The sequence below is a fragment of the Nocardia sp. NPDC059236 genome, assembly GCF_042754085.1.
Taxonomy (GTDB): Bacteria; Actinomycetota; Actinomycetes; order Mycobacteriales; family Mycobacteriaceae; genus Nocardia.
On the sequence record NZ_JBHZAF010000021.1, the window covers coordinates 1 to 57671 of the forward strand.

The 57671-nt window shown below is 68.2% G+C and carries 50 protein-coding genes and 1 pseudogene; 31 read left to right on the forward strand and 20 right to left on the reverse strand.

Translation table 11 applies throughout. From position 1 onward, the window contains the following. From ACFXIV_RS37895 to ACFXIV_RS37905, 3 genes and pseudogenes are all read left to right on the forward strand, one after another. Positions 1-219: pseudogene (locus tag ACFXIV_RS37895) on the forward strand (long-chain fatty acid--CoA ligase); the annotation flags it as partial. 6 nt (positions 220-225) lie between these two features. Continuing rightward, positions 226-1971: an amidohydrolase family protein gene (locus tag ACFXIV_RS37900; protein WP_379401844.1), complete on the forward strand. Its 1746-nt coding sequence runs from the start codon at positions 226-228 to the stop codon at positions 1969-1971. Beyond that, entirely contained in the window at positions 1968-2747 is a 780-nt protein-coding gene (locus tag ACFXIV_RS37905) for an SDR family NAD(P)-dependent oxidoreductase (protein ID WP_379379477.1), read from the forward strand. The genes ACFXIV_RS37900 and ACFXIV_RS37905 overlap by 4 nt, the downstream gene beginning before the upstream one ends. A gap of 52 nt (positions 2748-2799) precedes the next feature. On the opposite strand, the gene ACFXIV_RS37910 is transcribed toward ACFXIV_RS37905, so the two are convergent. Beyond that, positions 2800-3387: a TetR/AcrR family transcriptional regulator gene (locus ACFXIV_RS37910; RefSeq protein WP_379401843.1), complete on the reverse strand. Its 588-nt coding sequence runs from the start codon at positions 3385-3387 to the stop codon at positions 2800-2802. A gap of 103 nt (positions 3388-3490) precedes the next feature. Here ACFXIV_RS37910 and ACFXIV_RS37915 point away from each other — a divergent pair, with 103 nt between their 5' ends. Beyond that, entirely contained in the window at positions 3491-3901 is a 411-nt protein-coding gene (locus tag ACFXIV_RS37915; protein ID WP_379401842.1) for a DUF4345 domain-containing protein, read from the forward strand. A 467-nt stretch (positions 3902-4368) separates the two neighbouring features. Here ACFXIV_RS37915 and ACFXIV_RS37920 read toward each other — a convergent pair whose 3' ends face one another. From ACFXIV_RS37920 to ACFXIV_RS37940, 5 genes are all read right to left on the reverse strand, one after another. Beyond that, positions 4369-5820, reverse strand: a complete 1452-nt coding sequence (locus tag ACFXIV_RS37920; protein ID WP_379401841.1) for a DUF222 domain-containing protein — start codon at positions 5818-5820, stop codon at positions 4369-4371. Between the two features lie 443 nt (positions 5821-6263). Continuing rightward, complete coding sequence (locus ACFXIV_RS37925) at positions 6264-6683, reverse strand: arsenate reductase ArsC (RefSeq protein ID WP_379401840.1); 420 nt, start codon at positions 6681-6683, stop codon at positions 6264-6266. Positions 6684-6699: 16 nt separating this feature from the next. Continuing rightward, positions 6700-7422 (reverse strand): aquaporin, encoded by a 723-nt coding sequence (locus tag ACFXIV_RS37930; protein ID WP_379401839.1) that lies wholly within the window; start codon positions 7420-7422, stop codon positions 6700-6702. Beyond that, positions 7419-7793, reverse strand: coding sequence for an ArsR/SmtB family transcription factor (locus ACFXIV_RS37935; protein ID WP_379401838.1), 375 nt, complete (start codon positions 7791-7793; stop codon positions 7419-7421). The genes ACFXIV_RS37930 and ACFXIV_RS37935 overlap by 4 nt, the downstream gene beginning before the upstream one ends. A 66-nt stretch (positions 7794-7859) precedes the next feature. Continuing rightward, positions 7860-8390, reverse strand: a complete 531-nt coding sequence (locus ACFXIV_RS37940; protein WP_379401837.1) for an ArsI/CadI family heavy metal resistance metalloenzyme — start codon at positions 8388-8390, stop codon at positions 7860-7862. 102 nt (positions 8391-8492) lie between these two features. Between ACFXIV_RS37940 and ACFXIV_RS37945 the strand changes: the two genes are divergently transcribed. The 8 genes from ACFXIV_RS37945 (at position 8493) to ACFXIV_RS37980 (ending at position 16099) form a co-directional block, all read left to right on the forward strand. Next, the gene (locus ACFXIV_RS37945; protein WP_379401836.1) at positions 8493-8852 is read left to right on the forward strand and encodes an Rv2640c family ArsR-like transcriptional regulator; all 360 of its coding nucleotides are present in this window, start codon (positions 8493-8495) and stop codon (positions 8850-8852) included. Between the two features lie 504 nt (positions 8853-9356). Continuing rightward, positions 9357-9752, forward strand: coding sequence for a hypothetical protein (locus ACFXIV_RS37950; protein WP_379401835.1), 396 nt, complete (start codon positions 9357-9359; stop codon positions 9750-9752). Between the two features lie 17 nt (positions 9753-9769). After that, entirely contained in the window at positions 9770-10696 is a 927-nt protein-coding gene (locus ACFXIV_RS37955) for an SGNH/GDSL hydrolase family protein (RefSeq protein ID WP_379401834.1), read from the forward strand. Positions 10697-10871: 175 nt separating this feature from the next. Beyond that, positions 10872-11252, forward strand: a complete 381-nt coding sequence (locus tag ACFXIV_RS37960; RefSeq protein ID WP_379401833.1) for a hypothetical protein — start codon at positions 10872-10874, stop codon at positions 11250-11252. 18 nt (positions 11253-11270) lie between these two features. Further along, positions 11271-12176, forward strand: coding sequence for an SGNH/GDSL hydrolase family protein (locus ACFXIV_RS37965; RefSeq protein ID WP_379401832.1), 906 nt, complete (start codon positions 11271-11273; stop codon positions 12174-12176). After that, on the forward strand, positions 12173-13537 hold the full coding sequence (locus ACFXIV_RS37970; RefSeq protein ID WP_379401830.1) for an acyltransferase family protein: 1365 nt from the start codon (positions 12173-12175) through the stop codon (positions 13535-13537). Before ACFXIV_RS37965 ends, ACFXIV_RS37970 begins: the two co-directional genes overlap by 4 nt. A gap of 196 nt (positions 13538-13733) precedes the next feature. Further along, positions 13734-15269: an alkaline phosphatase family protein gene (locus ACFXIV_RS37975; protein ID WP_379401829.1), complete on the forward strand. Its 1536-nt coding sequence runs from the start codon at positions 13734-13736 to the stop codon at positions 15267-15269. A gap of 161 nt (positions 15270-15430) precedes the next feature. After that, a complete protein-coding gene (locus ACFXIV_RS37980) occupies positions 15431-16099 on the forward strand; it encodes a hypothetical protein (protein ID WP_379401828.1) in 669 nt (222 codons plus the stop codon). Between the two features lie 76 nt (positions 16100-16175). Here ACFXIV_RS37980 and ACFXIV_RS37985 read toward each other — a convergent pair whose 3' ends face one another. The 6 genes from ACFXIV_RS37985 to ACFXIV_RS38010 all read right to left on the reverse strand — a co-directional run bounded on the left by ACFXIV_RS37985 (position 16176) and on the right by ACFXIV_RS38010 (position 23693). After that, positions 16176-16481: a hypothetical protein gene (locus tag ACFXIV_RS37985; RefSeq protein WP_379401827.1), complete on the reverse strand. Its 306-nt coding sequence runs from the start codon at positions 16479-16481 to the stop codon at positions 16176-16178. A gap of 107 nt (positions 16482-16588) precedes the next feature. After that, complete coding sequence (narI, locus tag ACFXIV_RS37990; RefSeq protein WP_379401826.1) at positions 16589-17323, reverse strand: respiratory nitrate reductase subunit gamma; 735 nt, start codon at positions 17321-17323, stop codon at positions 16589-16591. Continuing rightward, a complete protein-coding gene (gene narJ, locus ACFXIV_RS37995) occupies positions 17320-18000 on the reverse strand; it encodes a nitrate reductase molybdenum cofactor assembly chaperone (RefSeq protein WP_379401825.1) in 681 nt (226 codons plus the stop codon). Before narJ ends, narI begins: the two co-directional genes overlap by 4 nt. Then, entirely contained in the window at positions 17997-18173 is a 177-nt protein-coding gene (locus ACFXIV_RS38000; RefSeq protein ID WP_379379438.1) for a hypothetical protein, read from the reverse strand. Before ACFXIV_RS38000 ends, narJ begins: the two co-directional genes overlap by 4 nt. Further along, a complete protein-coding gene (gene narH, locus ACFXIV_RS38005; RefSeq protein WP_379401855.1) occupies positions 18170-19942 on the reverse strand; it encodes a nitrate reductase subunit beta in 1773 nt (590 codons plus the stop codon). Before narH ends, ACFXIV_RS38000 begins: the two co-directional genes overlap by 4 nt. Before the next feature lie 10 nt (positions 19943-19952). Further along, on the reverse strand, positions 19953-23693 hold the full coding sequence (locus tag ACFXIV_RS38010; protein WP_379401824.1) for a nitrate reductase subunit alpha: 3741 nt from the start codon (positions 23691-23693) through the stop codon (positions 19953-19955). Positions 23694-24016: 323 nt separating this feature from the next. Here ACFXIV_RS38010 and ACFXIV_RS38015 point away from each other — a divergent pair, with 323 nt between their 5' ends. Continuing rightward, positions 24017-24460, forward strand: coding sequence for a YdeI/OmpD-associated family protein (locus ACFXIV_RS38015; RefSeq protein WP_379401823.1), 444 nt, complete (start codon positions 24017-24019; stop codon positions 24458-24460). 126 nt (positions 24461-24586) lie between these two features. Next, entirely contained in the window at positions 24587-26038 is a 1452-nt protein-coding gene (locus ACFXIV_RS38020; RefSeq protein WP_379401822.1) for a DUF222 domain-containing protein, read from the forward strand. 423 nt (positions 26039-26461) lie between these two features. Here the strand turns inward: ACFXIV_RS38020 and ACFXIV_RS38025 are convergent, their stop codons facing one another. After that, the gene (locus ACFXIV_RS38025; RefSeq protein WP_379401821.1) at positions 26462-28774 is read right to left on the reverse strand and encodes an arylsulfatase; all 2313 of its coding nucleotides are present in this window, start codon (positions 28772-28774) and stop codon (positions 26462-26464) included. Between the two features lie 136 nt (positions 28775-28910). On the opposite strand from ACFXIV_RS38025, the gene ACFXIV_RS38030 reads away from it, so the two are divergent. The 5 genes from ACFXIV_RS38030 (at position 28911) to ACFXIV_RS38050 (ending at position 35223) form a co-directional block, all read left to right on the forward strand. Continuing rightward, a complete protein-coding gene (locus ACFXIV_RS38030; RefSeq protein WP_379401820.1) occupies positions 28911-30497 on the forward strand; it encodes an ABC transporter substrate-binding protein in 1587 nt (528 codons plus the stop codon). Further along, positions 30494-31453 carry an ABC transporter permease gene (locus tag ACFXIV_RS38035; protein ID WP_379401819.1) on the forward strand — a complete coding sequence of 320 codons (960 nt, stop codon included), beginning with the start codon at positions 30494-30496 and terminating at the stop codon, positions 31451-31453. The genes ACFXIV_RS38030 and ACFXIV_RS38035 overlap by 4 nt, the downstream gene beginning before the upstream one ends. Beyond that, positions 31450-32340, forward strand: a complete 891-nt coding sequence (locus ACFXIV_RS38040; RefSeq protein WP_379401818.1) for an ABC transporter permease — start codon at positions 31450-31452, stop codon at positions 32338-32340. The genes ACFXIV_RS38035 and ACFXIV_RS38040 overlap by 4 nt, the downstream gene beginning before the upstream one ends. Then, complete coding sequence (locus ACFXIV_RS38045) at positions 32337-34232, forward strand: dipeptide ABC transporter ATP-binding protein (protein WP_379401817.1); 1896 nt, start codon at positions 32337-32339, stop codon at positions 34230-34232. The genes ACFXIV_RS38040 and ACFXIV_RS38045 overlap by 4 nt, the downstream gene beginning before the upstream one ends. A gap of 262 nt (positions 34233-34494) precedes the next feature. Next, complete coding sequence (locus ACFXIV_RS38050; RefSeq protein WP_379401853.1) at positions 34495-35223, forward strand: helix-turn-helix domain-containing protein; 729 nt, start codon at positions 34495-34497, stop codon at positions 35221-35223. Between the two features lie 7 nt (positions 35224-35230). Here ACFXIV_RS38050 and ACFXIV_RS38055 read toward each other — a convergent pair whose 3' ends face one another. Beyond that, positions 35231-36979, reverse strand: a complete 1749-nt coding sequence (locus tag ACFXIV_RS38055) for an NTP transferase domain-containing protein (RefSeq protein WP_379401816.1) — start codon at positions 36977-36979, stop codon at positions 35231-35233. A gap of 355 nt (positions 36980-37334) precedes the next feature. On the opposite strand from ACFXIV_RS38055, the gene ACFXIV_RS38060 reads away from it, so the two are divergent. Continuing rightward, positions 37335-38120 carry a helix-turn-helix domain-containing protein gene (locus ACFXIV_RS38060; RefSeq protein ID WP_379401815.1) on the forward strand — a complete coding sequence of 262 codons (786 nt, stop codon included), beginning with the start codon at positions 37335-37337 and terminating at the stop codon, positions 38118-38120. Positions 38121-38188: 68 nt separating this feature from the next. Here ACFXIV_RS38060 and ACFXIV_RS38065 read toward each other — a convergent pair whose 3' ends face one another. Further along, positions 38189-39070 (reverse strand): alpha/beta fold hydrolase, encoded by an 882-nt coding sequence (locus ACFXIV_RS38065; RefSeq protein WP_379401814.1) that lies wholly within the window; start codon positions 39068-39070, stop codon positions 38189-38191. Between the two features lie 220 nt (positions 39071-39290). On the opposite strand from ACFXIV_RS38065, the gene ACFXIV_RS38070 reads away from it, so the two are divergent. Together ACFXIV_RS38070 and ACFXIV_RS38075 are read left to right on the forward strand one after the other, a co-directional pair. Beyond that, a complete protein-coding gene (locus ACFXIV_RS38070) occupies positions 39291-39731 on the forward strand; it encodes a hypothetical protein (protein ID WP_379401813.1) in 441 nt (146 codons plus the stop codon). A 103-nt stretch (positions 39732-39834) separates the two neighbouring features. Then, positions 39835-40089 (forward strand): WhiB family transcriptional regulator, encoded by a 255-nt coding sequence (locus ACFXIV_RS38075; protein WP_379401852.1) that lies wholly within the window; start codon positions 39835-39837, stop codon positions 40087-40089. A gap of 90 nt (positions 40090-40179) precedes the next feature. Here ACFXIV_RS38075 and ACFXIV_RS38080 read toward each other — a convergent pair whose 3' ends face one another. Genes ACFXIV_RS38080 through ACFXIV_RS38090 form a run of 3 tightly spaced genes read right to left on the reverse strand, consistent with a single transcriptional unit; the run spans position 40180 to position 42078 of the window. Further along, the gene (locus tag ACFXIV_RS38080; protein ID WP_379401812.1) at positions 40180-40938 is read right to left on the reverse strand and encodes a VOC family protein; all 759 of its coding nucleotides are present in this window, start codon (positions 40936-40938) and stop codon (positions 40180-40182) included. A gap of 35 nt (positions 40939-40973) precedes the next feature. Continuing rightward, positions 40974-41276 carry an MGMT family protein gene (locus tag ACFXIV_RS38085; RefSeq protein WP_354840404.1) on the reverse strand — a complete coding sequence of 101 codons (303 nt, stop codon included), beginning with the start codon at positions 41274-41276 and terminating at the stop codon, positions 40974-40976. Positions 41277-41292: 16 nt separating this feature from the next. Then, positions 41293-42078 (reverse strand): alpha/beta fold hydrolase, encoded by a 786-nt coding sequence (locus ACFXIV_RS38090; RefSeq protein ID WP_379401851.1) that lies wholly within the window; start codon positions 42076-42078, stop codon positions 41293-41295. A gap of 107 nt (positions 42079-42185) precedes the next feature. Here ACFXIV_RS38090 and ACFXIV_RS38095 point away from each other — a divergent pair, with 107 nt between their 5' ends. The 4 genes from ACFXIV_RS38095 to nudC all read left to right on the forward strand — a co-directional run bounded on the left by ACFXIV_RS38095 (position 42186) and on the right by nudC (position 51888). Continuing rightward, entirely contained in the window at positions 42186-46010 is a 3825-nt protein-coding gene (locus ACFXIV_RS38095; protein WP_379401850.1) for an ATP-dependent helicase, read from the forward strand. Then, positions 46010-49762 carry an ATP-dependent helicase gene (locus ACFXIV_RS38100; RefSeq protein WP_379401811.1) on the forward strand — a complete coding sequence of 1251 codons (3753 nt, stop codon included), beginning with the start codon at positions 46010-46012 and terminating at the stop codon, positions 49760-49762. Before ACFXIV_RS38095 ends, ACFXIV_RS38100 begins: the two co-directional genes overlap by 1 nt. A 120-nt stretch (positions 49763-49882) precedes the next feature. After that, the gene (locus ACFXIV_RS38105) at positions 49883-50941 is read left to right on the forward strand and encodes a potassium channel family protein (RefSeq protein ID WP_379401810.1); all 1059 of its coding nucleotides are present in this window, start codon (positions 49883-49885) and stop codon (positions 50939-50941) included. Positions 50942-50967: 26 nt separating this feature from the next. Then, on the forward strand, positions 50968-51888 hold the full coding sequence (gene nudC / locus ACFXIV_RS38110) for an NAD(+) diphosphatase (RefSeq protein WP_379401809.1): 921 nt from the start codon (positions 50968-50970) through the stop codon (positions 51886-51888). A gap of 60 nt (positions 51889-51948) precedes the next feature. On the opposite strand, the gene ACFXIV_RS38115 is transcribed toward nudC, so the two are convergent. Then, complete coding sequence (locus tag ACFXIV_RS38115) at positions 51949-52200, reverse strand: mycoredoxin (RefSeq protein ID WP_354840418.1); 252 nt, start codon at positions 52198-52200, stop codon at positions 51949-51951. 129 nt (positions 52201-52329) lie between these two features. Here ACFXIV_RS38115 and ACFXIV_RS38120 point away from each other — a divergent pair, with 129 nt between their 5' ends. The 3 genes from ACFXIV_RS38120 to ACFXIV_RS38130 are packed head-to-tail and all read left to right on the forward strand — an operon-like array spanning position 52330 to position 53635. After that, complete coding sequence (locus ACFXIV_RS38120) at positions 52330-52752, forward strand: SRPBCC family protein (protein WP_379401808.1); 423 nt, start codon at positions 52330-52332, stop codon at positions 52750-52752. Next, positions 52749-53174, forward strand: coding sequence for an EVE domain-containing protein (locus ACFXIV_RS38125; RefSeq protein WP_379401807.1), 426 nt, complete (start codon positions 52749-52751; stop codon positions 53172-53174). Before ACFXIV_RS38120 ends, ACFXIV_RS38125 begins: the two co-directional genes overlap by 4 nt. Next, on the forward strand, positions 53174-53635 hold the full coding sequence (locus ACFXIV_RS38130) for a MarR family winged helix-turn-helix transcriptional regulator (RefSeq protein WP_379401849.1): 462 nt from the start codon (positions 53174-53176) through the stop codon (positions 53633-53635). The genes ACFXIV_RS38125 and ACFXIV_RS38130 overlap by 1 nt, the downstream gene beginning before the upstream one ends. Here the strand turns inward: ACFXIV_RS38130 and ACFXIV_RS38135 are convergent. Then, positions 53598-54815, reverse strand: coding sequence for a low temperature requirement protein A (locus ACFXIV_RS38135; protein WP_379401806.1), 1218 nt, complete (start codon positions 54813-54815; stop codon positions 53598-53600). The two genes, ACFXIV_RS38130 and ACFXIV_RS38135, sit on opposite strands and share 38 nt — an antisense overlap. Before the next feature lie 90 nt (positions 54816-54905). Between ACFXIV_RS38135 and ACFXIV_RS38140 the strand changes: the two genes are divergently transcribed. Together ACFXIV_RS38140 and ACFXIV_RS38145 are read left to right on the forward strand one after the other, a co-directional pair. Further along, positions 54906-57062 (forward strand): ATP-dependent DNA helicase UvrD2, encoded by a 2157-nt coding sequence (locus ACFXIV_RS38140; RefSeq protein ID WP_379401848.1) that lies wholly within the window; start codon positions 54906-54908, stop codon positions 57060-57062. 154 nt (positions 57063-57216) lie between these two features. After that, positions 57217-57579 (forward strand): hypothetical protein, encoded by a 363-nt coding sequence (locus tag ACFXIV_RS38145; protein WP_379401805.1) that lies wholly within the window; start codon positions 57217-57219, stop codon positions 57577-57579. The last annotated feature ends 92 nt before the right edge of the window (positions 57580-57671 follow it).

Here is a 57671-nt window from a genome sequence, read left to right on the forward strand (position 1 = left end):
GCGGTGATCGGTGTGCCGCACGAGGATCTGGGTCAGGAGGTCGCCGCGATCGTGGTGGTCGACGATCCGGAGTCGTTGTCGGAGGACGAGTTGCGCGATCACGTGGCCAAACAGCTGGCCTATTTCAAGGTGCCCGCGCGCTGGCTGGTCACCGCGCAACCCTTGCCGCGCAATGCCACCGGCAAAGTCCTGCGCCGCGACCTAACCCTGGGAAAGTGAATTCCTGTGTACGACACCATCATCAAGAACGGGCGCTGGTTCGACGGCACCGGTGCGCCCTCGGCCATCCGTAATCTCGGGATCCGGGACGGCCGGGTGGCGACCGTGTCGGCCGCGCCGCTGGACGAGACCGGCTGTGCGCGAGTGATCGACGCGACCGGCCGCTGGGTCATGCCGGGCATGATCGACATCCACACCCACTACGACGTGGAGGTGCTGCTGGATCCGACGCTGTCGGAGTCGCTGCGGCACGGCGTCACCACACTGCTGCTCGGGTCGTGCTCGCTGTCCACCGTGCATGTCGGCGGTTCGGACGCGGGCGACCTGTTCGGCCGGGTGGAGGCGATTCCGCGCAAGCACGTGGTCGAGGCGGTGGACGCGCTGAAGACCTGGAACAGCGCGCACGGCTATGTGGCGGCGCTGGAGTCGCTGCCGCTGGGCCCGAATGTCGCTGCCTTCATCGGTCATTCGGATATCCGGGCGTCCCAGCTGGGCTTGCAGCGGGCCACCGATCCGGATGTGCAGCCGACCGAGTCCGAGCTGACCGCCATGGAGCACAAGCTGACCGAGGCGCTGGACGCCGGATTCGTCGGCATGTCCTCACAGCAGCTGCTGTTCGACAAGCTGGACGGCGAGGTGTGCCGGTCGCGGACGCTGCCGTCGACCTATGCCACCGGCAAGGAGCGGCGGCGGCTGAATCGCATTCTGCGCGACCGCAAGCGGGCGTTGCAGGGTGGTCCCGACGTCGCCAAGCCGCAGAGCATGCTCGGCATGGCGGCCAGCAGCCTGGGCTTCTTCCGGCCCAAACTGAAGGTGAGCCTGCTGTCGGCGGCCGACATCAAGGCGATTCCCGGTGTGGTGAAGGTCTTTCCGCTGCTTGGCCGGATCATCAACGGGCTCGGCGGCGACTTCCGCTGGCAACATCTGCCGGTGCCGTTCGAGGTGTACTCCGACGGCATCGATCTGCCGGTATTCGAGGAATTCGGTTCCGGCGCAGCGGCTCTGCACCTGTCCAACCAGCTGGAGGAGCGGCGGGAACTGCTGGCCGACGAGAACTACCGCCGCTGGTTCCGCAAGGACTACGACAAGAAGTGGGGTCCGCGGGTCTGGCATCGGGACTTCTTCGACGCCGAGATCACCGAGTGCCCGGATGCGAGCGTGATCGGCAAGACCTTCGGTCAGGTCGGCGTGGATCGCGGCGGCGTGCACCCGGTGGACGCCTTCCTGGATCTGGTGGTGGAGTACGGGCCCAAGGTGCGCTGGCGCACCACCATCTCCAATCACCGGCCCGAGGTGCTGGATGTGCTGGCCGCGGATCCCAGTGTGCAGCTGGGCTTCTCGGACGCCGGCGCGCATCTGCGGAACATGGCCTTCTACAACTTCGGGCTGCGGCTGCTGAAGCGCGTGCACAAGGCGCAACAGGCGGGGCGGCCGTTCATGACGGTCGAGCACGCCGTGTACCGGGTGTCCGGCGAGCTGGCCGACTGGTACGACCTGGATGCCGGGCACCTGCGCGAGGGCGATCGGGCCGATGTGCTGATCATCGATCCGGCGCGCCTGGACGACAGCCTGGAAGCCTATGCCGAGAATCCGATTCCGGAGTTCGACAACCTCTCCCGCATGGTCAACCGCAATGACGACACCGTCACCGCGGTGCTGGTGAACGGGGAGTTCGTCTTCGGGCTGGGGGAGAAGGCCGACACCCTGGGCAAGGAACGCACCGGCGAATTCCTGCGGGCAGGTGCCCGATGAACGCTCGTCGATTCGACGGCCGCGCCGCGGTCGTCACCGGTGCGGCCTCCGGTATCGGCGCGGCCATCGCCGCCGCGCTGATCGCCGAGGGCGCGAACGTCGTCGGCCTCGACATCGACGAGGCGGGTCTCGGGAAGAAGGCCGCCGAACTCGGCGACGCCTTCGTCCCCGTGGTCACCGACGTCACCGACGAAGCCCAGGTGGAGGCCGGGATCGCCACCGCCGCATCCCGTTTCGGCCGTCTCGACGCGGCCTTCAATGTGGCGGGCGCGTCCCGCATCGGCGCGGTCACCGATCTCACCGAGGCCGACTGGGATTTCACCATCGACCTGATTCAGAAGAGCGTCTTCCTGTGCACCAAACATGAAGCGCGCCTGATGAAGTCGACCGGTGGCGGCGCGATCGTGAACATCTCCTCGCTCGACGCCCGCGTGCCCATGCCCGGTGGCAGCCCCTACTCCACGGGCAAGGCGGGCGTGGTCATGTTCACCAAGAACGCGGCCCTGGAGCTGGCCCAGTTCCGCATCCGGGTGAACGCCATTCTCCCCGGCCTGGTGGACACCCCGCTGGTCGCGGCGGTCATGGGCTACGAGCCCGCCAAACAGATGTTCCTGGACCGCATCCCGATGGGTGCGCCCGCCACCCCGGAACAGATCGCCGCCCCCAGCCTGTTCCTCGCCTCCGACGACGCCTCCTACATCACCGGCATCGACATGGTGGTGGACGGCGGCTGGGAGCTGAGCAACTTCCCGAACTTGGCGAAGCTCGCGGGCTGAGCCGAGAACCCGCCCTGGGCCCCGAAACACGTTCCAGCCCAGGGCGGGTCGGTCAGCGGGGCGAATCCTGTACCGCGGCCAGCGCACCGGTCAGTGCGCCGAGGCAGGCCGCGCGGACCTGCTCGCGGGTGAGGGTCTGGTGTTCCAGCCATTCCAGGCAGAGGGTGTGGACGAACATCAGCCACGAGGTCAGCAGGGCCGACATGACGTCGCGGGCCGGGCCGGTGAGTCCAATGGCGGCGAGCATCTCGTGGTGCATGGCGGTGTGGTCGCCGAACACGATCGCCTGGACGACCGGATCGCCGGAGAGCGCGCGGTTGGCGGCCAGCACCGTATTGCGGTTGGCGGCGAAGTACCCCAGGTGTGCGTCGAGCCCGGCGGCGACCTGGTCGGTCAGCGGGAGGCCGGGGTCGAGGTGTACCGCGGCCTGCAACGTTTCGGCGGCGCGCTGATAGATGGCGGCGAAAAGTGCGCTCTTGCTGGGGAAGTGGCGATACAGCAGGGCTCGCGAGATGCCTGCCCGCTCGGCGATCTGGTCCATCTGTACCTGGTCGTACGGCAGGGCAGCGAACAGCTGCGCACCCACGTCCAGTAATTCGGCGCGGCGCTGTTCGGGGCTGAGGCGACGTCGCGGCGGCATGGCACCACCGTAGTTGACGCGTGTGTACTAGCGGGCTACGCTCCGAATCATCTAGTTGACACGTGTCTACCAAGCTCCGGGTTTCGCCCGGGAAGGGGCGGTCATGCGAGCCGTATTACAGTGGTTCCTAGCCTTTTTCGGTGTCTGCTGCGTCTTGATCGCCTTGGCGCACATCTTCATCGGGCCCAGCACGATCATCGGGGCGAACACGCCCAACGCCACCTTGGACGGCGACATGCGGTTCTCGATGGTGCTCTTCCTCTCCTACGGCGCGGCCTGTGTGTGGGCGGCCCGGGACCTGGACCGCTACGCCGGCCTGATCCACCTGCTCATGGTGCTGTTCTTCGCCGGCGGCGTGGTCCGTCTACTGACCGTCGCCTACGTCGGCTGGCCGCACTGGTTCTACATCGCCATGCTCGTCATCGAATTCGCGATTCCTCTGGTCTATTCGCCGCTGCTTCAACGAGTAACCGGCCGCCCGATTCGCGCCGAGTTGGTCGAGCTGACTCGCTAACCCGGAATCGCTGTGCGCCACAGGGAAGCCAAAGCGCCACAGACGAGGACCCAAGGGGGCAGAAGACGAAAGATGCCTGGAGAAGGGAGGTGGCCGCGCTCACGTCCGCGCCTTCACCTTCCAGCCCCCTCACCTTTGAAGCCGCATGTGGGGTTGCTGCAGGAGGTATTCCATCGGATCCGGGGGTTGGAGTCGCCACGTCATGAACTCCACCGTCGGCCGCAAGTTCCAGTTGGTGGCCCCTGCACCCCTGGCGATGTGGTCGTTGGACCCTGTGGTGATCCCGCTCGGCGGCGGTCGCCTGTGCAGCGGTGGGGGTGTCTCTAGGAGGTGGTGCGTGCAGTCCGTGGGCTGGGATCAGCCAGTGGCCGCTCTCAATCCGGCGTCAGCTCGAGTCCGGCGGATTAGGCGACGTAACCACACTTCCCCGCTCCTGCGCACGCCAGCAGGACACGAGCAGCCGGGAATCATGCAGCCCGTGAACCCCACCTCTGGCAACTGGAATCGATTGCAGTGGCGACCCATTGCCCCACGTGATGTCTGTCGTTTACGCGCGGAGTGCCGGTGGGGTCGAGACGTTTCGGGGCAATCCACCCGATCCGCCCCTGATGAGGGGAATCTTTGCCCATGACAACGGTTTTCCACCCGTCGGCACTGTCATTGACCAGCGCATGGCAGTGATCGCACACCAAGGTCAGGTTGGTCAGATCCGTGGGTCCGCCCTTGGCCCAGTCGGTGATGTGGTGCACCGCGCACATCGACGCGGGCGCATCGCATCCCGGGCGGGTGCAGCCCTTGTCGCGGGCGATCAACGCCAACCGTTGGGCGGGGGTGGCCAGTCGCTCGCACCGGCCCAGGTACAGCGGCAGCCCGTCGGCGTCGAGGACCGCCAGCACCGGGCGGGTGCCCTCGGCCAGCTTCACCGCCTCGTTGATGCTCACGTGGCCGCCGGAAGCAGTGGTCGCGACCCCGGAACCACGCTCGAGATCCGCGACGGACATGGTCAGGATGGCCTGCACCGGCAAACCACGATGCGAACCCAGCTTGGCCGGGTCGACACCTGGCTGCAGCAACGCGAACAACGCGTCATGGGTGCGCTGACCGGCATCGCGACGGTCGCGGCGGGCGGCCGCTTCCAGCACCTTGGAATCGACGACTTTGACCGTGGCGGCGACGCTGTCGGTGTCGTCGATGTTGCACATGCCCGGACGCGCGAGCTTGGCGAAGACGGCATCGAGCAGGGCCCGCAGTTCGGGGGTGATCCAGCCTTCGATCCACGACATGCCGTCCACCCCGGGACGGCCGAGGATGAGGCCGCGGCGGCGACGGCGGTCGGTGTCGGAGACGACCTTGCCGTCGGGGTCGATGAGGGCGAGGATGTCGCGGCCGATCTTGGGCAGGTCATCAGGCCACCCGGTGCGGGAGTGATCGACCAGGATGTCCTCGGCTTCCGCGCGCGTCTCGGCGGGGATGTCGGCGGGCAGGTGGGTCATCACGTCGATGATGTTGCGGACATGATCACGCGAGATGTCGCCTGCCTCATAGGCTTCGGCGGTCTTCTCCAACATCGCGGGGCACGGGTGTCCGGTGGGTTCGAAGAATTCCCCGCACTGGCGGGTGATCTTTACTCGCACCGATGCGTCATACCTCGACAATCCCAGGGTTTGCCGCAGGAACGGCACCACGTCCTTCGCCCCGCTGCCTTCGGGCAGCGAACGGTTGCAAGCTTCGATGATCAGGCGTGAATCCAGCGCCGACAGTTGACGTTTGCAGGTCTCCAGGCGCTGCATCAACTCCACGACATCAGCATCGGAGAACGGGTTCAGGTTTCCGTGCAGGACGGAATTCGACAGGGTTTCGACGGCGGCCGCCAGGTCGGCGATGCCGCACGCGTCGAGTGTTTCCCCTTTCGAATCCATGTGCTAATTCTACCGCTGCGCGATCATTGAGAGAACCCGAATTGTCCTGTACGCCTTCCTCTTTCGCAAATAGTCGATCTCGGAGCGTGGGCGTGGGTGGAGCGCGCCGCAGCCCACACCTGGCTGGCCCGGCTGACACGGAGCGCTTACGCCGGAAGATTCCAAACGGCTCGACCTGTACGGCACCGTCAACATCGTCGCGAGGATTCGTGCCCGCCGCCGAATTCTGGACCGAGCGCCTGACACCCGATCTGGAAGCCAGATCGTGCTCCCGAATCCCACTCGGACGCAATGGAACAAGCGTTGCCATCCCGCTTCTCGCCGCGCCCGAGGCCGGAAGGATCACGGGACAGATCCTGCAGATCAACGGCGGAACCGTCCGCGGCCACGGCCGATCAACACCACTGCTTGGCTCGGCAGATGGCCGACCAGGTTGGCGCGCATCAGACGTGGCTCCGGCCGGTGGGGAGTAGTTCGGCGATGAGTTTCTCTACGCGCGTGCGGATTTCGTCGCGAATGGGACGGACGGCCGCCACGTCTCGGCCGGCGGGGTCGTCGAGCTGCCAGTCGCGGTAGTCGACGCCGGGGAAGTACGGGCAGGTGTCGCCGCAGCCCATGGTGATGACGACGGTGGAGGTCTGCACGGTGTCGGGCGTGAGGATCTTCGGTGTCTGAGCGGTGATGTCGATGCCGAGTTCGGCCATCGCCTCGACGGCGGCGGGGTTGATGGCCTCGGCGGGAGCGGTCCCGGCCGACCGGACCTCGATCGCGTCGCCGGCCAGGTGAGCGAGGAAGCCCTGGGCCATCTGGGAGCGTCCGGCATTGTGGACGCAGACGAACAGCACGCTGGGTGTGGCGGTCATCGGCTGGGCGGGCCTTTCAGGAGGTCTGGATGTTGTGGGGCGTGACGATGTCGTCCGCCGGTACGGGATCGGGGTAGAGCAGCCCGATCAGGACGAAACCGAGTGCGGCGCCGAGAATTTGGGCGGCGATGAACGCGGGCACCGACGCGGGGGCGATTCCGGCGAAGGTGTCGGAGAAGACGCGCCCGACGGTGACGGCCGGGTTGGCGAAGCTGGTGGAGCTGGTGAACCAGTAGGCCGAGCCGATGTAGGCGGCGACGGCTGCGGCCGAGAGTGCCGCGCGGCCGGTGCGGGCGAGCGCGAAGATGACCGCGATCAGTCCGGCCGTGGCGACGACTTCGCCGACCAGATGGCCTGTGGTGACGCGGTGATGGGTGGCAATCTGGACGGCGGGCTGGTCGAACATGATGTTGGCCAGCACCGCCCCCGCGATCCCGCCGAGGATCTGCGCACCGATGTAGGCCACCAGGTCGGTGGCGCTCAGCCCGGTGCCGCGGCGGCGTCCGGCCCACCAATCCGCTGCCGAGACAACGGGATTGAAGTGAGCCCCGGAAACCGGGCCGAGCATCAGGATCAGGATGCCCAGCCCGAACACCGTGGCGGTCGAGTTCTCCAGTAGTTGGAGACCCACATCGTGTGCGGACAGTTGCTGGGCCGCGATCCCGGAACCGACCACCACGCACACCAGCAGACCGGTGCCGACGAACTCGGCCAGCAGCCGTCGTCTCCGCGTGTTCATCGGACCGCCGCCTCGGGGAGCGCGATATCCAGTAGTGCCGAAAGCTGGTGCAGTGCAGCGGGTTCGACCCGGTAGTACACCCACGACCCGCGCCGCTCGCTGGACAGCAGCCCCGCCTCGCGCAATACCCGCAGGTGATGGGAGATGGTCGGCTGGGAGACGTCGAAGCCGTCGGAGATATCGCATACGCAGGCTTCCTGCCCGGTGTGGCTGACGATCACCGACAGCAGCCGCAAGCGCACCGGGTCCGACAACGCCTTGAACACCGCGGCCAGCTCCGTCGCCGCCTGCGCTGTCAACGGTTCGCGGACCAGGGGCGTGACCTCACACGCGGGTGGGGTCACAGCCAGCGGAAGCACTCGATTCGACACCCGTCGATATTGATGGATATCGAATCAGTGGGCAAGCGAACACCTGGTGAACGACTCGGTGCGGGCTCAGCCGCAGCAGGATGCCCCGGAGGCCACGGCATCCGCCTTGGCCGCGCTGCCGCAGCAGGCCCCCTCGGCGGCGGCTTCCTCGGCGGTGCCGCAGCAGACCGCCATGGCCTGCGCGTCGTCCGCGACCGCTCCCGAGGCCAGAACCGGTGCAGTGCCGAAGGTTTCGCTATCGGCCAGCACCGTGTAGACCTCCCAGCGCTCGGTGTCGGGCGCGGTGACCCACACCTTGTCCTGGGTGGCGAAGCAACACGTGGTCGCGATCTGCTCCTCGGTGAACATACCGGCCTCGGAGAGTCGCGCGATCTCGGCGTGCACCTGATCGCTGGACTCGACCTCGACCCCCAGGTGGTTGAGGCTGCCACCGTGCCCCGGGTTCTCGATCAGCACCAGCTTGAGCGGCGGCTCGGCGATGGCGAAATTCGCGTAACCGGGCTTGCGCTTGGCCGGCTCGGCCTGGAACAGGGTCGAATAGAACGCCACCGCCTGGTCGATGTTGTCGACGTTGAGAGCGAGCTGAACACGAGACATGAGACCGTACCTCCACTTGTGAGACATATGTCGAAGAACTGGTGTGACCGAGTCTGCGCCACTATTTCGACATATGTCAAGAAGGTGGGTAATCTGGTTCGCATGCCCAAGGCGCTCCCCGTGATCGACATGTCCGCCCCGGTCTGCTGCGCCCCCGTCGCCGCCGGTCCCGTCAGCGACGCCGCCGCCCTGGAAATCGCCCTGCGCCTCAAGGCTATAGCCGACCCCGCCCGCGTGAAACTCCTGTCCCTCCTCCTCGCCAGCCCCCTCGGCGAGGAGAACACTGGCGACCTGGCCGCAGCCGTCACCCTCGCCGAATCCACCGTCAGCCACCACCTCGGCCAACTGAAGAAGGCCGGCCTGATCGAGTCCGAACGCCGTGGCATGAACACCTACCACCGCGCCCAGCGCGACTCCCTCGCCGCCCTGTGCGTCGTCCTCGACCCGAACTGCTGCCGCTAGCCCCGACTGTCAAGATCCGCGAACAGCCCTGGTGGCGGAAAGTCGTCGCCGGCGAGAATGCATTGGCGCGGCAGGTTTTTCGTGAGTCGGCCGTGCCGATGCAGGCATCATGTTCGTGTCGGTTGTGGACGCCGGAGCCGGTGGCGGCGTTGTTGTAGATCTGCGCCATGGGGTGGGTGGGCTGGGGTTTCCCGTCATTGCTTCAAATCGGGTGGGGTTGCGCGGGTGGGGTCGGGCGCTCGGTGAGGGAAGTCGATAGCGGCCCCTCCGCGCGGAATCTGTGCTTGGATACGCGGACCTGGGCGGCCTGGTGAGGTAGTCCGATGTGACCTTCCGTTGGAACCTGTTCCACTGGACGAGGTGGGTCTGACCAGGGATTATCGGATTCGATGCCCCGGAAGTTGGGGGCAGTTTCCCGAATCGGGGTGGGTGGGGTGAGCGCGTTTTGTACACTCCCCGCTGAAGTGAATAGACGTCACTTCAGATCCTGAATTCGAGGTACCCATGAAGTCTTCAACACCGGTGGGGGTGTTTGCCGTCCGTGTCGCCGCGGCCGTGATCGGCGCGGGGCTGCTGATCGCGGGCGTTGCCGGGTGCGGCAGCGACAAGTCGTCCGACAGTTCGCCGGGCGGTGCCACCAGCACCGCCGCCACATCAGTCAGCTCCACGTCCACCCCCGCGCCGACGACCGTCGCGCCCGCGCCGACGACCGAGGCCCCCGCGCCGCAACCGGCGGCCACGGAACCGGCCGCGCCGCAGCCCGTCGCACCGGAGGTCGTCGCGCCGCAACCGGTCGCGCCGCAGCCGGCCGCACCCAAGCCTGCGCCGCAGACGCAGCAGCAGAAGCCCGCGCCGCCGACCCTGGACGCGCCCGGATTCGAGCCGCGTGCGGGTTACTGAGAAGGCTGGACAGGTTCGTGCTGGGTAATGGCGGGCGGTGGCTGTGTGCCGCCGCGGTAGCGCTCGCGGCCTCGGTATCCACCGTGGCCGCGGCGAACGCGGATCCGGCCTCGCCGGATGCCGCCCCCATGGGCAAAGAGCTGGTGGTGCTGGGTGATTCGTTCTCCGCGAACGCCTGGGACTTCTTCGACGAGGACAACAGCTGCCTGCGCCACGGCCGGACGGCCTGGCCGGTGCAGCTGGGCCGGCTCATGGGCGTGTACGGGACCGACGAGATGGCCGATCCCTCCTGCCCGGGCGCGTCGATCGACAGCGGCCCGGGGTGGAGCCTGGCCCAGGAGGCCCAGAAAGCGGACAAGGCAGGCGCTTTCGGGCCGAATACCAAGGTCGTCACGCTGCAGTTCGGGCTCAACGACAAGTGGGGCAAGAACGACCAGACGCTCTGGAAGTCGTTGCAGGGCTGTGTGTTCAACCTGGTCGACGGCTGCGATCCGGAGTCGATCGACCAGGGCCGGATGCCCGACTACAACGGTGTGTCCGGGGCGTTGATGGCCAAGCGCATGAGCAATGCGGTCACCTACATCAAGTACTACGCACCGAACGCCCGAATCGTGTTCGTCGGCTATCCGGAGTTGTTCACCCCGGGCAGCGGCACGGTCTGTCTCAGCATCGGCGGCATCGCGCCGTTCATCCAGTCGCGCGGTCGCGCGGTGGTGGAGTACTTCGACCGCATCGACCAGGCGCAGCGGGAAGCCGCCCAGCTGCTGGGCATCGAGTTCCTGGATTCCCGCGCGCTCACCACCGGTCATGGGCTCTGCTCGTCGCAGCCCTGGCTGAATGGCGTGTTCGATCCACGGGCCGATCTCGACGGCCTGTTCTTCCATCCGTCGAGCCAGGGTGACGCCGTGGTCGCCAACGCCATCTACGACCGATACGGGCACTGATGCCATCGAGATTCCGTCGATCGGACCGTTGACCATCGATAGCCTCCTCGTCGAGTTTCCCGATTGTCCAGGGGTTTTGCGGTTTGCTGATTCCCGCACCCCGGCCCTCGGGGCCTCTTGTACACTCCGCGCAAAAGTGAAAAGTTCACCATTCAATTTGCGATTCGAGGGTTTCATGAAGTTCGGTATCCCAGGCGCACGCACCGCGGTTGCCGCCATCGGCGGGGTCGTGCTGATCGGCGCGCTGGCCGCGTGCGGAAGCGACAAGGCCGCCGACACGCCCACCACCCCGGCGAGCACCACCGTCGCCGTCGTGAGCAGTTCGGCCGCTCCCGCGAGCAGCGCCGCCCCGGCGCCGAGCGCGGCCCCCGCGCCCGCCGCGGCCCCGGAGGCCGCCACCGAAGCACCCGCCCCGCAGCCGGCGGCCCCCGCAGCGCCCGAAGCGCCTGCGGCACAACCGGTTGCGCCCAAGCCCGCACCGCAGACCCAGCAGGCGCCCAAGCCAGCGCCGCCGACCCTGGATGCCCCCGGGTTCGAGCCCCGCGCAGGCTACTGACGAAACCGGAGTACACACGTGTCGGGAATCAACGGTCGGTGGCTGTGTGCCGCGGTGGTCGCGTTCGCCGCGGCCATGACGGGAACATCGGGGGCGCAAGCGGATTCGGTACCGCAGGGTAAGGAACTCGTCATCCTGGGCGACTCGTTCACGGCCAACGGCTGGAACCCGCTGTCCCAGGAGAAGAAGTGCGACCACGGCGACACCGCGTGGCCGGTGCAGCTGAGCGCACTGATGGGCGTGCAGGGCACCGATCGGATGTGGAACCAGTCGTGTCCGGGCGCGTCGCTCGACACCGGGGACGGGTACACCCTGAAGGTCCAGGCCGGCAACGCCGACAAGGCGGGCTCGTTCGGCCCGAAGACCAAGCTGGTGACGGTGCAGTTCGGCCTCAACGACGTCTGGGGTGGCGCCCCGCAGTCCCCGTGGAGCTCGATCGAGCGCTGCTTCTACGACGTCGTCGGCGGCTGCGGTCCCGACGCGGTGGCCGCCGGCCGAATGACCGATCCGCAGAACGTGACCGGCGCCGAGTACGCCTCCCGCATCAGCAAGGTCATCACCTACATCCGGTACTACGCTCCGAACGCGCACATCGTGATCGTCGGCTACCCGGAGCTGTTCCGGCCCGACCAGGACGCCATCTGCTTCGACATCGCCGGCGCCCCCGTCACCCAGCCGCGCGGCCGCACGGTCGTCGAGTACCTCAATCGCATCGACCAGGCCGAGCGCGAAGCCGCCGCGCGGCTGAACCTGGAATACCTCGACGCCCGCGCGCTCACCGCCGGGCATGGGCTGTGTACGCCGCAGCAGTGGGTCAACGGAGTGTTCGACCCGAAAGTCAATATCGCCGGGCTGCCGTTCCACCCCGCTCCGCAGGGCGACGCCGTGGTAGCAAACGCACTGTACGAGAGGTACGCACGATGACCCGCCCACCCGAAGTCGCCCCGCGCGAGGCCTCCGCCGCGCTCGCGGTGGAGCAGTACACCACCCAGCTCCTCCAGCCCGCCCAGTCCACGCGGGCAGCCGAACCGGTCCGGACGGCCGAGCCGGTCCGGACGAAGGGCCTCGCCGAGTCCGTCGCCGAGCGCGCCCGGCGGGAGCGGCCCGCGCTGCCCTCGCTGACCGGCGCGCGGTGGTGGGCGGCGTTCGCGGTATTCGTCTTGCACGCCTTGGTGTTCCTGCCGGTCTACCCGTTCCAGAAGTCGGCGCTGTTCCGCCACATCCACGAGTGGATCCCGATGCAGCTCGGGGCCGCGGGCGTCACGTTCTTCTTCGTGCTGTCCGGCTTCATCATCTACTGGTCGTTCCGGCCCGGCATGTCGGTGCGCGCCTTCTACCGGCGGCGGGTGCTCAAGATCTATCCGACGCACCTGTTGGCCGCCGCCGCCTTCATCGTGGTGGCGAGCGTGCCCCTGCACCGCGCGGTGGTGTGGGTGCCGAACCTGCTGCTGGTGCACACCTGGGTGCCGAAGTGGACCACGGTCGGCGGGCTGAACGTCCCGTCCTGGTCGCTGGCCGCGGAAGTGCTGTTCTACCTGAGCTTTCCGCTGCTGCTGCCGCTGGTCATGCGGATCCCGACCCGCCGCCTGCTGCTGGCCGCGGGCCTGCTGATGCTGGGCATCGCCCTGCTGCACACCTCGTACTTCCTGTGGGTGGACGGTCCGAAGGGCATCGCGAATGCCTTTGCGCCGCGGCTGGTTCCGGGCAATGCGTCGCCGCACTACGAACTGCACGCCTCCCCGGCCTGGTTCCAGCAGCCCGACATCCCGGTGTCCCCGTCGTACTGGCTCAGCTACACCTTCCCGCTGTCGCGCCTGCCGGAGTTCTTCCTCGGCGTGCTGGCGGCCCGCATGGTGCTCGAAGGTCGTTGGCGCAACACCAATCTCGCCTGGCCGCTGGTCGCGCTGACCGTCGCGTACGCGGCGACCTGGGTGGTGCCGGTGAACTACAAGATGTCGGTGCTGCTGCTGCCCCCGATGACGGCGGTGGTGGCCACCATGGCCGCCCGGGACCTGGCCGGCATCCGCGGCCTCAACTCCCACCCGCGCATGGTGTGGCTCGGCAATGTCTCCTTCGCCTTCTACCTCATCCAGTTCCCGGTCATGGTCCTGGTCACCCGATACCTGATCGGCGGCAGGGAGTTCGGCATCCTCGGCTGGGCCGGCTTCTCCCTGCTGTGCCTGGTCGTGTCCACCGCCCTCGCCGCACTGCTCTACCACTGGGTCGACCTGCCCATCATGCGGAACTTCGCCCGCTCGAAGCGGGTCGCCCGCGCGAAGGTCTAGTCCCGCTCTATCTGTTGCTTGTCGATAGCTGTATTTGCTGACCGACGTTCCTTGCGACGCAACCTTCCTCATTGCTGGTCGTCCGTCCAAAAGCCGGGTGGTGTTCACCACCCGGCCACGGGCAGAGCGGTGATCCGACACCTAGAACCTGTTCTATTCGGGGCGCACTTCGGTAACGACCCGCAAAGGAACATGTATGCGCCACAAAGGCGTTGGAAACGGCCACGGCAAAGTCTTCGCTATCACGGCTGCGGCCGCACTGGCCGTGTTGGGAGGCTCCGCGGTCACGCCGACCGTGGCGCACGCCGCGGTCACCAGCCCGAACCTGATCGTGGATGGCGATGCCGAGGCGGTGGCACAGTGCTCACCGAAGGGGCTGGACGGCATGACGCTGCCGGGCTGGACCATCGGCAAGGGTGAGCCGAATGCGGTGTGCTACGGACAGTCCGGATGGCCGGACGCGTCCTCGCCGGGTCCGTCGAATCGGGGTTCGAAGTTCTTCGCCGGCGGCGGTACCGGTAATGCCGAGATGGATCAGACCATCAGCGTCTCGGCCGCGGGCGCGGCCATCGACCAGGGCGGCGTGAGCTTCGATCTCAATGGCTGGCTGGGCGGATACGGTGCCCAGGACGACCGGGTCAACATGACGGCGACATTCCTCAGCGCATCGGGATCCCAGCTCGGCTCGGCCGAGTGCGACGACGTGAGCAGCATCGATCGCGGCCTGAAAACCGGTCTGCTGCAGCGTGATACGAAGGGCACCCTGCCGAAGGGCACGCGCGCGGTGAAGATCCAGCTGAACTTCAGCTGGACCGACGGCGACACCAACGACGGCTACGCCGACAACCTGTCGTTCACCATCGGCGCCGCACTGCCTGCGCCGAAGCTGACCGCACCCGCCTCGACGGTGCCTGGTTACGACCACGTCTTCGTGGTCTACCTGGAGAACCAGGATTACGACGGCCTCACCGGCATCATCGGTAATCCCCAGGCCCCCTACATCAACGGCCTGCGGCCGCAGGGCGCGACGCTGAGCCAGTCCTACGCCACGACGCATCCGAGCGATCCGAACTATGTCGCGCTGGCGGCGGGCGGACTGTACGGGCTGGTCGACAACAGCGTGGGCACGACGACCCTCGACGCGCGCCACATCGGCAACAGCGTGGACGCCGCGCACAAGATCTGGAAGGGCTACGCCGAGGACGCCAACGGCAATTGCGACCAGTCCTCCCACGGCCAGTACTACCCGGATGACCTGCCGTTCTTGTACTTCCAGAACATGAAGTCCAACCAGTCCTACTGCGCGGCACACCTGCAGCCGCTCACACAGATGACGACCGACCTGCAATCCGCCGCCACCACCCCGGACTTCGTCTGGTTCGCCGCCAACGAATGCCACAACATGGAGGGCTGCGGCGTCGCCTCGGGTGACAGCTGGCTGAGCTCCACCCTGCCTGCGATCCTCAACTCCCCGGCCTGGAAGCAGCAGCGGTCGCTGCTCATCCTGACCTGGGACGAGGGTGCCACCAAGGCGTTCGGCCCGCTGTTCCCGAACCGGGTCCCGACCATCGTGCTGGGCTCGCAGAACACCGTGAAGGCCGGCTTCACCAGCTCCCAGCGCACCGACCAGTACGGCTTGCTCCGCACCATCGACACCGCCCTCGGCCTGCAGCCCCTGACCAACAACGACGGTTACGCGGCCACGGTGAACGACATCTGGTCCGGCCACTGACGGTCCCGTCGCTCGTCCGGATGATCTGACCGCGCAGGCACACCCGGTGTGCCTGCGCGGCGTGGTCGGTGTTGGTGCGTGGCGTGTTCGCGCGACGCGCGGCATCCTGGGCGGATCGCGAGGTGCGGGATCCTGTCGGTTCGCACGGCTAGTCTGCGGGGATGGTCAAACCGGAGTCGGCGCTGCGCCGCTTGATGCGCGATACGGGAAAACTGCTGCAGCCGTATGGGTTTGAGGGGGCCGAGCCGACCTGGGTGCGGGGGATGCCCGGCGGTACGGCCACCGTGGCGCGGACCCGCACATTCCGAACGTTCACCGGTGGACAGCAGATGCTCCGATTCGGGCTGGGCGCCTGGGCAACCCCGACCGCGTGGTGGGAATTCCGCAACTGGCGCAACGAACGCCTGGGCCGTGCACCGCTCGCGATCGAGACCGCGGCGGGGCCCGGCCTGCTCCCGGGCGAGGGTCTACCCGAGGACCCGGACCAGCTGTGGTCGGTGCGCCTCGACCCCGACCAGCCGGGTCACGTCCAGCCCGGCGATATCGACCTCATTCGCGCAGAGCTGCCCCGGCGCGTCCACGCCCACGCCCGCCGCGCGCTGCGCCTGCTCGACCAGGACAACTATCTCGAAGAGCTACTGGCGCAACCGAATCCGACCACCGCCACCTGGGAGGCCATCGCCGTGCTGCTCGCCGAGCAGGGCCCGAGCTCCCGCCTCGACGACGCTCTGGATCGCCTGACGCGCGCAGCGCGGGAGCAGCCCGACTCTCGCACTCAGGACGTCGTCGACTTCATCGCGGCCCGGACTTTGTCGAGCCGCTCGGCGTAGAAGAACGTGGCCGGTGGCGTAACCCGCTCGGGCTCGGTCTTCTTGGAGAACACCGCGCTATTGTCGCCCGGCGGGCCTATTGCTGCCCGGCGGAGCGCTGGTATTCGCGCCAGGCCTTCTGTGTTTCGGTGAGTTTCGGCTTCGGTGTGCGATTGCGGAAGAAATTGACCACCATCACGACCGGCAGAATGAACGCCTGGAAGAAGATGAGGTAGGAGCCGCCGTCGAAAAGGAAGGCGAGATAGAAGGCGTAGCCGAGATATACCGCACCGAAAATGCCGTTGATCGAGCGTGAGGCGCTGCTCTGCCCCTGCCGCACGACCGCCAGCGCCAGCATGATCACGCCACTGAGCGCGAGCAGGCCCACATACCATTTGAACATGGTTTCCCCCGAGAACAATTCGAGCCCAACCGTTCGGCTCGGCCGCGCCGAACCATAACACCGGCCGGGACCGGGCGCCATCGATAAATCGATGCACGCCCGGTGTCTCAGCGACGGGGAATGGCTGGCGTATCCCAGGCGCGGGCGTAGCGGGTCTTGTCCGCGGACTTCGCCGGCTTGGCGCGGTACACCACGTACGGGCGGACCAGGTAGCCGATGGGCGCGGAGAACATGTGGACCAGGCGGGTGTAGGGCCAGAAGGCGATGAGGGACAACACGATCAGGCCGTGCGCCTGGAAGGTCCAGGGGGTGCCGACCATGAGGTCGGGGTGCGGGTGCAGGGTGAACAGGCTGCGGAACCACGGGGAGACGGTCTCGCGGTAGTTGTAGGTGCCCCAGAGCAGGTTGCTGCCGACGGTGTTGAGCAGACCGGTGATCAGGGCGGCGGCCAGCAGGATGTACATCACCTTGTCATTGGTGGTGGTGGCCTGACGGACCGCGGGGACGGTGACGCGGCGGTAGAGCAGGATGCCGATCCCGGCGATGACCGCCACGCCCGCAACGGATCCCGCGGAGACGGCGACCACGTGATAGGTCTCCTCGGAGATGCCGACGGCGTCGGTCCAGGACTGCGGGATGAGCACGCCGAGCACGTGCCCGCCGATCACCCCGAGCATGCCGAAGTGGAACAGCGGGCTGCCCAGGCGCAGCAGCCGCGACTCGTAGACCTGCGAAGACCGTGTGGTCCAGCCGAATTGGTCGGTGCGATAGCGCCACAGGTGCCCGAGCACGAACGACGTGAACGCGATGTAGGGCAGCATCAGCCAGAGCGCGGAGCTCATCGGCGGGCCTCCGATCCGGTGAAGGCGAGCGGGTCCATGGCGAAGGGCTCCAATCCGACTTCTTCCTCGGGCGGGCCCTGGGCGGCGAGTTCGGCGATGCGCCGGCGGTCGGCGGTGGTGACCGGTGGCAGGGTCGCCACCACCGACGCCAGCACCCCGGCGTAAGGAGATCCGCTGTCGGAAAGCGACAACCGCAGCAGTTCCAGCACCGGGACGTGTTCGCCCAGCAGTCGTTCGCCGCCGACGGGATCGACGGTGGCGGCGAATTCGAGCAGCACGGGCAGGTGGTCGGGCAGCTCCTCGTCGCCGAGCTCGACCCCGGCGTGGCGGTAGGCGTGCTTGAAACGCAGCAGCGCCATCCCGCGCTTGCGGGTGTCCCCGTAGGCGTAGAAGGTCAGGTGCAGGCTGGCCCGGCGGCGCATGTCGAAGGTCTCGACATACTCCTGTGCGAGCGCGATCGCATCGCCGGTGCGCAGGTGCGCGAGGAACCCGGCCAGCAGCGGACGGATCGCGTCCGGCAATTCCACTGTGGCGGCGTCGAGTTCGTCGAGCATGGCCAGGGTCTGCGCGCTCGGATAGTCGAGCAGCAGTGCGCCCAGCCGCCATACCAGTCGCCGATCACGTTCGCTCATGGCGACGGCGGGTTCGGGCCGTCGCCGCAGTTTCAGCAGGCTCATCGCGGGGCTCCGGTGGATTCCGTTGCGGCGGTGTCGAGTTCGTCGATCATGGCGCGCGTCCGCGGGTGCGGGTAGTCGAGCGACAGTGCGTTCAGCCGCCAGGCCTGCCGTCGATCCTCTTCGTGCGCGGTGACGGCGGGTTCGGTGCGCCGTCGCGGCTTCAGCAGGCTCATCGTGTGGCTCCGGTGGGTTCCGGCTCGGCGGCGGCAGCGCCGTTGCTGACGCCGTCGACACCGGAACCATGGTGGCCATTGCCGTTTCCGTTGCCGTTTCCGGACGTGGCGGTGGATACGCCGGCGCCGCTGCCGTTCGCTCCGTTTCCGCCGTGGCCATTGGCACCGGAGCCATTGGTGCCGGTTTCGGTGGGCACCAAGCCTTTCGTGCTCTTGCCGTCCCAGTTCAACAGGTTGATGCGGTTGGATTTCTGGTCGGGGGAGGCATCGTTGGTGTCGGTGAGGTGGAATTTGTCGGCCATGTAGTCGAAGGCCGTCATGCCGGGGCCGCCGTCGGTGTCGAGCGAGCATCCCGTGGCGAGGGAATCCAGTTCGTGGGCACGGGAAGTCGCGCCCGACGGGATCACGTAGCGGTGTTCGTATTTGGCGATCGCGAGCAGCCGGTACATGGCTTCGATCTCTTCGGGCTCGAGGCCGACCGCATCCGGGATGGACAGGTCGGGTTCCTGGCCCAGGTTGATCGAGCGCATGAACGACCGCATCCCGGCGAGCCGCTGCAACGAGGCACGGACCGGGCCGATCTCACCGGCGGTGAACAGTTCGGCCAAGTACTCCAACGGAATACGCAGGGCGTCGATGGCGCCGAAGAGGTTGTTGTGGTTCTCCCCGTCGTGCCCGGTCTGGGTCAGGGTGTCCACCACCGGCGACAGCGGCGGCACGTACCAGACCATGGGCATGGTCCGGTATTCCGGATGCAGCGGCAAGGCGATCTGGTAGTCCACGATCAGCTTGTAGACCGGCGAATCCTGGGCGGCCTGAATCCATTCCGGCGAGATCCCGGCCCGCTCGGCCTCGGCGATGACGCGCGGGTCGTGCGGGTTGAGGAACACGCCCAGCTGGGAGGGATAGAGGTCCTGGTCGTTCTCCACCGAGGCGGCCTCGAGGACCTTGTCGGCGTCGTAGAGCATGACCCCGATGTAGCGCAGTCGCCCGACGCAGGTTTCCGAGCAGACGGTGGGGATGCCGACTTCCACCCGCGGGTAGCAGAAGGTGCATTTCTCTGCCTTGCCGGTCTTGTGGTTGAAGTAGATCTTCTTGTACGGGCAGCCGGTGACGCATTGCCGCCAGCCGCGGCACTTGTCCTGGTCGACGAGCACGATGCCGTCCTCGGCGCGCTTGTAGATCGCGCCCGACGGGCACGACGCGGCACACGAGGGGTTGAGGCAGTGCTCGCAGATGCGCGGCAGGTAGAACATGAACGTTTCTTCGAACTCCAGCTTGACCTGCTCGGAGAGCTTGGCCAGCAACGGGTCCTTACCCACCTGCTCCGGACCCGACCCCAGCGAGTCGTCCCAGTTCGCGCCCCAGGTGACGTTGGTGTCCTCACCGGTGATCAGCGACTTGGGCCGCGCCACCGGCGTGGTGTCCATCTGCGGCGCGGACAGCAGATTGTCGTAGTCGTAGCTCCACGGGTCGTAGTAGTCCGACACCGTGGGCAGATCCGGGTTGGCGAAGATATTGAGCAGCCGCTTCATCCGCGACCCGGACTTGAGGGTCAGCCGGCCCTTCCTGTCGAGGGTCCAGCCGCCCTTCCACTTCTCCTGGTCCTCGTAACGACGCGGATAACCCTGTCCCGGACGGGTTTCCACATTGTTGAACCACACGTACTCGGTGCCGGAACGGTTGGTCCAGGCCTGCTTGCAGGTGACGCTGCAGGTGTGGCAGCCGATGCACTTGTCCAGGTTCATGACCATGGCCAGTTGCGCCATCACACGCATATCAGTACTCCACTTCCTGCGAGCGCTTGCGAATCGTGGTGACCTCGTCGCGCTGATTTCCGGTGGGGCCGTGGTAGTTCAGCGCGAACGACTGCTGCGCATAGCCACCGATGAGGTGCGAGGGCTTGATCATGATGCGGGTCAGCGCATTGTGGATACCACCGCGTTTACCCTTGCCCCGCTTGACATCCGCCGTGCCTTCGATGCGCGGCACGTTCACCGCGCGGTCCTGGGCGTGATACATGAACACCGTGCCCTCGGGCATGCGGTGCGACACGATCGCGCGGGCCACCACGATGCCGTTGCGGTTGATGGCCTCGATCCAATCATTGTCGGCGACACCGATTTTCGCGGCGTCCTTGTCCGACATCCAGATCGCCTGACCGCCCCGCGAGAGCGTCAGCATGTGCAGGTTGTCCTGGTAGGCGGAGTGGATCGACCACTTCGAGTGCGGCGTCAGATACCGCACGGTCACACCGTTCTCGCTCACCTTGCCGATGCCCGGCTCGGCGAACAGCGCGGTCATGTCGAGCGGCGGCCGGTAGATCGGCAGTTGCTCGCCCAGCTCCATCATCCAGTCGTGATCGAGATAGAAGTGCTGCCGCCCGGTCAGCGTGTGCCAGGGCTTGGACCGCTCCACATTGATGGTGAACGGCGAATACCGGCGTCCGCCCGTCTCGCTCCCGGACCATTCCGGTGAGGTGATCACCGGAACGGGCCGGGCCTGCGTGTCGGCGAAGGTGATTCGCTTCCCCTCGTGTTCGGCAGCCAGATCGGCCAGCTCGGTTCCGGTGCGCCGTTCCAGCGCATGGAACCCTTCCACCGCGAGCCGGCCGTTGGTGGTGCCGGACAGTGCCAGGATCGCCTCGGCCGCGTGGGTGTCCTTGGCCAGGGACGGACGGCCCTGCGCGACACCGGAAACCACAGTGCCGTTGACGCCGCGCAGGTAATCTACCTCGATATCGGGCAGAGTGGTGACACCCTTGGTAGTGAGTCCCAGCGTTTCGACCAACGGCCCGAGCGCGGCCATCTTGTCCGCGACATTCGGGTAGTCACGTTCGACGACAACGAGTTTCGGCATGGTGACACCCGGAACGGGCTCGCATTCGCCGTGCTTCCAGTCCAGCACCCGCCCGCCGGCCTGCGCCAGCGCGTCGGCGGTGTCGTGCTGCAGCGGCACCGCGACCAGGTCCCGGCGCACGCCCAGGTGCTTCTCCGCCAGCCAGGAGAACCCGCGGGCAATGCGGTGGAAGGCCTCGAAATCGGTCTTGGCCTCCCACGGCGGGGAGATGGCCGGGGAGAAGGCGTGCACGAACGGGTGCATGTCGGTGGAGGACAGGTCGTGCTTCTCGTACCAGGTGGCGGCCGGGAACACGATGTCGGAGAACAGGGTCGTGGACGTCATGCGGAAGTCCATCGACATCAGCAGATCCAGCTTGCCGGTGGCGGCCTCGTCGCGCCATTCCAGCTCCTGCGGGCGCACCCCGGTGGTCTCGGTGGTCTGCAGGTTGGAGTCCGCGCCGAGCAGGTGCTTGTGGAAGTACTCGTTGCCCTTGCCGGAAGAACCCAGCAGGTTGGCGCGCCACACCGTCAGCACGCGCGGGAAGTTCTCGGGCGCGTCGGGATCCTCGCAGGCGAAGCGGAAGTCGCCCGACTTCAGGCCGTCCACCACGTAATCCGCGGGCGTCTTGCCCGCCTGCTCGGCCTCGTCGACGAGATCGAGGGGATTGCGGTTGAGCGTCGGATACGACGGCATCCAGCCCAGACGCGTTGCGAGCGCGATATTGTCGGCCGCCGTGCGCCCGGAGAACGTGCCCTTGCTCAACGGCGAGGCGAACGACTCGGAGGTGAACGGGTCGTAGCGCCACTGGTTGTTGGCCAGGTACCAGAACACGGTGCCCTGCATCTGCCGCGGCGGCCGCTGCCAGTCCGAGCCGAAAGCCAGTGTGGCCCAACCGGTCACCGGCCGGCACTTCTCCTGGCCCACGTAATGCGCCCAGCCGCCGCCGTTCACGCCCTGGCAGCCGGTGAGCAGGGTCAGGGTGAAGAAGGAGCGGTAGATCTGGTCGGAGTGGAACCAGTGGTTGGTGCCCGCGCCCATGAGGATCATGGACCGGCCCTTGGAACGCTCGGCATTGTCGGCGAATTCGCGGCCGAGGCGTTCGGCCTGTTGGGCGGGGACGCCGGTGATCGACTCCTGCCAGGCGGGAGTGTACGGCTGGCTCGCATCGTCATAGCCGGTCGGCCAACTGCCGGGCAGGCCGGACCGGGCTACGCCGTACTGCGCCAGCAGCAGGTCGAACACCGTCGTCACCCGTCGTCCCGCGATGACGGTGGTCGGCACGCCACGGGTGAGGACAGCTGCATCACTGCCCTCGGACCCACCTGGCGGCCCGTCGAAGCGGGGGAACTGCACGGCCGCAACGTCATCGGTGCGCCCGTGCAGGGTCAGCAGGGGATCGGTGTCCCCGAGGTCCAGGTTCCAGCGCCCCTTGCCCGCCTCGTTGAAGCGGTGGCCGAGGGAGCCATTGGGCACCTGCGGACTACCGTCCGCGTCCAGCAGCACCGTCTGATGCTCGACGCCCTCGCCGGTGCGGCCGAGATCGGCGGCGGTGAGGAACTTGCCGGGCGTGAAGGTATGACCGCTGTAGTCGCCTTCGGTGGACCAGCCGCCCTCGTGCTCATCCAGCACCACCAGGTACGGCAGGTCGGTGTAGCGCTTGATGTAGTCGTTGAAGTACGGAGTCTGCTTGTCCACGAAGAACTCTCGCAGCACCACGTGACCCATGGCCATGGCCAGGGCGGCGTCCGTACCAGGGCGTGCGGGCACCCATTCGTCGGCGAACTTGGTGTTGTCGGCGTAGTCCGGGGAGACCACCACGACCTTCTGGCCGCGGTAGCGGGCCTCGGTCATGTAGTGCGCGTCCGGGGTTCGGGTGACCGGGACATTGGAGCCCCACATGATCAGATAGCCGGCGTCGAACCAGTCGGCGGACTCGGGCACGTCGGTCTGGTCGCCGAAGACCTGCGGGGAGGCGACGGGTAGGTCGGCGTACCAGTCGTAGAACGACAGCATCGAGCCGCCGATCAGCGAGATGAACCGGGCGCCGACCGCATGCGAGACCATGGACATGGCCGGGATCGGCGAGAACCCCGCGATGCGGTCGGGGCCGTACTTCTTGATCGTGTAAACGTGCGCGGCGGCGGCGATTTCGGCGGCTTCCCACCATTCGGCGCGCACGAACCCGCCCTTGCCGCGCGCGGACTTGTAGGCCTCGGCCCGGCCCGCGTCCTCGACAATGGACTCCCACGCCAGCACCGGATCCTTGAGCCGCGTCTTGGCGTCGCGGTACAGCTCCAGCAGCGTGCCGCGCACGTACGGGTAGCGGATGCGCGCGGGGGAGTAGGTGTACCAGGAGAACGACGCGCCACGCGGACAGCCGCGGGGCTCGTACTCCGGCTTGTCGGCGCCGACGCTCGGGTAGTCGGTCTGCTGCGACTCCCAGGTGATCACGCCGTCGGAGACGTAGATCTTCCACGAGCACGAACCGGTGCAGTTCACGCCGTGCGTGGACCGCACCACCTTGTCGTGCGACCACCGATCCCGATAGAACTCGTCGGCCTCGCGCCCGCCCACCTTGTGCAGGGTGCGCAGGTCACCGGACACCTCGCCGCGGTTGAAGTACTTCCCCAGTCGAAGCAGCGCATCGGCGGACGAGTGTCCGTTCTGCGTAATAGCCATAACGCCCCCTTCGAGCTGGAAAACCGGGCTGCTGGCTCGACTGTAGGGACGCCGGGGGAGGCATCAAAACGGTTTGCTCACAATGCTCGAAGCGCATTTGTGAGCTGTGAGATCGCCGCAATGTTCCGGTCACTGCGGGGTAGCGGCCGAGGTCACACCTTGCGGTCGCGACCTGGGAAAACCTCTTCGCAGGCAGTGAAACAAGTTCTCGGAAGGGGCTTCCGGGGCAGTGGCGGTGAAGCTTCCGAAACGGTTGGTTCTCGGTTACTTAATATTTGTTAACACACCTTCGGATTGCTGAGTGATCGCTATATCGTGCACCCATGCAACGATTCGACGGCGTCATCGAGACCGCTGCCAACGGTGGTGCATACATTCCTATTCCCCCCGACATCATCACCGCCCTCGGTGGCGGCGGCCGCATCCCAGTCCAGGCCACCTTCGACGGCATCGCGTACCGAGGCTCCATCGCCAACATGGGTGCGGGACCGTGTCTGGGACTGCTGAAGGCGATCCGCGCCGAACTCGGCAAGGGGGCTGGAGACCGGGTCGCCGTGACTGTCGAGCGTGAGACCGTGGAACGCACCATAGCTGTCCCCGACGACCTCGCCGCCGCACTGCGGGAGGCGGGGGTGCAGGACGCCTTCGACAGGCTCTCGTACACCAGCCGCCGTGAGCACGTCACCTCCGTGACCGACGCCAAGAAACCGGAGACTCGCACTCGCCGGATCGGCAAGATCGTCGAGTCCCTCGTCGGCGGTTCTTGAAATGGATCCGATGCGTCATCTAAATTCGTTGGGGGAGTGGTCATTTCAGCTTCAGTGGGTTGAATTATCATGGAATATAGGACATTTCGGGTTCCTCTTGGTTGGTGGCAGCGATAGAATTAGTGCATGAATTCGACGGGGGTGACACTCGACACGTGCGGCATCGCGGAACTGGCGGCCGCCGTCGAAGCCCTGTCGAATTCCGTCCTTCACGGGAACCTCGCTCCGCTCGCTGATGGTGAGGTCGTGGAGTTGATGCAGCGGTTGGAGACCTGCAAGCGCCAACTGTCGGCACTGGATTCACGCCTGATCATCGAAGCCTGCAATCGTTCGCTGCCCGCAACGAGTGGGGCGAAGGATGTGGTGCCGTTCCTGCGGCAAACCCTGGGGTTGTCGAAGTACGACGCCTCGGTGCGGGTGAAGATCACCATGCAGTGCGGGGAATTCTTCGAGCCGACCGGACACCTGCGTCCCGCCTCCCTCGTCAAGGCCGCCGAAGCCTATGAGGCGGGCGATATCTCGCGTGATCACGTCCGCAACATCATCGACGTCATGAATCACCTGCCCGCCGACATCCCCGCCGAGACGCGCGCCGAGGCCGAGGACATCCTGGTCGGCCACTCCCGGGTCGGCTGGCCCGATGACCTGCCCAAGATCGGTCGCGACATCCTCGCCCGCATCGACCCCGACGGCAAGGTCATCTCCGACGCCGACCGCCGTCGCCGCCGTGGCCTCATCCAGGGTCGCCCCGGCGTCGATGGGATGAGCTGGATCGAAGGCTGGATCACCCCCGAGTTGCGCGCCCTGCTCGATGCCGTCTTCGCCAAGCTTGCCCGTCCGGGTATGTGCAACATCGACGACACCGAAAGCGTTGCTGCCACTGCCACCGTCGTCGACTCGAAGGTCCTCGAGGCTGCTGCCCGTCGCGACCGCCGCGACGCCGGTCAGCGCACCCACGACGCCCTGTTCGCGCTGCTGCAGCCCGGTGTCGACCCCACCAAGCTCGGGTCCCACCGGGGTCTGCCGGTGCAGGCCATAGTCACCATGTCGCTCAACGATCTGGAGCGTGGAGCGGGTGTTGCGACCACCGCCACCGGTGGCCACGTCTCCATCAATGAGGCTTTGAAGATGGCCGAGGGGACCAAGCCGGTGCTGGTGGTCCTCGACGCGGACGGGCTGCCGCTGTACCTGGGTCGCTGCCAGCGACTGGCCAGCCCGGCTCAGCGCCTGGCCCTTATCGCCCGCGACAAGGGTTGCACCCGCCCGGGATGTGAGGCACCCGCGAGTATGTGTGCGGTGCACCATGTCACCGACTGGACCAAAGGCGGACCCACCGATCTGAGCAACCTGACGCTTGTTTGTGATCACTGCCACGCGCTGGTCAACGACAGTGCCGAGGGTTGGAAAACCGTTGTCATGGGCAAAGATTCCCCCTATCGGGGACGCACCGGATGGATTGCACCGAAAAGTCTCGACCCAACGGGCGCCCCGCGCGTGAACGACAGACATCACGTTGGCGAGTGGGTCGCCGCTGCGATCGAATCGAGTTGCCTGAGGTGGGGTTCACGGGCCGCATGAATCCCGGCTGCGCATATCCTGCCGGCCTGCGCAGGGACCGGGGAGTGTGGTTGCGTCGCCTCCCCTACTGGACTTGGGCTGACGCCAGGCTGGAAGCCGCCACCCACCGACCCCAGCCCACGGACCGCACGGACCACCTTCTACAGACAAAACCCACCGCAAGCCCACCCTGAAATCCTCGAACACCGAACAACCACAGCGGTATTCTCCTCGCTACATCCCATCCTGCGGATACCCCACCCCGAGATCTAAGCGAATACCTCCTGCAGCGACACCCACAGGCAGGTTCAAAGGTGAGCGGGCTGGTAGACGAAGGCGCGTCCCCAAGCCCGCCCCCTCCCTTCTCCAGGCGTCTTTGTCTTTAATCTTTTGGTTCTTTGTCCTTTCGTCCTTTTGGGTTGTCGGCTTTGGGTTTTGGGTCTGCTACTCCGCTATCAGTTCGGCTTCGGAATCCAGGGCTTGCTGAGCGTCCTCGGGCACGCCGACGGGGCCCGGCCGGTAGGTGATGGAGTGGAGGGAGCCGGAGTAGCGGAAGACGCCCCGGCGGTCGCGGAGGGACCAGGAGACGGGACCTCGGGCGTCGAGGCCGACGGAGATCCCCGTCCAGGGCGACATGCCTACGAGTTGGACTCGGTCGGGGAGGGTGGCCGCGCGGACGCCGTCGATGCCGATGGTGAAGTCCCAGCGCAGGTGGGGTTGGACGGTGGCCGATACGGTGAAATGGCGACTGCCGGAGGGTATTTCACCGGCATCGGCTTCGGCGTAGCGGCCATAGGCGTTGTAGCCGAAGATCAGGTGGCCGTTCTCCACGTAGAGGAGGTAGCCGCCGAGCGGGTCGCCGTGGGCGACGAGAACGCCCTCGTCGCCGGGTCGGTAGCCGGCCAACTCCACTGTGATCGTGAAGTCGCGGTAGGCGATCAGTCGCTGAGAGCGGTAGCGCTCCAGGGTGGGGGTGCCGGGCAGGATGCGGACCTGCTCGCCGAGCCGGGCCTCCTCCGGACGGCGCCGAGTCAGGTCCTGCCGGGTGACGAGCGGGAAAACCGTGTTGTGCCAAGCGGCTTCGTCCCACCCGGCCGAGAGCTCGGCGACCTTGTCCGGACGCTGCTCGGAAAGATCGTGGAGCTCGGTCGGATCGGTGCGGACGTCGAACAGCTGCCAGCGTGGATTGTCGATGCCGCGCTCGGGCTCGAAGAGCGCGAGGAGCTTCCAGCCGTCGCGGTAGAAGCCGCGGTGACCGGTCATCTCCGAATACTGCTCGACATGCTGTGAGACAGCGGTCGGGTCGCTCAGCACATCCACCGCCGAGACGCCGTCGAAGTCCTTGGCGGGCAGTCCGTTCCGGACCGTCGGCCGTTCGAGCCCGGCGAGCTCCAGCAGCGTGGGCGCGAGGTCGGTGATGTAGACATACTCCTCGCGCACCCCGGCATCGGCCTCCGTGCGCGGCAGCCCCCTGGGCCATGACAGCACGAACGGCACCCGCACCCCACCGGCGAAGGTCTGCCCCTTGTAGAAGCGGAACGGCGTATTCGACGCCTGCCCCCACCCGCGCGGATAGTGCACCCCCAGTTTCGCGGTGCCGATCAACTCGTCGTCGTGCGGCACATCCCGCTCCCAGTCGGGCTCGTCGACCTGGGCGAACTGCGCGAAATAGGTCCGGGTGCCCTCGGGCCCGCCCTCCGCGGTGCCGCCATTGTCGGAGGTGAACACGATAATGGTGTTGTCCAGCTCGCCGAATTGCTCGAGCACCTCCACGATCCGCCCGAGGCTCTGGTCGATGCTGTCGACCATGCCCGCGTACACCTCCATGTACCGCTCGAATCGCGCCCGCTGCTCATCGGTCAGCGCATCCCACTCCTGCGCTTCATAACCCGGCTCGGTATTGCGCGGCTTCTGCTGTGTCCCCGCCGGGAACAGTCCCTGTGCGATCTGTGCGGCGAATCGACTCTGCCGCAACCGATCCCAGCCCTCCCGATACCGCCCCCGATACTTGGCCTGATCCGCCGGCTTGGCCTGCAACGGCCCGTGCACGGCGGTATGCGCGAAGTAGAGGAAGAACGGTTTGGCCGCATCGTGCGCCCGCAGGTCCTTGAGGTAGCCGATGGCGCGATCGGTGTAGTCGTCGGTCAGGTAGTACCCCTCCGGATACTCCTCGACATCCACCGCCGAACTGTCGGAGATCAGCTGATTCGGATAGTAGAAGGAGTTCAACCCCTCCAGCGACCCGTAGTAGCGGTCGAATCCACGCTGCGTCGGCCACGAATCCCGGTGCGCCGCCGGATGCAGCGTGGCATCGCGGACCAGATGCCATTTCCCCACCGCATAGGTCGCATATCCATTGGCGCGCAATATTTCCGGCAACGTCAGCACGTCATCGGCCAATTCCAGCCGCAGCCCCGGATAGCCGGGATCGGCATTCGCGACGAAGCCGAAACCCGCACGGTGGGAATTGATTCCGGTCAGCAGCGCCGCCCGCGACGGTGAGCACAGCGGTGTGGTGTGGAAGTTGGTGAGCCGCAATCCGTTCGCGGCCAGCCGATCCAGGGTCGGGGTCTCGATCTCCGACCCGAACGGGCCGATATCGCTGAAACCCATATCGTCGATCAGCACCACGACGATATTGGGCGCACCGGCGGGCGCGGTCGGCGGATAGTTCCACTCCGGCGTGGAATCGGCGGTGGTGCGGCCGATCTCGCCGGCGAAATTCTCATAGCCACGGGCATGGGCGGGGACTGACATGCTCCCAGCAAAGGGCGCGGGCCCGCGCCGGAGCCAGGGTTTCACTCTGGCTGCGTGCAACCGGTGATCCGTCATACATCCGCGGATAGCGTCGCCGCACACCATTCGGCCCCGGTCCACACTCGAGGTTTTCCAGATGAATTCGTCCCCCGGCGGTCTGCACCGCCGTCATTTCCTGCGCGGTTCCGCCGTCGCCGCCCTGGCGATCCTCGGCAGCGGAGTGCTGGCTGCCTGCACCTCGGCGGTGAACCAGCAACGTGGCGGCGACGACAACGCGCAACCCGTGCGCGGCGGGACGCTGAAGTACGGCGTGCTGGTGGACCTCGTGCCCGCCAACCTGCTCACCAATACCGGCACCACACCGTATGTGATCGGCCTGGTCTTCGAATCCCTGGTGCGCTACCCGCACGACAAGCTCGAACCCCAGCCGCTACTGGCCAAGAGCTGGACCCTCGCCCCCGACGGCAAGTCCATCACCCTGGACCTGCGCGACGACGTGAAGTTCCACAGCGGCCGCCCCTTCACCTCCAAGGACGTCGAGTTCTCGCTGCGCACCTACGCCGATCCCAAGTGGTCGGCGCAGCTGAAGAGCACGGCCGCCGCCGTCACCGGCTTCGACACCAGCGATCCGCACCGCATCACGCTGACGCTGGCGCACCCGCTGAGCAATCTGTTCGACCTGCTCGACACCGTGCCCATCCTGGACAGCGAGTCCATCGACCAGCTCGCCACCGGCGACAAGCTCATCGGCACCGGCCCCTTCCGGTTCGTGCAGCGAATCCCCAACCAGCAGTTGGTATTCGAGAAGAACACTGCCTACTGGGTGCCCGACCGCCCCTATCTGGACCGCGTTGAATTCACCGTCATCGCCGACAATCAGGCGCAGCTCAACGCCCTCAAGACCGGCCAGATCCATCTCGCCGACGGCATCACCTACCGCGACAACGAGAACCTCGCCAAGACCGACGGCTTCCGCGTCATCACCTTCGAGGGAGCCGAGCTCCAGGTCTACGTCGGCGCGAATGTCGCCGACCCCGCCCTCGCCGATGTGCGGGTGCGCCAGGCCATCGCCTACGCCTTGGATCGTGAGCGCATCATCAAGGAGGTCTTCCGCGGCGCCGGCTATCCGCTGAACCTGCCGTGGCCCAAGAACTCTCCGGCCTTCGACGACTCCCGCAACAGCCGCTACACGCGAGATGTGGCCAAGGCCAAGCAGATTCTGGCGCAGCTGCCCAAACCGCCCAAGCTGCCGCTCACCTACAACACCGCCTACCCGGTCTTCGAGGCCGCCGCGCAGATCGTGCAGGCCAACCTCGCCGAGATCGGCATCGAGGTGGAACTCGCGCCCACCGAGAACGCCACCTTCATCAAACAGCTGATCGGCGCGCAGTTCCCGGGCCTGTGGATCACCGACCACTCCTGGGCGCAGTTCGTGCCGTCCACGCTGACGGTCAGCGCCTACCCGTTCAACGCCCGCAAGAATGCCTCCCGCTACGAATCGCCCGACTACGTCTCGGCCGCCGACGCCGCCTGGCAGCTGCCGCGCGCCACCGGCCCGGACGCCACCCGCGCCTACCAGGCACTCAGCGATCAACTGCTGGACAGCCTGTTCCTGATCGAGATCGGCGTGCACTACCCGCAGGACAGCGCATCCCGGAAACTGCACGGCCTCGACTGGACCAAGCGCCGCGAGCACGTGTTCACCCAGGCGTTCCTGGCATGACCGCCTATCTGCTGCGCCGGGTGCCGTCCGCCCTCGCGGTCCTCTTCGGCGCGTCGGTGCTGATCTTCCTGCTGCTGCGGCTGGTGCCCGGCGATCCGGCCACCACCCTGGCCGGGCCGGACGCCACGCCGGAAACCATTGCCGCCATCCGGCATCAGCTCGGCCTGGACCGGCCCATCCCGGCGCAATACGTGTCATGGCTGCACGGTGTGGTGACCGGAGACCTGGGGCGGTCCTACGTGATCGGCGGCCAGATCGCGGATCTCATCGTGCGGGGTCTGTCGAACACCCTCATCCTGGCCGCCGCGGCGTTGTCGCTGGCGGTGATCGTGAGCCTGGCGGTATCCGTCGCCTCGGTCCTGTGGGATCGGCGCTGGCTCAATGCGATCGTGGCGGCCGCCAATACGGTGACCGTCGCCATCCCGGTCTTCGTGACCGGCGTGCTGCTGGTGCTGGTGTTCGCGGTCGCCATTCCGATCCTGCCCGCGGGCGGCATCCCGCCGGACGGGTTCCTGGCCCGGCCCGATATCGCCGTCCAGTACCTGCTGCTGCCCGCCATCTGCCTGGGCCTGCCGGTGGCCGCCGCGCTGACCCGTTTCCTCACCGAGGCCCTGCGCACCGAACTGGCCAAGCCCTACGTCCTCACCGCCCGCGCCCTCGGCATTCCGCGCCGCCGCATCATCACCCACGGCGCGCTGCGAAACGCATTGCCCACCATGCTCACCGCGCTCGGCATCCAGACCGGCAACCTGCTCGGCGGCGCGGTGCTGGTGGAGGCCGCCTTCGCCTGGCCCGGCATCGGCCAGCTCATCGAACAGAGCATCAACCGGCGCGACTATCCGGTGGTGCAGGCGCTGCTGCTGTTCTCGGTGGCCGTGTTCGTGGCCATCCAGCTGACCACCGATATCGCGCACGCCTACCTGGATCCGCGCATTCGCATCGGAGGCCGCGCATGAGCGAGCTCGCCGTCGCCGAGAGCGGCGACACCACGACGGCCACGGAAAGCCCGGGCCGCGAACCGAATCCGGGGCGGCCGCTGCTGCGGGCGCTGACCCGCGGGCAGGGGCTGGCGGGCGTGCTGCTGATCGCAGTCATCGCGGTGGCGGCCCTCGCCGCCGGTCTGCTCACGAAATACGACCCGCTGGAGCAGATTCCGGGAGCCAACCTGCTCGGCCCGAGCGGCGACCACTGGCTGGGCACCGATGAAATCAACCGGGATGTCTTCACCCGGACCCTCTACGGCATCCGCGTGGACCTGCTCATCGCCTTCCTGGCCGTCCCGGCCGGCGCGGTGCTGGGCTCGATCATCGGCCTGGCGGCCACCGTGAATCCGGTGGCGGATGTACTGGCGCAGCGCGTCTTCGACCTCATCCTGGCCTTCCCGGCGCTCATCTTCGCCATCGCGCTCACCGCGGTCACCGGGCCGGGCGCGCACGCGGTCGTCATCGTGATCATCGCCGCCGAACTCCCCATCTTCGGCCGCCAGATCCGCACCGCCGTGCTGGCGGTGCGCGAACAGCCCTACGTGGAGGCCGCCGCGGTGATCGGTGCGAGCACCGGCTGGACACTGCGGAAACACGTGCTGCCCAATGTGATCGAACCGCTCGCCGTGCAACTGGCGCTGTCACTGTCCCTGGCGGTGTTCGTGGACAGCGCCATGAGCTTCATCGGCATCGGCGTGCGCCCGCCGGACCCGTCACTCGGGTCGATCATCGCCGAGTCCACCCGCAACCTGGACGCCAATCCCGCCATGGCCGTCGGCCCGCTGCTGGTGGTTTCGGCGCTCACCCTCGGATTCCTGTTGATCGCCCAGGCTCTGGGCCGTGCCCGGAGGATGATATGAACGGAGCATCGCGAAACGATTCCAGCAGGGGCGGCGGTGGGGAGACCGGTGGGCCCGACGATACCTTGCTCGACATTCGCGACCTGGTGGTGAGTTTCGGCCCGCGCACGGTGGTGAACGGCGTCGGCGTGCGCGTCGCGCGCGGCGAAACCGTCGCGCTGGTCGGCGAATCCGGCTCCGGCAAATCCCTCACCGCCCGCGCCGTCCTCGGACTGCTCCCCACCGGCGCGACCGCCACCGGCTCGATCCGCCTCGACGGCATCGAGATCATCGGCGCCACCGACACCGACCTGCGCCCCCTCCGCGGCACCCGCGCGGCCATGGTCTTCCAGGAACCACAGACCGCGCTGAACCCGGTGCGCCGCATCGGAACCCAGATCGCCGAGGCCCTGCGCGCCCACCGCCCGATCAGCAGGTCCGAGGCCCGCGCCCGCGCCATCGAACTCCTCACCCAGGTCGACCTCCCCGAACCGGCCAAACGCGTCGACTGGTACCCCCACCAACTCTCCGGCGGCCAGAAGCAACGCGTAGTCATCGCCCTGGCCCTCTCCGGCGACCCCGACCTCCTCATCGCCGACGAGCCCACCACCGCCCTCGACGTCACCGTCCAGGCCGAAATCCTCCGCCTCCTCCAGGACCTCCAGCGCCGCAACAACACCGCCATCCTCTTCATCACCCACAACCTGGGCGTAGTAGCCGCCATCGCCGACCGGGTGGTGGTCATGCGCGCCGGTGAAATAGTCGAAACCCAGCCGGTCCACGACCTCTTCACGACTCCGCAGTCCGCTTACACCCGCGAACTACTGGCCGCGGTCCCCGTGCTGCCTGCCGGCCCAGCGTCACCGTCGACTGTGGCGGCGCCGTCTTCGTCGTCGGCGTCTGTGACAGGGCTGTCTGCGTCATCGACGACCGTCACAGGTCTCTCTGCGCCGTCGGCGAATGCGGACGGGTCGGCTGAACGGATCGCATCGCCCACCCCGCGTGCTGCGCCGGTGCCCCCGCTCAATGGGGTGACCCCGGTGCCCGCAGGCGCGGGGAAGTCAGCGCCGACCGCCGAGTCGGCGGCCGAGCCGGTGCTGCGTCTCAGCGACCTGTCGGTGGTCTACCGCCGCCACGGCAAGCGCTTTCAGGCCCTGCATGATGTCTCGCTGACTCTGGCTCCGCGCGAAGTGGTGGGTCTGGTCGGGGAATCGGGTTCGGGTAAGAGCACGCTCGGCCGTACTGCGCTGGGGTTGGTGCCCGCGGCTTCGGGAGAGGTCGTGTTGCAAGGCGTCTCGTTGACCGGGTTGTCGCAGCGGGAATTGCGAGGGCTGCGGAAGAACGTCGCGCTGGTGCATCAGGACGTGGCCGCCTCCCTGGATCCGCGGCGCAGCCTCGAGGACTCGATCGGCGAACCGCTGCGGGTGCATCGGGCGGCTTCGGGGGCGCTGTTGCGGGCCAGGGTCGGGGATCTGCTCGAATCCGTGCGCCTGCCACGCGAGTATGCGAGCCGGCGTCCGGGCGAGCTGTCCGGCGGGCAACGGCAGCGCGTCGCCTTGGCGCGGGCGCTGGCCCTCGCGCCACGGCTGCTGGTGGCGGACGAGCCGACCAGCGCGCTGGATGTCTCGGTACAGGCGCAGGTGCTCGAACTCTTCGCCGATCTGCGCGCCGAATACGGATTCGCCTGCCTGTTCATCAGCCACGATCTCGCCGTCGTGCATCAGGTGGCCGACCGCGCGGTGGTGCTGCGGGAGGGTCGCATAGTCGAATCGGGCCCGGTCACAGCCGTTTTTCAGCATCCGCGCGAGGAGTACACGCGGCGCCTGCTGGACGCGGTTCCCGCCCCGGATCCGGCCCGCGCGCGCCGAGACGAAATCGTGTCCGTCCAAGTGCCCCTCGCATTGGGGGCCTGAGAGTAATTTGGGGAACGCCATTCCGCGCCGACTGCCACGACACACCGGAACTTATACCAATAGGAGTATCCGGTGATACTGACTGGATTTGCCGCGCGGAACGGTTCGTATCCGAATCTGTGTAAGTATCCGTCTCGAAGGAGATCTCGGCGGCGCCTCCACAGGGAGGCGCGGTGGGCCACCGGGATTCCGTACAGGAGGGAACCAGGTGGGCGCGAAAGCGGTATATGGACAGGATTCTCAGGAACTCGAAGCACCCACCTTGGGAAACCTGCTCCGCCGCCTGCGTGACAATCGCGGTGTTTCGCGCGAACGCCTGGCATTCAACGCCGGTGTAAGCGCAAGTTACATCACGCATTTGGAGAAAGGCGACCGCGGCAACCCGACCCGGGAAGTGGTCGAGGCGCTCACCCGGTATCTGCACCGGCTGGACCCGCTGTCCACCGAGGACCGCCGCCAGCTCGGCGACCTCGCGGGCCTGGGATCGGGAGAGCTTCCTTCCCCGCGTGAACTGCGCGCGGCGATCACACCCGAGATGCTGCGGGCCCTGGAGCTGCACAGCCCGAATATGGCCGCCCTGCTCGACACCCGCGCCAACCTGCTGGCCAGCAATGACAGCTGGGACGCCGCCTTCCCGGGCCTGACCGAGGACGGCAATATGCTGCGCTGGTTCTTCGGCAATGAGCTGGCCACCCGGGTCATGGTGAACTGGGAGGCCGATGCCCGCCGGGTCACCCGCTGGATGCGCGGATTGATCGGGCGATCGGGCAATACCGACGGATTCGCCGATCTCATTCGTGATCTCGGGCAATTCCCGAAATTCCGGCAGGCCTGGTCCGAGGGCGGGGTGGAGTTCGCACCGCATGTGTGGGCCGTGCAGCTGCGCAATCCGGTCACCGGGCTGCAGCGCAAGGTCTATGCCCAGCACGGCCGACTCGACAGCGCCGCCTACCCCGGCCAGTTGCTGACAGTTCTCGGGCTACCGGCCTGAACCCGCGTCACCCACGCAGCGGGATGAATTCGGCCGGCGCGCCGTCCACGGCGTCGGCCGGGACGACCACCACGCCATCGCGGTGCAGCAGATCGGCCAGGTGCGCGGTGCGCAGCCGGAGATCGCCCCGGAAGCCGCCGCCGGGCAGCGCCTGGGCCGGGACGATGCGTAACACCGGTGCGGTCAGCTCGGCGGCGTTCACCAGCGGGCCCACGATCGGGCGGGCCGGGGTCGCACCCGTCAGGCCCTCGACCGTGGCGCCGATCAGCGTGAGCAGGGTGGCGATCGCCGCGAACGGATTGCCCGGCAGCCCCAGAACGACTGTGCCGGAGGTCAATTGCGCGGCCACCGTGGAGCCCCCGGGCCGCAGGCGCAGGCGGCGCAGCAGCATGGTGGCCTCGGAGCGGTCCAGCGCCGAGCGCAGCTGATCGGCCGCGCCGCCGCCGGTCGCGCCGACGATGACGAGCAGATCGCAGTCCGCGGCCGCGGCCAGCACCTCGTCGAAGGCATTCGCGGTGTCGCGCAGGTGAACCCGATCGACGGTGGTCACGCCGTACCAGCCCAGGACATCGGGCAGGATGGGCCCGATCGAGTCCCGGGTCTGACCGGTGTGCAGCGGCCCCTCGCCGCGAATCTCGTCGCCGGTCATGACGATGCGCGCCCGCACCGGGCCGCGCACGTCCGCCGCCGCGACCTCCGCGCTGGCCGCCACCGAGATCAGCGCGGCTGTCACAGGGGTGCCCGCGTCCGCGACTTCCGCACCGGGGAGCCAGTATTCGCCGCGCCGGCGAACATCCTCGCGAATCGGGGTGTCCGGCAGCCGGTACAGCGTGCCATCGGCCTCGAGGCGGACGAACTCGTCGCGCACCACCGAACCGGTCCCGTCGGGCACGTGCGCGCCGGTGGCGATCCGCACCGCCTCGCCGTCCAGCAGGCCCACCGGCCGCTGCCCGCCCGCGAAACCGATATCGCGGCGCAGCTGCCAGGGCCCGTCGCCGCTCACCGCGTAACCGTCCATGGCCGAGACATCGAAGCGCGGCAGGGCGTCCGCCGCGAGCAGGGGCGCGGCCAGCGTCGCGCCGCGCGCAGCCCGCAGCACCGCGCGGCGCACCGGCAGCGGGGAGATGCTCCCGCGCAGCACATCCCGGGCCTCGTCGAGCCACAGCGGCGCGGCCGTGCGTGCCGCCCCGGTCCGGGCCCGCCGCACGTCCTCGGGGGTGTCGCAGTCGTCCACGCCGGGTAGCGTAACCATGACGGTATCCACCGGCACCAGCGCCTTCATCGGCCGATTCACCAGGGAATCCAGGTCTTTCAAAGCAGCGACCAGGGCGGCGCGCCGCCACACCCCGACCAGATACTGCGGGCGGCCCGAGGCATCCGCGGCGAAAACCGCGTCGCTGCCGGATTCCCGTGCGTGGGAAAGCAATTCGTCCACGGCCGAGGCGGTGAGGAAGGGCATGTCGGCGGCCAGCACCACGATCAGCCCGGCCGGGAACTCACAGCCGGCGAGGGCGCCCAGCCCCGCGGCAATGGCCGCCACCGGGCCCGCTCCGGCCGGTATCTCCTGTGCCTGAAGGATTTCCGGCGGCAATTCGGGCCGATGCGGGCCCACCACCACGGTGCGTGCGCAGTCGGCGACCGCCGCCAGCGCCGCGTCCAGCATGGACTGCCCGCCGACCACGATTGCCGGCTTGTCCACCCCGCCCATGCGGCTGGCCTTTCCACCGGCCAGCACGATGGCGTCGACGGGTGTCACGAGCCCGTTCCGGGGCAGGGGCGTGTCCTTCGTTCACAGCGCATGGTTGAAGATCGTAGTGGCAGGCTGTTCAGAGCTTGTTGGGCGCGCCCGGAAACCTGCGCTTGCTAAGCAATTGCCGTTAGTCGTTACGTTATGAGATGTGCCACGACACATAGTAGAAATGGTCTTGTTTTAACGTTGAGAACAATCTCATATGGCAGTATCCGACCTGAGAACTGGCGGAGTACGCGGCGTTCGTCACAGTTCACACCAGGCGTCACACCGGGTCCCACTGTCCGGTACCGGGAGGACTCAGAGCGATGAAGGTTGGTTTGCTGAATGTTTGCGGAGAGGGAACGGCGTGGTGCTGGGCGTGAAACCGGATAGGGACTCCGACGATCTGAAGCCGCCGACATTCGGACTGCTGCTGCGCCGCCTGCGTGATGAACGAGGCGTATCACGAGAAAGGCTGGCGTTCAATGCCGGCGTGAGCGCCAGCTACATCAGCCATTTGGAGAAGGGCGATCGCGGCCACCCCACCCGCGAAGTGGTGGATGCGCTGCTGCGATATCTGGACCGAATAACCCAGCTGTCGGCCGTCGAGCGCCGGCATCTGCTCGATCTGGCCGGACTCGGCGTGAGCGAATTCCCCACCGTGGAACAACTGCGCGGTGAAATCACCGACGACATGCGCCGCGCCCTCGACCTGCACGAACCAAATCTCGCCGCCTACGTCGACACCCGCTGGAATGTGCTCGCCTGCAACGAAAGCTACTCCCGCGCGTTCCCCGGGCTGGAGCGGGACATCAATATCCTGCGCTGGTTTCTGGGCAATGAGGCCGCCCGCGAGGTCATGGTCGAGTGGGAGGAGGAGGTCCGGCTGACCGTGCACTGGCTGCGCGGTCTGATCGCGAGCTCTGGAGATACCGCCTGGTCGGTTGAATTTCTCGGAGAACTCGGACGTTTCGGACTTTTCCGGGAAATGTGGGACGAGGGCGTCGCGGCCTACGGCCGGCCCCGCGCCACCATGCGCCTGCGCGACCGCGAGCGCAACCGGCGCTTCGATATCGCCGTGCAGCTGTTCAGTGTCTTCAATGCGGCTTACCCCAGCCAGATTCAAATCTTCCTCGGCATTCCGAGTTGGCGCGAGGCCGGGTGAGAATCCGCCGCCGTGACCGCCATGGGCACGGCCCGCTCCCTCGAACACTCGGGGCAGAAGGCTCCCCGTCACCGCACGGCTTGAACCTCGCGTCCTGCGCGCATCCGCGGCCACGGTGTCGACAGCGCTCGTGCCAGCCGGTTCTCCCGCCGGACATTGGACAGCTCGACCAGCCGGATCAGTAGCGGCGCAACCACTTCCGGATGAGTCCAGACCGCGCCGTGTCCCGCGCCCGGAATGGTGACCACACCGCCGGCCCCGGCCAGCCCGGTGGCCAACGCCTCGGACTTCTGGGCGGTGCTGTTGGCGTCGTGGCTACCGCGCACCACCAGGGCCGGCACGGAGATCTCCGGTAGTCGATGCAGTACCGAGCGCCGGTCCATCAGGCACCGGGCGGCGGGCATGATGCTCTGGCGGTCGGAGTTGTACCAGCGGCTGGTCCAGGCGCGCCACAGCCGCGGATCGGTGCCGCCGATGAGCTGTGGGGCCAATTCGGCGACCAGCGGGGCCAGCGGCTCCGGACCCGTCCAGCATTCGAAGAATTCGCGGTAGTAGGCCAATTCGGCCGGATTGCACGCGGTGGCCTCGGTATCGATCAGGGCCAGGCCCTGCACCCGCTCCGGCGCCAGCAGTGCCATGCGCAATGCGGCGTAGCCGCCCTGGCTCATTCCGCCGATGACCGCCTTCTCGATTCCGAGTTCATCCAGGACCGCAAATCCGTCCGCCGCCAGATCCCAATAGCTGAACGGTTCGCCATCGGGTGACTGGGTGCGACCATGGCACCGCGCATCGACCGTTACGAGATTGACACCGGCGTCTGCCAGAGGTTCGCGCATCGGCTCGAACATCGACTCGTCCATGAAGAACCCGTGGGCGAGCAGCAGGGTCGGGCCGTTGATCTGGCTGGTGACGTAATGAACTGTTGCAGAACCTGATCGCACGTAAGGCATGGTCGGACCCTAGACGGCGGACGGGCCGCTCCCTACATGTTTGCCCGCGTGGTGCCAGGCACCGTTCGGTGAGGTTCCCGACGGGTACCCACACTGGCCAGTGTCAGTACTGCTAAGGGTTTGCCCCAGATTGCCTCAAAACTGGACAACAAGATCACGAGCCACTTTTAATCAGGCCGTGGCGCTTTTGGGACAAGCGCAATTTCAAGGGAGGAAACAAATGTTCGACGTCACCACCGCAGCTCGGCGCGACGACTTCCGGATCGATCGCGGCGCGGGATTGCGGGAGTCGCTCGAAGGTCTGCTGTTGCACGACGGGGTCGGCCTGGATGCGCGGATGCGCCACGCGATTTCGGCCGTGGTTCACCTCGCGGTAGATGCCCCGCTCGGCATTCCGGAAGACGCCGAAGAATTCCTGGGCCGGCTGGACGCCTCCTGGCTTTTCGCCGCCTGGAATGACAGTGATCAGGAACTGTCTCTGCTGAATACCCTCGCGTGCGGTGAGGTTCCGGCATTGAGCTGGTGCGAACTCATGTTCACCACCGCGTTCGCGCCCTGGTCGGGTGCGCCGGCGGCCGTGCACGCCCGTCGTATCTTCGTCAATGGTGAGCAGGCCCGTCTCGCCGCCGTCAGTGGTGACTGCGGTATGAGCCGCGCATAAAACATACCGCGCGTTCTTCTTTCTGATACTTCGCGCGTATTTCTCACTGATACTTATTGAAGGGACAGAGGAAGTGAAGCTGCTTTTCACCAATTTCGACGCAATGTTCGAATCCCTCGCCCGCCGCGACGGAGCCGAGAGCGAATCCTGGCATCAACAGGCGCTGTGCACCCAAACCGATCCCGAGGCCTTCTTTCCCGACAAGGGCGGCTCCACCCGGGAGGCCAAGCGCATTTGCTCCTCCTGCGCGGTACGCAAGGAATGCCTCGACTATGCAGTGACCCACGATCAGCGCTTCGGCATCTGGGGCGGCCTTTCGCCGCGCGAGCGCCGTCGTTACGAGCGCGGCGCGGCCTGAGGGGTAATCGGACCCGCTGGGTGATCCGGCTCAGCGCGGAGCACGGAATTGCCTGATCCTCGCGCGGGGAAGCGATCGGGATCGGCAGCCTCAATCGATAGTCGCTCGTAAGAGACAGAATTCATGGGTCTCCGGATCGGCCAGGACCAGGACCGGCTCGACAGCCGGTGACTCACCGCCGAACGGCGGTGCGTCGGGGCCGGCCGGAACCGCACCCGCGGCCCGCAATCGGGCCGCCTCCACGACGGGATCGTCGTTGGGGAAGGTGACGAGATCCAGATGGAGACGGCTGCGCTCACCCGGCGCCGCCGGATCGAGCAGGAATTCCAGCCACGGGCCCTGCCCGGTAGCGGCCCGGATACCCGCGTAGCGGGCGGTCCGGTGGGTGAGCGGCCAGCCGCAGGCGGCGGACCAGAACTCGGCCAGCCGCAATGGGTCCCGGGTGTCCACCACGATGGCCGCGACCGCACCGGTGTCCACGTACTGCTCACGCGGCTCCAGCACGCAGAACTCATTGCCCTCGGGATCGGCCAGCACCGTCCACGGCACCGCGCCCTGGCCGATGTCCAGCCGGCGGGCGCCCAGGGCCAGCGCCCGGTCCACCTGCAGCCGCTGATGATCCAGCGAGCGGCTGCACAGATCCAGGTGGATGCGGTTCTTGGCGGTCTTGGGTCGCCGCGCCGGGAGGAAGGTGAGCGCCACGTCCGGAGCGTCCGGGTCCGGTGCGGCGACCTCGACCTCGCCGGGCCGGTCCACCGTCACCTCCCAGCCCAGCAGCTCGGCCCAGAACCGGGCCGCCGCCCTGGGCACGACCGCATCGAACACCACGCAGGCCAGACGGGTGGACATCTTCTCACGGTAACCGGCGGGCGGGGTGGCGCGTATCAGGTTTCGGCGAACCGGTAACGGGCGCGTCGCAGGTCCACCCGGCCATCCGCGATCGGACAGCCCTCGGCGGCCAGCTCGGCCAGCTGCCGATGCGCCAAATGTGGTGCGGGCGTGCCGTTTGCGCGCAGCACCCGGTGCCACGGCAGGTCCGCGGAATCGGTGCGCATGATCCAGCCGACCGTGCGGGGCGTGGACAGACCCGCCGCGGCCGCGATATCGCCGTAGGTGGCGACCCGGCCGGGGGGAATGGCCGCGACCAATTCGCGCACTCGCTCGACTTCGGCTTCGGTGGTTGGCATTTCGCGCCTCCCGGGGTCAGAGCAGGGCGCGGACCAGTGCGGCGGTTTGCACCGGCCGCGCCTGCGCGACCATGTGGTCGCAATCGAATTCGTGGACGGTGAGCCGGTCACCCAGATGAGCGGTGAGCGCCGCGCGGAAATCCGGAGAAACCAGCGGCGGGTTCACCTTCATCGCCTGCACCATGACCGTCGGCATCTCGCGGGGCGGCAGCACGAAGTCCCGGGCGATCTCACCCCAGAAGGCGATGATCGCCGGCATGGTCATGCGCCAGCCCACCCGGCCGTTCGCGGTGGGCACCAGGTGCTCCGCCAGCTCCGCATCCAGAACCGCCGGGTCCACCTCGGCCCACGAGGTCTCCAGCTTGTCGAAGCGGGCCTGTTCGAGACTCTCGTAATCCGGTGCCGCCAGCATGGAATTCGCGATGGTCAGCATGCGCTCGGGTTCCAGGCCGATGGCCGGATCCAGCAGTACCAGCCCGCGCACCAGCTCCGGGCGGCGATGCGCCAGATGCACCGCGGTGGCCGCGCCGAACGAATGCCCGAGCACCACCACGGGTTCGCTCGTCTCGTGTTCCAGCAGCGCCGCGAGATCATCGACGAGAGTTTCGAAATCCCACGGCGGCACGCCGGGCGACCTCCCGTGCCCCCGCAGATCCGGTGCAATGATCCGGACATCGGGGAGATGCTCGTCGGCCAGCGCCTGCCAGCGCCGGCCGTGGCCCGTCAACCCGTGCAACGCCAGCACGACCGGACCGGTCGGGGGACCGAAACGATGACTATGAAGCTCCACCACGCTGCCCATTCTGCTGCCTGCGCCCGATATGAACAGCTTCCGGACTGTGATCGGCGGCACGGCCAACTCATGGCAAACGAAACCTGTCGGGGCGGTCTGTTGAAATAGCCGACGTGATGCGATCGGATAGCTCGGTGCAATTGGTGCGCCGGGCCGAGGCGGAGACCCCCTCGCGGGAGTGGGACGCCGCCCTCCGGCCGCTGTTCGACGACCTCGGCGCCGACCCCGGCTGGCAGCCCTGGCAGGTGCTCGGCGGACCCGGGACCGGCAAGACCGCGCTGCTGGTCGATGTGGCCGCCGCGCGCATCCTGGCCGGGGCCGCACCCGAATCGGTGCTGGTGCTCACCTACACCAAGCGCGCCGCCACCGCCGTGCGCGGCGCCATCACCGCCCGCGTCGCCGCGGCCGATCCGGAACTGGGCGGAGTGCCCGGCGCCACCCGCGGGCCGCTGGTGCGGACCATCCACTCCTACGCCTTCGGACTGCTGCGCTCCTTCGCGGCGGCGCACGGCAATCCGCCGCCGCGCCTGCTCACCGGATCCGAGCAGGACATCGTGGTGCGCGAACTGCTGCGCGGCGACCTCGCCGACGGCGCCGCCGCATGGCCCGAAAGGCTGCACCCCGCGCTGCCCGCCGCAGGATTCGCCGAACAATTGCGGGACCTCATGCTGCGGGCCACCGAACGCGGTCTGGGGCCCGAGGATCTCATCGAACTCGGGCGCGCCCACGGCCATCCGGAATGGGTCGCCGCCGGGCGCTTCGCCGAACGCTACGAGCAGATCATGATGCTGCGCTGGTCGGTCGGCATGGACGTGCCCGAGGCCAGCGCCCCCGCCCTCGACGCCGCCGAACTCGTCACCGCCGCCCTCGACGCCTTCTGCACTGACCCCGAACTCCTTGCCGCCGAACGCAATCGGCTGCACTGCATCCTCGCCGACGACGCCCAGCACCTCGATCCCCATGCCGCCCAGCTCATCCGCGCCCTGGGCAGCGGCGCCGCCACCACGGTCATCGCCGCCGACCCCGACCAGGCCGTCTACACCTTCCGCGGCGCCGACCCCCGCTTCGCCGCCGACCCCGACGCCCCCGCCGACCGCCGAATCATCCTGCGCCACAACCACCGCTCCACCCCGGCTGTCCAGGAAATAGCCGACCGCATAGCCGCCCGCCTCCCCGGCGCCGCGCCCCACCGCACTCCACCGCCCGATCCGCGCCGCACTGCCGCCACCTTCGATTTCCTCCACGAGATCGCCGCCGGCCTCGTGGACGGCGACGAATCTCGCGGTGCCGCAACCCCGCCGCACATCGACGGCCCAGCCGGCACATCGGGACCGAACGACGCGATGTCCACGACCGTCAACGGCGGCACGCGCCGTTCGAACGGCATCCGGCCCGCCGCCGCGGCCCCGCCGCACGCGACCGGCGCAGGCGATAGGGGCGGCACCGGGCGTAGTCAGGTCGGAGCGAGCGATTCGGTGCGGCGCTCGGCCGGGGGTATCGATGAACGTGGTCGATCCGAGAGTGCCCGGGGCGGTACGCAGTCCGGTGGCGAGGTGCGGGTGCAGGTGCTGACCACACCGGCGAAGGAGGCGGCACTGATCGCCGATCAGCTGCGGCGCGCGCATCTCACCCACGGGGTGCCCTGGTCGCATATGGCGGTGATCGTGCGGTCGGTGCCGCTTTCGCTGGCGCCGCTGCGGCGGGCGCTGCTGGCCGCCGGTGTGCCGGTGCGGCAGCCGCCCGCGGACGTTCCGCTCGCGCGGCGGCGGGGCGCGGTGTGGATGTTGCTGGCGCTGCGGGCCGTAACCGCGGGCGATCCGACCTCGGTGCGGCATCCGCGGCCGATCGCATTCAGCGCCGACGACGCGCTCGACCTGCTGGCCGGACCGCTGGGCGGGGCCGACCAGATCAGCCTGCGGCGGCTGCGGCGCGGTATCCGGCGCACGGTCATGGAGCTCGGATATCCGGAGCGCGCGACCGAGGAGGATGCCGAGCGCGATTCGATCGGTGCGGCCGAATCCGATGCGACGGAATCGGATCCGACAGAAAGCGGGCGGCCCTCCGAGGCGCCCGGTGCGGGTGCGGGCTCGTCGTCCGCTGCCGCACAGCCGCGTGGCGACAGCCCGGTCCGGCCGCGACCGGACGCCGAATTCGACCGGGACGCGGAGCGATTCGCCGACCTGGATCGGTCGTCGGCGGAGATTCTGCGGGATCTGCTGGTGGGGGCCGGGAATCGGGTGGTGCTGGAGAAGCTCACGCCGGTGGAGGCCGCGCCGCTGCGGCGGGTGCTGAAGGCGCTGGGGCGGGCGCGGAAGGCGCGGCGGGACGGGGGCGGGCTGGAAGACGTGATGTGGGGGGTGTGGACGGGCTCCACACTGGAGCGGCGGTGGGTGGGGCAGTCCGAGCGCGGGGGAGCGGTCGGAATGCAGGCCGATCGGGACCTCGACGCGGTGGTCGGGTTGTTCGAGGCGGCCGCGGCGTATGTGGACCGGCTGCCGCGCGCCACCATCGAAGGATTCGTGGAATACCTGGAGCAGCAGGAGATTCCGCAGGACAACGCGCCGGTCACCGATCCGGGCGAGGCGGTGACCATCTGCAGCGCGCACGCGGCAGCGGGGCGGGAGTGGGACACCGTGGCGGTGGCGGCCGTGCAGGAGGGCATCTGGCCCAATCTGCGGCCGCGCGGCACCCTGCTCGGCGTCGAGGATCTGGTGGATCTGCTTGCGGGCGTGGGCGGTTCGGGGGAGAAGGTGAGCCGGGCCGCACCGCTGCTGGCCGAGGAGCGGCGACTGCTGCTGGTGGCGTGCAGCCGGGCGCGCCGGTCGCTGCTGGTGACCGCGGTCGAATCCGTCACGGGGGACCAGGATCTGGTGCCGTCGCGATTCCTGGCCGACATGGACGGCGAGGCCGCCGACGGGCAGCCGGGCCGGATCCCGCCGCCGGTGGACCCGGGCCGCGCCCTGGCCATGCATGCCCTCATCGCCGAATTGCGCGCCGCCGCCTGCGATCCCGAGACCGCGCCGGAGCGCCGGCTGCGCGCGGCCCGGCAGCTGGCGCGGCTGGCGGAGGCCGGGGTGCGTGGCGCACACCCGGACGACTGGTACGGCACCGCGGAGCTCTCCTCGGCGAATCCGCTGTGGAACAGCGAAGAAGGCGCGATCTCGCTGTCGCCGTCCACCGTGGATCAGCTGAAGACCTGCCCGCTGCGCTGGGCGCTGGAACGGCACGGCGGCGGGGACGGCGAGAACCCGCACGCGCTCAAGGGCAATCTGGTGCACACCCTGGTACAGGCGCTGGCCGGGCAGGTCAGCGAGGACCAGGTCAAACAGGCCCTGGCCAAGGCGTGGAAGAAGGTCGACCCCACCGCCCGCGACGGCGAGAACTGGTACTCCCGGGCGGAACTGCGGCGCACCGAGACCATGGTCGACACGTTCCTGGCCTGGTTGCGCAATACCCGCGACGAGCTCACCGCCATCGGCGTCGAGGTGCCGGTGGACTGCGTGCTGCCCGCCCGCGGCCCCGGCGAACAGCCGGTGCGGATCAGCGGCCGGGTCGACCGGGTGGAGCGAGATGCCCTGGGCCGCTTCGTCATCGTCGACGTGAAGACCGGCAAGACCCCCATCTCCAAGCAGGCCGCCGAGGAGCACGCACAGCTGGCCACCTATCAGGTCGCCGCCGCCGAGGGCGCGCTCGGCGAGGGCGAGCCCGGCGGCGCGCGCCTGGTCTACGTGGCCAAGCCCAGCAGCAAGGAGGGCGCGACCCAGCGCACCCAGCCGCCGCTGGACGCGGACGGAATCGAGACCTGGCGCACCGTCATCCACGACGCCGCCGATGCCTCCAAGGGCCCCAGCTACCTCGCCATGCGCAATGACGGCTGCCGTCACTGCAAGGTGGCCGGCAGCTGCCCCGTGCAGGACACCGGCCGGCAGGTGACGGACTAGTGCGCGTCACCCCGCGTCAGCTCGCCGACGCGCTGGGCCTGCCGCCGCCCACCGACGAACAAGCCGCCGTCATCGCTGCCCCGCCGGGACCCACCCTGGTGGTGGCGGGCGCGGGCGCGGGCAAGACCGAGACCATGGCCGCCCGCGTGGTCTGGATGGTGGCCAACGGCCTGGTCGAACCCGAACAGGTGCTGGGACTGACCTTCACCCGCAAGGCCGCCCAGCAGCTCACCCAGCGCATCCGCACCCGCCTGGCCCGGCTGGCCGGCGCACCGGTGGTGCGCGACATCGACCCCACCGGCCACCTGCGCGCCCAGCTCACCTCGTCCGAACCGGAGATCAGCACCTACCACTCCTACGCGGGCCGCCTGCTCACCGAATACGGCCTGCTGCTGCCGGTCGAACCCACCGCCACCCTGCTCACCCAGACCCAGCTGTGGCAGCTCGCCTACCGCGTCGTCTCCACCTGGGACGGCGACCTCGACACCGACCGCAGCCCCGTCGGCGTCACCGAGGCCGTGCTCGCCCTCTCCGGCCAGCTCGCCGAACACCTGGTGGAACCGCACCAATTGGCCACGGCCCACCTGGAATTGGAGCGCCTCGTCCACACCCTCCCCGCCGGACCCCGGCAGAAGGGCGGCCCCAAGAAGGCTCTCCTCGACCTCCTCGAAGCCCAGCACGAGCGCGTCGCCCTGCTGCCCCTGGTGGATCGCCTCGCCGAGGAACTGCGCCGCCGCGGCGCCCTGGACTTCGGCGCACAAATGTCCTTGTCCGCCCGCCTGGCCGCCACCCACGCGGAAGTCGGTGCGGCCGAACGCGATCGCTTCCGACTGGTCCTCCTGGACGAATACCAGGACACCGGCCACTCCCAGCGCATCCTGCTCTCCTCCCTCTTCGGTGCGACGGCTCCACCCGACCCGGCCGCCGCGCGGACCCGGCAACCGCTGGCCGTGACCGCGGTCGGCGACCCCATGCAGTCGATCTACGGCTGGCGTGGCGCGTCGGCGGCCAATCTGCCGCGCTTCGCCACCGACTTCCCCAGTGCCCCAGGGATTCCCGCGCCGGTCCTGCCGCTGCTCACCAGCTGGCGGAATCCGCCGGAGGCGCTGGATCTGGCCAACCTGGTGTCGGATCCCCTGCGCGAGCGGGCGGCGCGCGGCGGGGGAGTGACGGTGGACGCGCTGCGGCCCCGCCCGGACGCCACGGCCGGACTGGTCGCCTTGGCGCTCGCGGAAACCGTTGCGGTGGAACGGGAGTGGGTCGCCGAACGGATCGCCGCCGAATGGGAGGCCGCGAGCGACGCGGGCGACCCGCCGCCCACCTCCGCGGTGCTGGTGCGGCGCAATGCCGATGCCGCCCCGCTCGCGGAAGCTCTGCGGGACCGCGGATTACCCGTGGAGATCGTCGGCCTGGGCGGGCTGCTGCACACGCCGGAGGTCGCCGATATCGTCGCCACCCTGCGCCTGGTCGCCGACCCGTCGGCCGGTAGCGCGGCGGTGCGCATCCTGACCGGTGCCCGCTGGCGGATCGGGGTCGCGGACATCGCGGCCCTGTCCCACCGTGCGCGGGAGCTGTCCATCCGCCGCCCCATCGGGCAGACCGACGCCATCACCGACACCGCCACCCTGGACGAGGCGCTGCGCGAGGTCGCGCCCGAACCCGCCGAGAAGGCCGGACTCGGCGACGCCATCGCCGATCCCGGTGAGCCGGACCAGTATTCGGCCCAGGGCTTCGCCCGCATCACGGCCCTCGGACGCGAGCTCTCCGTACTGCGCGAGCGGGCCGGGCAGCCGCTGGCCGAACTGGTCGCCGATGTGGAGCGTACCATCGGCATCGGCGTGGAGACCCAGGCCCGCCGCACCCACGCCGCCGCCGGGCGCGAGCACCTCGACGCCTTCGCCGAGGTGGTGGCCGGATACTCCGCCGACCACCGCTCCTCCCTGTCCGGCCTGCTCGACTTCCTCGCCGCCGCCGAAGAGGTCGAAAACGGTTTGGAGCCGGGCGAAGTCGAGGTCGCCCACGACCGCGTCCAGGTGCTCACCGTGCACGCGGCCAAGGGCCTGGAATGGGAGGTGGTCGCGGTCCCGCACGTGGTGGACGGCACCTTCCCGTCCGGCACCGGCACCGCCACCTGGATGGGCGCGCTCGCCGAACTCCCGACCGCGCTGCGCGGTGACCGCGAGCAGGAGGACGCCACCGACGGCGTCCCCGTCCTCGACCTGGCCGACCTCTACGACCGCGCCGACCTGGAACGCGCCCTCGACGACCACAAGAAGGCACTCGCGGCCCGCCGCCTCGACGAGGAACGCCGGCTGTTCTACGTGGCCCTCACCCGCACCGAGCGCGCCCTGTTCGTCTCCGCCCACCACTGGTCGGAGACCGGCTCGAAACCCAAGGGCCCCTCCGCCTTTCTGCTCGAACTCGAACACGAGACCGAGGCCCCGGGCTCGGCGCCGGCGCGCGGTGTGCACATCGACCGCTGGGACGATCCGCCCCTGCCCGACACCCCCAACCCCTTCACCGACAACCCGCAGACCGCCACCTGGCCGCGTGACCCGCTCGGCTCCCGCCGCGAATTCGTGGAGGAGGGCGTGACCCTGGTCAAGGCCGCACTCGACACCCTGCGCGCCGAATCCCGCCCACAGCAGACGGAACTCGACTTCGGACCCGAATTCGGCGGCGCCGCAGCCGATCCCGAGCCCGAGGACGAGGATCCCGAGGGCTGGGCCGAGGATGTCAGCGCCCTCATCGCCGAGCACCGCGCCGCCGAACAGGCCGTGCGCGAGGTCGAACTGCCCGGCCAGCTCGCCGCCACCGCCCTGGTCGACCTGAGCGCCGATCCCGCGAAACTCGCCGCCCGCCTGCGCCGTCCGCTCCCGTACCCGCCCAGCCCCTACACCCGCCGCGGCACCGCCTTCCACGCCTGGCTGCAGCGCTGGTTCGGCGGCGCGCGCCTGCTCGGTTTCGAGGAACTGCCCGGCGCGGCCGACATCACCGACACCGACGCCGACCTCATGCGCCTGCAGGAGGCCTTCCTCGCCTCCCCGTGGGCCGACCGCAATCCCGTCGAGGTGGAGATCTCCTTCGAAACCACCATCGCGGGCACCGTGATTCGCGGCCGCATGGATGCCGTGTTCCGCCGCCCCGACGGCACCTGGGTCATCGTCGACTGGAAGACCGGCGCGGAACCGCAACGCGCCGAAGAGGATTCGGTCGCCGTCCAGCTCGCCGTCTACCGGCTGGCCTGGGCCCGTCTGGAGGCCGCCCGCAGTGGCCGCGCCGAATCCGACCTGCTGGCCGAGACGGTCGCCGCCTTCCACTACGTCCGCACCGGCCGCACCATCGCCCCCGAACACCTGCCCGGCCCAGCCGAACTCGCCGCCATCATCACCGACGCGGCCCCCCGCCGGATTCCGCCGACCCCGCCCGAACCCCCGCTCCCGCCCGAGCCGGACGACGACGACCCGGGTCCTGCCGAGCCCACCGATGTCGAAATGCTGCGTCTCCCGGCCGCTTCGGGGCGATCCGCACCCGCCGGACACGACGATGAACCCGCGCCCGGCTTCGAGCCGCCGCCCGACCCGGAAGCGCCACCCGGCTCCGATGCGCCACCGCCCTCGGCGCCGATGCCCACCGAGCGCGCCGATGCTCGCCCCGGCTCGCACTGGGATCCGGTGCCGGGCTTCGATTTCCCACCCGATTTCGAGCCGCCACCCGATCCGGAATCGGTGCCGCCGGACCCGCTGCACTGAGCCCCGGACCGCCGCGCGACTTCGCGACGCGCGCCCGCCGGAACCGCCGCACGGCGTTTCGCCCGGTACGCTCCGGACCTGTGCCGCAGCCAGAAGTGCCCGAAATGACCGGTGATTCGCGTGTTCGGTGACTCCTCGCGCGGACTGGCCGGTCTCACCGAGCGGCCCGACCACGCTCTGGTCGGCGTCCTGCGGGTCCCCTCCGCCCAGTCCAGCCCCTGGTACTCGTTGGTGCGACGGCTGGGCGTGGCGGTGCTGCTGCTGGTGGGGGCCACCCTGGTGGTGTACATCGGACGCGACGGCTACCACGACAACGCCCGCGACCGGATGGGCCTGCTGGACTGCGCCTACTACGCCACGGTGTCGCTGTCGACCACCGGCTACGGCGACATCACACCGGTCACCCCCACCGCGCGGCTGATCAATATTCTCATTGTCACGCCGCTGCGGATCCTGTTCCTCATCGTCCTGGTCGGCACCACTCTGTCGGTGCTCACCGAACGGTCCCGGCAGGCGTTCAAGATTCAGCGATGGAGGCGCACCGTGCGTAATCACACCGTGGTAGTCGGCTACGGCACCAAGGGCCGCACCGCAGTGGACGCCATGCTGGCCGACGGCGCGCAGGCCGGCGACATCGTGGTTGTCGACACCGACCCGCAGGTGCTCGAATTCGCCGCCAACGCCGGACTGGTGACGGTGCACGGCTCGGCCACCAAGTCGGATGTGTTGCGGCTGGCCGGAGTTCAGCACGCCGCGGCCGTCGTGGTGGCCGCCAACCGCGACGACACCGCCGTCCTGGTCACCCTCACCGCCCGCGAAATCAATCCCAGGGCAAAGATTTCCGCGGCCGTGCGTGAGGCCGAGAACACCCACCTGCTGCGTCAGTCCGGCGCCGACTCGGTAGTGGTGTCCTCCGAGACCGCCGGCCGCCTGCTCGGCATCGCCACCACCACCCCGGCCGTGGTCGACATGATCGAGGACCTGCTCACCCCCGAGGCCGGCTTCGCCATCGCCGAACGCGACGTGGAGAACGAGGAGGTCGGCGGCTCCCCGCGTCACCTGCGCGACATCGTGCTGGGCGTGGTCCGCGACGGCCGCCTCATCCGCGTCGGCGATCCCGAGACCGACGCCCTCGAGACCGGGGACAAGCTCCTCTATCTGCGCCGCGTCCACGCCTGACGATCGCGCCCGTCTAGTCTCGGGGTGTGTCAGGTTTCCAGCTGAATGCCGTTCCGGTGCTGTCCCGTACCTCACTCGACCGGGCCGAAGACCTCCGCTCCGACGAACAGGCCCTGAAAGAGGGCTGGGCCCAGGCCAAACTCCTGCGAATGAACAAGCGCGGCCAGGTCCGCGTCGACAACGGGACCGTGGTGCTCGAGCCCGCACTCACCCTCGCCCCCGAACGTGCGCCCGGGGCCGTCTTCCTCGGCGTCGACGACGGCACCCACCTGTGGGCCGTGCGCGACAACACCATCGAGGGCACGCTGGCCGACCTGCGCGCCTACGGCTCCACCCTGGACCTCGACGATTTCGGCACCGGCCTGCTCTCCACCGCCATCGCCCTGCTGAACTGGCACGACAAGGCGGCCTTCAGCGCCGTCGACGGCACCCCCACCACAGCTGCCAACGGCGGCTGGTCGCGCATCAGCGAAACCGGGCACGAGGATTTCCCGCGTACCGACCCGGCCGTCATCTGCCTCATCCACGACGGCGGCGACCGCGTGCTGCTGGCCCGCCAGCACACCTGGCCGCAGGGGTTGTTCTCGCTGCTGGCCGGTTTCGTGGAGGCGGGGGAGTCGCTGGAACGCTGCGTCGAACGCGAGATCAAGGAGGAGGTCGGCGTCGACGTCCGCGAGATCCGCTACCTGGGCAGCCAGCCCTGGCCCTTCCCGCGCTCGCTCATGCTCGGCTTCGCCGCCGTCGCCGACCCGGACCAGCCGCTGGCCTTCCACGACGGCGAGATCGCCGAGGCCTACTGGTTCACCCGCGACGAGGTGCGGGCCGCGCTGGCCGCGGGCGCGTGGGGATCGCCCACCGGGGCCACCGGCGGCGAGGCGAAACTGCTGCTGCCGGGGTCGATTTCGATCGCCCGGACCATTGTCGAATCCTGGGCCGCCGAAAGCTGATCGGGCACAACAAGAAGCCGCACACCTACTGGTGTGCGGCTTCTTTCTTCATCCCCGGGGCTAGCCGATGGCGGCCAGGGCCTCTTTCACCTGTACCAGGGTGGGGTTGGTAGCCGTCGAGCCGTCGCGGTATTTCACGGTCGGCACAACGTGATTGCCGTTGTTCACACTGCCCACGAATTCGGCGGCATCGGGGTGGTCCTCGATGTCGATCACCTCGTAGGTGATGCCGGCCTCGTCGAGCTGCTTCTTGAGGCGACGGCAGTAGCCGCACCAGGTCGTCGAGTACATGGTCAGATCGGTAGCAGTCACGGTCGGTGCAACATACTCGCCGCTGATCGTGTTCCCCGCGGAGGGTCGGTTGTGAGCCGATCGACCCTGTTCCGAACCGATCGAAGATCAGGGGTTGACGCAGAAGTACTAAGTGCGCATACTAATTGCATGACGTTCATCGCTGAAGCCTCCGCCACCTCGACCGCCACCCCCGCCGCCTTCTTCGCCAAGTGGGCCGACATGGCCACCTGGCACGAGTGGAACCAGGACACCGAATGGGCCAAGCTCGACGGCAAGTTCGAGCAGGGCGCGACCGGCGTCATCAAGCCCAAGGGCGGCCCCAAGACCAAGTTCGTCGTCACCAAGCTCACCGACACCGAATTCATCGACTCGTCCAAGCTGATCGGCGCGCGGCTGATCTTCGCCCACGAGGTCACCACCGACGGTGAGCGCACCACCGTGAAGGTCCGCATCACCATGGAAGGCCCGCTGCGCGGCCTGTGGAACAAGATCATGGGCGCCGATCTCGCCAAGTCCGTGCAGGGCGATGTCGAGGCGCTGGTCGCGGCCGCCGAGGCGGTGCTGGTATGAGCACCAGGTACTGGCTCGGGGTCGTCTCCCGCGATCATGTCCGCCGGGGTGTGGAACTCGGCTTCGCGCAGGCCAATCACGGCAAGCGCGCGGCCGTGGAACGCATGCAGGCCGGGGACGGACTGGTCTACTACTCACCCCGCACCGGCATGCGCGAGGGCGAACCGATCAAATCCTTCACCGCCATCGGCACCGTCGCCGATGGCCCGGCCTGGCAGGTCGAGGAACAGGGCGGCTGCTTCCGCCCCTGGCGGCGCGCGGTCGACTACGACCGCGCGGCCCGCCAGGTCCCCATCGACGACCTGCGCACCGAGCTCGACCTGACCAGCGTCCCCAACTGGGGGATCGTGCTGCGCCGCGGCCTGGTCGAGCTCACCGCCCACGATTTCGACCTCATCTCCCGCGCTATGGTCGGGCAGTGATGGCGAATGACGGACTGCGCACCGAATTCGAGCACGCCGACGAAAGCCCCGGTCTCTTGCTCTGGCAGGTGACCAACCGCTGGCAGGCCGCGCAACGCGCGGCACTGGCCCCCTTCGACCTGACCCACGTCCAATTCGTCCTGCTCGCCTCCCTGACCTGGCTCACCAGCCGGTCGGGCGGCGATCCCGTCACCCAGCGCGACCTCGCCGACCACGCCGCCACCGACCCCATGATGACCTCCCAGGTGCTGCGCACCCTGGAACAGAAGGGCCTGCTGGAACGGCGCGATCACCCCACCGACCGCCGCGCCAAATCCCTCGTTCCCACCGAATCCGGTGCGGCCCTGGTCAATCGGGCCATCGGCGCCGTCGAAATCTGTGACCGCGACTTCTTCGCCCCCCTCGGCGACCGCACCCCCCGCTTCACCGCGGCATTACGCCAACTCCGTGACCGCGGCTAGTCCAGGTCTCCCACAGCAGCGGCCAGAGCACCAGCACCGCCACCGCGCAGACCAGCGGCAGGGCCGTCAGATGTGAGGCGAACAGGCCGAGGAGCACGGCGAGCAGCGTGCAGGGCAGCGGCCAGGCCAGGGTCCAGCGCCAACCCGCGCCACTGCGCACGCCGCTCAGGCCGACGACCGCGAAATAGCATGCGGCACCGCCGCACAACGCCCAGCCGACACCGGTGCTCAGATGTCCGTGGGGGTGATTCATCGCCAGACCCAGGCCGGCGGCGAGGGTGGCCAGGCCGCCGGTGATGCCGCAGTGCGTGAGCATGATGCGCTGCCACGGTTCGTCGGCCGCGGCGACCGACTCGGTCATCAGGCGCGGCACGAAACCGAACAGGAGGGTCAGCGCCCACAGCCCGGCCAGGATCACGAACGCGGCGAAGGCCAGGCCCAGCACTGCGGCGGTCCACAGTTGTCCACCCAGCGCGGTGATGATGCCGATGACACCCTCGCCAAGCACGATGATCACGAACAGCCCGAGCCGCTCACCCAGGTGCGCCGGATCCGCGTGCACCGCTTCCATTTCCGTCACTCGATCGGGATCGAAGCGCGGGCTGCGCTCGGCCCGCTTCAATCGGGCGCGCAGCCGCTTGCGGGCCTCGGCCAGCATCTGCTCGCCGCTCACCGCGAACATGATCCACAGATCCAGCGCCAGGCCCGCGGCCCACAGCCAGTACTTCGCCGGTTCGCCCACCCACAGCGAGATGATCCACGGGTACACGCCGATGGTGAGCTGCACCGTCGGCCAGTCGACCACGATCTTGCCGCGACCCCACAGATGTTCGGACCCGAGCCGCACCAGTACGTAGACCGCCGCGAAGGTGGTGGCGTGCCGGTCGGGAATGCCGGGGACGGCTGCGGCCATCAGCCCCAGGCCCAGCATGGCCGCCAGCATCAGTACCACCCGCGCCTGGTCCCGAGCGATATTGCCGTACAGCGTGATGCACGCCCAGACCATCCAGAACGCCAGGTAGAGCACCACGTACAGCCCGAAGTCGCCGAGTGTCGGACCGCGGTGCAGCAGGTGCGTCAGCTGGCCGATCCCGGCGACCGCCACCAGGTCGAAGAACAATTCCATCCAACTCGCATGACGTTCGTGCGTCTCATGCGTCTCCCGCGTCTCGTCGACCACGTCCGCACGCTAACCGGACTTTTTCGCAACCGTCCAGTTTCCGTGCCACCACGCCGAGGGCCACCACACCTGTCGGAGGGCACTGTCATGATGGAGCGCGTGACTGCCGCGACCACCCAGGCCCAGCTCCGGCTCGACGACCTCGATGCCGAGCAGGCCGCGGCCGTGCGCGCACCCCGGGGACCGGTCTGTGTGCTGGCGGGCGCGGGCACCGGCAAGACGCGCACCATCACCCATCGCATCGCGCACCTGGTCTCGGCCGGGCATGTGCGCGCCGACCAGGTGCTGTCGGTGACCTTCACCGCCCGCGCGGCGGGGGAGCTGCGGAATCGGCTGCGGGCACTGGGTTTGAGCGGTGAGGCCGGGCAGGTGCAGGCGCGGACCTTCCACGCCGCCGCGCTGCGGCAGCTCAAATACTTCTGGCCGCAGGTGGTCGGCGATGTGCCGTGGCGGCTGATCGACGGCAAGTTTCCCATCGTGGCCCAGGCCGCCGGCCGGGCCGGGCTGCCCACCGACACCGACAGCCTGCGTGACCTGATCAGTGAGATCGAATGGGCCAAGGGCTCGCTCGTCGCGCCCGAGGACTATGCGGGTGAGGCGGCCCGCCGCCACCGCGATGTGCCCTACGAGGCGAAGAAGGTCTCGGCGGTCTACACCTACTACGAGGCCCTGAAGAACACCCCCGACGGGCTGCTGCTCGATTTCGACGATCTGCTGCTGCACACCGCGGCCGCGCTCGAGGAGTATTCGTCGGTGGCCGAGGAGTTCCGCGGCCGCTACCGGTGTTTCGTGGTGGACGAGTACCAGGACGTCACCCCGCTGCAGCAGCGGGTGCTCCACGCCTGGCTCGGCGATCGCGACGACCTGACCGTGGTCGGCGACGCCAACCAGACCATCTACTCCTTCACCGGGGCCAGCCCGGCCTATCTGCTCGACTTCTCCCGCCGCTTCCCCGACGCCACCGTCGTCCGCCTGGAACGCGACTATCGCTCCACCCCGCAGGTGGTGTCGCTGGCCAACCGGGTGATCGGTGCGGCCCGCGGCCGCATCGCAGGCACCCGGCTGCAGCTCATCGGCCAGCGTGCCGACGGTCCGGAACCGACCTTCGCCGAATTCGACGACGAGCCCGCCGAGGCCGCCGCCGTCGCCAAGGCGGTCGCCAAACTGCTCGGAAACGGTGTTCCCGCAGCGGAAATCGCGATCCTCTACCGCATCAACGCGCAATCGGAGGTCTACGAGCAGGCGCTCACCGAGGCGGGCATCCCGTATCAGGTGCGCGGCGGCGAGGGCTTCTTCCACCGGCCCGAGGTGCGGCAGGCGGTGTCGGCGTTGCGCACGGCCGCCAATCGCGACGACCTGCCCGATGCCCGCGGCGAGAAGCTGGTCACCCTGGTGCGCGCGGCGCTGGCCCAGGTCGGGCTCACCAGGGAGGAGCCGGTCGGCGCCCAGGCCCGCGAACGCTGGTCCTCGCTGATGGCGCTGGTCCAGCTCACCGAGGAACTCGCCGAACAGGATCCGGACCTGGAACTGACCGGCCTGCTGCGTGAGCTGGCCGCCCGCGCCGAGGCCCGGCACCCACCGACCGTGCAGGGCATCACCCTGGCCTCGCTGCACGCTGCCAAGGGTCTGGAGTGGGACGCCGTCTTCCTGGTCGGCCTGGCCGACGGCACCCTGCCCATCCAGCACGTACTCGGTCCGGACGCAACGGTTTCCGACGAGGCCGCCCTCGAGGAGGAGCGCCGCCTGCTCTACGTCGGCGTCACCCGCGCCCGGGAACACCTCCAATTGTCCTGGGCCCTGGCCCGTTCCGCGGGCGGCCGCAAGGTGCGCCGCCGCTCCCGTTTCCTCATCGGCCTGGTCCCCGACGACTCCCCGGCCTCGCGCATCGCCGCCCACACCACCGAACGCCGCAACGGTCCCAAGCGCGTCCACCCGACCTGCCGCATTTGCGGTCGGCCGCTGCTGAATACGCAGGCCACCATGCTCGGCCGCTGCTCCCGCTGCCCCGCCGACATCGACCCGGAACTGCTCGAGGCACTGAAGGAATGGCGGCGCGAGAAGGCCGAGGAACTGTCACTGCCACATTTTGTGGTGTTCAGCGATACGACCCTGACCGCCATCGCCGAACAGCGCCCGGCCGACGACCGAGCCCTGGTGGCGATCCCCGGCATCGGGGCCAAAAAACTGCAGACATACGGCGCGGATGTCCTCGCGATCGTCCGATCGCGGCTGCGGGACTCTTCCTAGCCCGTGCGAAGAATGTGTGCAAGCCCCTAAAACCGCAGGTCAAAAATAGGTTGTGCGCATCCGTATGGATACCTAGTGTGGTTCTCACGCACCGGGGAAGAACCCGCGTGTTCCAAACACTGATCGCACACGAGTGAAGGAGGGAGGCAGACCGATGAACAACATTTCGAGCTTCGTTTCGACCGGCAGCATCGCCGGCCGTCCGGCGACGGCATGCGTCATGTCCATCGCGTCCGTCTCCCGGGGGATCCTCGCGCCCAAGGGGATTCGTATGTCCGGCGTGAATGGCGATCTTGGTCTTCAGGTCTTTGCAAGCAAAGCCCAAGCGGATCAGCAGATCGTGATCAAGCAGGACAAGCCCAAGGGTGACTGGCACCCGGCTGCCGTGTACGCGGCCGTCGAAACCCTCGCAGTCGCAACCGGAACCGAGCGTCCGGTGCATCTGCTGGCAGCCCGTCCCCGCACTACCGACCCAGCGACCGTGATCAGGAGTCGACACCGAAGTCGACTCAGGTAGGGAATCACTCCCAGACCTCCTGGCCACGGATCGCGAACCCCGCGAAACCGTGGCCAAAGTTTTATCGGCCCTGCAGCCACCGGCACCGGTTT

Coding starts and splice junctions, on each gene's coding strand:
- ACFXIV_RS37905 (WP_379379477.1), top strand. CDS start 1,968: ATGAACGCTCGTCGATTCGACGGCCGCGCCGCGGTCGTCACCGGTGCG.
- ACFXIV_RS37910 (WP_379401843.1), bottom strand. CDS start 3,387: ATGCCGCCGCGACGTCGCCTCAGCCCCGAACAGCGCCGCGCCGAATTA.
- ACFXIV_RS37915 (WP_379401842.1), top strand. CDS start 3,491: ATGCGAGCCGTATTACAGTGGTTCCTAGCCTTTTTCGGTGTCTGCTGC.
- ACFXIV_RS37920 (WP_379401841.1), bottom strand. CDS start 5,820: ATGGATTCGAAAGGGGAAACACTCGACGCGTGCGGCATCGCCGACCTG.
- ACFXIV_RS37925 (WP_379401840.1), bottom strand. CDS start 6,683: ATGACCGCCACACCCAGCGTGCTGTTCGTCTGCGTCCACAATGCCGGA.
- ACFXIV_RS37930 (WP_379401839.1), bottom strand. CDS start 7,422: ATGAACACGCGGAGACGACGGCTGCTGGCCGAGTTCGTCGGCACCGGT.
- ACFXIV_RS37940 (WP_379401837.1), bottom strand. CDS start 8,390: ATGTCTCGTGTTCAGCTCGCTCTCAACGTCGACAACATCGACCAGGCG.
- ACFXIV_RS37945 (WP_379401836.1), top strand. CDS start 8,493: ATGCCCAAGGCGCTCCCCGTGATCGACATGTCCGCCCCGGTCTGCTGC.
- ACFXIV_RS37950 (WP_379401835.1), top strand. CDS start 9,357: ATGAAGTCTTCAACACCGGTGGGGGTGTTTGCCGTCCGTGTCGCCGCG.
- ACFXIV_RS37960 (WP_379401833.1), top strand. CDS start 10,872: ATGAAGTTCGGTATCCCAGGCGCACGCACCGCGGTTGCCGCCATCGGC.
- ACFXIV_RS37970 (WP_379401830.1), top strand. CDS start 12,173: ATGACCCGCCCACCCGAAGTCGCCCCGCGCGAGGCCTCCGCCGCGCTC.
- ACFXIV_RS37975 (WP_379401829.1), top strand. CDS start 13,734: ATGCGCCACAAAGGCGTTGGAAACGGCCACGGCAAAGTCTTCGCTATC.
- ACFXIV_RS37980 (WP_379401828.1), top strand. CDS start 15,431: ATGGTCAAACCGGAGTCGGCGCTGCGCCGCTTGATGCGCGATACGGGA.
- ACFXIV_RS37985 (WP_379401827.1), bottom strand. CDS start 16,481: ATGTTCAAATGGTATGTGGGCCTGCTCGCGCTCAGTGGCGTGATCATG.
- narI (WP_379401826.1), bottom strand. CDS start 17,323: ATGAGCTCCGCGCTCTGGCTGATGCTGCCCTACATCGCGTTCACGTCG.
- narJ (WP_379401825.1), bottom strand. CDS start 18,000: ATGAGCCTGCTGAAACTGCGGCGACGGCCCGAACCCGCCGTCGCCATG.
- ACFXIV_RS38000 (WP_379379438.1), bottom strand. CDS start 18,173: ATGAGCCTGCTGAAGCCGCGACGGCGCACCGAACCCGCCGTCACCGCG.
- narH (WP_379401855.1), bottom strand. CDS start 19,942: ATGGCGCAACTGGCCATGGTCATGAACCTGGACAAGTGCATCGGCTGC.
- ACFXIV_RS38010 (WP_379401824.1), bottom strand. CDS start 23,693: ATGGCTATTACGCAGAACGGACACTCGTCCGCCGATGCGCTGCTTCGA.
- ACFXIV_RS38015 (WP_379401823.1), top strand. CDS start 24,017: ATGCAACGATTCGACGGCGTCATCGAGACCGCTGCCAACGGTGGTGCA.
- ACFXIV_RS38020 (WP_379401822.1), top strand. CDS start 24,587: ATGAATTCGACGGGGGTGACACTCGACACGTGCGGCATCGCGGAACTG.
- ACFXIV_RS38025 (WP_379401821.1), bottom strand. CDS start 28,774: ATGTCAGTCCCCGCCCATGCCCGTGGCTATGAGAATTTCGCCGGCGAG.
- ACFXIV_RS38030 (WP_379401820.1), top strand. CDS start 28,911: ATGAATTCGTCCCCCGGCGGTCTGCACCGCCGTCATTTCCTGCGCGGT.
- ACFXIV_RS38035 (WP_379401819.1), top strand. CDS start 30,494: ATGACCGCCTATCTGCTGCGCCGGGTGCCGTCCGCCCTCGCGGTCCTC.
- ACFXIV_RS38040 (WP_379401818.1), top strand. CDS start 31,450: ATGAGCGAGCTCGCCGTCGCCGAGAGCGGCGACACCACGACGGCCACG.
- ACFXIV_RS38045 (WP_379401817.1), top strand. CDS start 32,337: ATGAACGGAGCATCGCGAAACGATTCCAGCAGGGGCGGCGGTGGGGAG.
- ACFXIV_RS38065 (WP_379401814.1), bottom strand. CDS start 39,070: ATGCCTTACGTGCGATCAGGTTCTGCAACAGTTCATTACGTCACCAGC.
- ACFXIV_RS38070 (WP_379401813.1), top strand. CDS start 39,291: ATGTTCGACGTCACCACCGCAGCTCGGCGCGACGACTTCCGGATCGAT.
- ACFXIV_RS38075 (WP_379401852.1), top strand. CDS start 39,835: ATGTTCGAATCCCTCGCCCGCCGCGACGGAGCCGAGAGCGAATCCTGG.
- ACFXIV_RS38080 (WP_379401812.1), bottom strand. CDS start 40,938: ATGTCCACCCGTCTGGCCTGCGTGGTGTTCGATGCGGTCGTGCCCAGG.
- ACFXIV_RS38085 (WP_354840404.1), bottom strand. CDS start 41,276: ATGCCAACCACCGAAGCCGAAGTCGAGCGAGTGCGCGAATTGGTCGCG.
- ACFXIV_RS38090 (WP_379401851.1), bottom strand. CDS start 42,078: ATGGGCAGCGTGGTGGAGCTTCATAGTCATCGTTTCGGTCCCCCGACC.
- ACFXIV_RS38095 (WP_379401850.1), top strand. CDS start 42,186: ATGCGATCGGATAGCTCGGTGCAATTGGTGCGCCGGGCCGAGGCGGAG.
- ACFXIV_RS38120 (WP_379401808.1), top strand. CDS start 52,330: ATGACGTTCATCGCTGAAGCCTCCGCCACCTCGACCGCCACCCCCGCC.
- ACFXIV_RS38125 (WP_379401807.1), top strand. CDS start 52,749: ATGAGCACCAGGTACTGGCTCGGGGTCGTCTCCCGCGATCATGTCCGC.
- ACFXIV_RS38130 (WP_379401849.1), top strand. CDS start 53,174: ATGGCGAATGACGGACTGCGCACCGAATTCGAGCACGCCGACGAAAGC.
- ACFXIV_RS38140 (WP_379401848.1), top strand. CDS start 54,906: ATGGAGCGCGTGACTGCCGCGACCACCCAGGCCCAGCTCCGGCTCGAC.
- ACFXIV_RS38145 (WP_379401805.1), top strand. CDS start 57,217: ATGAACAACATTTCGAGCTTCGTTTCGACCGGCAGCATCGCCGGCCGT.